56 protein-coding genes (2 of these 56 running past the window's edge) are annotated in these 55,611 nt (G+C 55.6%); 40 read left to right on the top strand and 16 right to left on the bottom strand.

Annotation, left to right across the window (positions count from 1 at the left end):
• Window positions 1-789, bottom strand: partial view of a bifunctional sulfate adenylyltransferase/adenylylsulfate kinase gene (locus tag ACTG3X_RS02515; protein WP_439109655.1) — the 5' end (the start) only. It extends 927 nt beyond the left edge of the window; 789 of the gene's 1,716 nt are visible here — the first part of the coding sequence; the start codon lies at window positions 787-789; the stop codon falls past the left edge of the window.
• A 332-nt stretch (window positions 790-1,121) separates the two neighbouring features.
• On the bottom strand, window positions 1,122-2,066 hold the full coding sequence (gene trxB / locus ACTG3X_RS02510; RefSeq protein ID WP_439109654.1) for a thioredoxin-disulfide reductase: 945 nt from the start codon (window positions 2,064-2,066) through the stop codon (window positions 1,122-1,124).
• Window positions 2,067-2,267: 201 nt separating this feature from the next.
• On the opposite strand from trxB, the gene ACTG3X_RS02505 reads away from it, so the two are divergent.
• Entirely contained in the window at window positions 2,268-2,768 is a 501-nt protein-coding gene (locus ACTG3X_RS02505) for an Lrp/AsnC family transcriptional regulator (protein ID WP_439109653.1), read from the top strand.
• Between the two features lie 40 nt (window positions 2,769-2,808).
• Here the strand turns inward: ACTG3X_RS02505 and truA are convergent, their stop codons facing one another.
• Complete coding sequence (gene truA / locus ACTG3X_RS02500; RefSeq protein ID WP_439109652.1) at window positions 2,809-3,576, bottom strand: tRNA pseudouridine(38-40) synthase TruA; 768 nt, start codon at window positions 3,574-3,576, stop codon at window positions 2,809-2,811.
• A 124-nt stretch (window positions 3,577-3,700) separates the two neighbouring features.
• Between truA and ACTG3X_RS02495 the strand changes: the two genes are divergently transcribed.
• The 4 genes from ACTG3X_RS02495 to ACTG3X_RS02480 all read left to right on the top strand — a co-directional run bounded on the left by ACTG3X_RS02495 (window position 3,701) and on the right by ACTG3X_RS02480 (window position 9,574).
• A complete protein-coding gene (locus ACTG3X_RS02495; RefSeq protein ID WP_439109681.1) occupies window positions 3,701-5,113 on the top strand; it encodes a YcjX family protein in 1,413 nt (470 codons plus the stop codon).
• Entirely contained in the window at window positions 5,110-5,544 is a 435-nt protein-coding gene (locus ACTG3X_RS02490; RefSeq protein ID WP_439109651.1) for a GNAT family N-acetyltransferase, read from the top strand. Before ACTG3X_RS02495 ends, ACTG3X_RS02490 begins: the two co-directional genes overlap by 4 nt.
• Window positions 5,541-6,560 (top strand): YcjF family protein, encoded by a 1,020-nt coding sequence (locus ACTG3X_RS02485; protein ID WP_439109650.1) that lies wholly within the window; start codon window positions 5,541-5,543, stop codon window positions 6,558-6,560. Before ACTG3X_RS02490 ends, ACTG3X_RS02485 begins: the two co-directional genes overlap by 4 nt.
• Window positions 6,561-6,625: 65 nt before the next feature.
• Entirely contained in the window at window positions 6,626-9,574 is a 2,949-nt protein-coding gene (locus tag ACTG3X_RS02480; protein ID WP_439109649.1) for a DUF2339 domain-containing protein, read from the top strand.
• Here ACTG3X_RS02480 and ACTG3X_RS02475 read toward each other — a convergent pair.
• Window positions 9,571-9,978, bottom strand: a complete 408-nt coding sequence (locus tag ACTG3X_RS02475) for a group III truncated hemoglobin (protein WP_439109648.1) — start codon at window positions 9,976-9,978, stop codon at window positions 9,571-9,573. The genes ACTG3X_RS02480 and ACTG3X_RS02475 overlap by 4 nt on opposite strands.
• Window positions 9,979-10,222: 244 nt before the next feature.
• Between ACTG3X_RS02475 and ileS the strand changes: the two genes are divergently transcribed.
• From ileS to ACTG3X_RS02460, 3 genes are read left to right on the top strand one after another with little or no spacing between them, the layout of a single operon-like run.
• Window positions 10,223-13,126 carry an isoleucine--tRNA ligase gene (gene ileS, locus ACTG3X_RS02470; RefSeq protein WP_439109647.1) on the top strand — a complete coding sequence of 968 codons (2,904 nt, stop codon included), beginning with the start codon at window positions 10,223-10,225 and terminating at the stop codon, window positions 13,124-13,126.
• A gap of 28 nt (window positions 13,127-13,154) precedes the next feature.
• The gene (locus ACTG3X_RS02465) at window positions 13,155-13,991 is read left to right on the top strand and encodes an EamA family transporter (protein ID WP_439109646.1); all 837 of its coding nucleotides are present in this window, start codon (window positions 13,155-13,157) and stop codon (window positions 13,989-13,991) included.
• On the top strand, window positions 13,988-14,437 hold the full coding sequence (locus ACTG3X_RS02460; protein ID WP_439109645.1) for a methylated-DNA--[protein]-cysteine S-methyltransferase: 450 nt from the start codon (window positions 13,988-13,990) through the stop codon (window positions 14,435-14,437). Before ACTG3X_RS02465 ends, ACTG3X_RS02460 begins: the two co-directional genes overlap by 4 nt.
• A 13-nt stretch (window positions 14,438-14,450) precedes the next feature.
• On the opposite strand, the gene ACTG3X_RS02455 is transcribed toward ACTG3X_RS02460, so the two are convergent.
• Genes ACTG3X_RS02455 through fsa form a run of 4 tightly spaced genes read right to left on the bottom strand, consistent with a single transcriptional unit; the run spans window position 14,451 to window position 17,469 of the window.
• Window positions 14,451-15,146 carry a CDP-alcohol phosphatidyltransferase family protein gene (locus ACTG3X_RS02455; protein ID WP_439109644.1) on the bottom strand — a complete coding sequence of 232 codons (696 nt, stop codon included), beginning with the start codon at window positions 15,144-15,146 and terminating at the stop codon, window positions 14,451-14,453.
• A complete protein-coding gene (locus ACTG3X_RS02450) occupies window positions 15,143-16,075 on the bottom strand; it encodes a tyrosine recombinase XerC (RefSeq protein ID WP_439109643.1) in 933 nt (310 codons plus the stop codon). Before ACTG3X_RS02450 ends, ACTG3X_RS02455 begins: the two co-directional genes overlap by 4 nt.
• A complete protein-coding gene (locus ACTG3X_RS02445; protein WP_439109642.1) occupies window positions 16,072-16,779 on the bottom strand; it encodes a DUF484 family protein in 708 nt (235 codons plus the stop codon). Before ACTG3X_RS02445 ends, ACTG3X_RS02450 begins: the two co-directional genes overlap by 4 nt.
• A 36-nt stretch (window positions 16,780-16,815) precedes the next feature.
• Complete coding sequence (gene fsa / locus ACTG3X_RS02440) at window positions 16,816-17,469, bottom strand: fructose-6-phosphate aldolase (RefSeq protein WP_439109641.1); 654 nt, start codon at window positions 17,467-17,469, stop codon at window positions 16,816-16,818.
• Between the two features lie 80 nt (window positions 17,470-17,549).
• Here fsa and ACTG3X_RS02435 point away from each other — a divergent pair, with 80 nt between their 5' ends.
• Window positions 17,550-19,745: a primosomal protein N' gene (locus ACTG3X_RS02435; RefSeq protein ID WP_439109640.1), complete on the top strand. Its 2,196-nt coding sequence runs from the start codon at window positions 17,550-17,552 to the stop codon at window positions 19,743-19,745.
• A 44-nt stretch (window positions 19,746-19,789) separates the two neighbouring features.
• Here ACTG3X_RS02435 and ACTG3X_RS02430 read toward each other — a convergent pair whose 3' ends face one another.
• A complete protein-coding gene (locus ACTG3X_RS02430; RefSeq protein ID WP_439109639.1) occupies window positions 19,790-20,860 on the bottom strand; it encodes a YeeE/YedE family protein in 1,071 nt (356 codons plus the stop codon).
• A gap of 140 nt (window positions 20,861-21,000) precedes the next feature.
• Here ACTG3X_RS02430 and ACTG3X_RS02425 point away from each other — a divergent pair, with 140 nt between their 5' ends.
• From ACTG3X_RS02425 to ACTG3X_RS02415, 3 genes are all read left to right on the top strand, one after another.
• On the top strand, window positions 21,001-22,236 hold the full coding sequence (locus tag ACTG3X_RS02425; protein WP_439109638.1) for an MFS transporter: 1,236 nt from the start codon (window positions 21,001-21,003) through the stop codon (window positions 22,234-22,236).
• A 21-nt stretch (window positions 22,237-22,257) separates the two neighbouring features.
• Window positions 22,258-23,124: a 50S ribosomal protein L11 methyltransferase gene (locus ACTG3X_RS02420; protein WP_439109637.1), complete on the top strand. Its 867-nt coding sequence runs from the start codon at window positions 22,258-22,260 to the stop codon at window positions 23,122-23,124.
• Between the two features lie 103 nt (window positions 23,125-23,227).
• On the top strand, window positions 23,228-23,572 hold the full coding sequence (locus ACTG3X_RS02415; protein ID WP_439109636.1) for a hypothetical protein: 345 nt from the start codon (window positions 23,228-23,230) through the stop codon (window positions 23,570-23,572).
• 70 nt (window positions 23,573-23,642) lie between these two features.
• On the opposite strand, the gene ACTG3X_RS02410 is transcribed toward ACTG3X_RS02415, so the two are convergent.
• A complete protein-coding gene (locus ACTG3X_RS02410) occupies window positions 23,643-23,852 on the bottom strand; it encodes a DUF1127 domain-containing protein (RefSeq protein ID WP_439109635.1) in 210 nt (69 codons plus the stop codon).
• A 318-nt stretch (window positions 23,853-24,170) separates the two neighbouring features.
• Here ACTG3X_RS02410 and ruvC point away from each other — a divergent pair, with 318 nt between their 5' ends.
• The 14 genes from ruvC (at window position 24,171) to ACTG3X_RS02340 (ending at window position 36,611) form a co-directional block, all read left to right on the top strand.
• Window positions 24,171-24,668, top strand: coding sequence for a crossover junction endodeoxyribonuclease RuvC (gene ruvC / locus ACTG3X_RS02405; protein ID WP_439109634.1), 498 nt, complete (start codon window positions 24,171-24,173; stop codon window positions 24,666-24,668).
• Window positions 24,669-24,674: 6 nt separating this feature from the next.
• Window positions 24,675-25,334 (top strand): Holliday junction branch migration protein RuvA, encoded by a 660-nt coding sequence (gene ruvA, locus ACTG3X_RS02400; protein WP_439109633.1) that lies wholly within the window; start codon window positions 24,675-24,677, stop codon window positions 25,332-25,334.
• A gap of 3 nt (window positions 25,335-25,337) precedes the next feature.
• On the top strand, window positions 25,338-26,357 hold the full coding sequence (gene ruvB / locus ACTG3X_RS02395; protein ID WP_439109632.1) for a Holliday junction branch migration DNA helicase RuvB: 1,020 nt from the start codon (window positions 25,338-25,340) through the stop codon (window positions 26,355-26,357).
• Window positions 26,354-27,010 (top strand): hypothetical protein, encoded by a 657-nt coding sequence (locus tag ACTG3X_RS02390; protein ID WP_439109631.1) that lies wholly within the window; start codon window positions 26,354-26,356, stop codon window positions 27,008-27,010. The genes ruvB and ACTG3X_RS02390 overlap by 4 nt, the downstream gene beginning before the upstream one ends.
• A gap of 42 nt (window positions 27,011-27,052) precedes the next feature.
• Window positions 27,053-27,442 carry a tol-pal system-associated acyl-CoA thioesterase gene (ybgC, locus tag ACTG3X_RS02385; protein WP_439109630.1) on the top strand — a complete coding sequence of 130 codons (390 nt, stop codon included), beginning with the start codon at window positions 27,053-27,055 and terminating at the stop codon, window positions 27,440-27,442.
• Window positions 27,443-27,538: 96 nt separating this feature from the next.
• Complete coding sequence (gene tolQ / locus ACTG3X_RS02380; RefSeq protein WP_439109629.1) at window positions 27,539-28,234, top strand: protein TolQ; 696 nt, start codon at window positions 27,539-27,541, stop codon at window positions 28,232-28,234.
• Between the two features lie 2 nt (window positions 28,235-28,236).
• Window positions 28,237-28,731 (top strand): protein TolR, encoded by a 495-nt coding sequence (gene tolR / locus ACTG3X_RS02375; protein ID WP_439109628.1) that lies wholly within the window; start codon window positions 28,237-28,239, stop codon window positions 28,729-28,731.
• 93 nt (window positions 28,732-28,824) lie between these two features.
• Complete coding sequence (locus tag ACTG3X_RS02370) at window positions 28,825-29,826, top strand: energy transducer TonB (RefSeq protein WP_439109627.1); 1,002 nt, start codon at window positions 28,825-28,827, stop codon at window positions 29,824-29,826.
• A gap of 46 nt (window positions 29,827-29,872) precedes the next feature.
• Window positions 29,873-31,147 (top strand): Tol-Pal system beta propeller repeat protein TolB, encoded by a 1,275-nt coding sequence (gene tolB / locus ACTG3X_RS02365; protein ID WP_439109680.1) that lies wholly within the window; start codon window positions 29,873-29,875, stop codon window positions 31,145-31,147.
• 100 nt (window positions 31,148-31,247) lie between these two features.
• Window positions 31,248-31,754, top strand: coding sequence for a peptidoglycan-associated lipoprotein Pal (gene pal, locus ACTG3X_RS02360; RefSeq protein WP_439109626.1), 507 nt, complete (start codon window positions 31,248-31,250; stop codon window positions 31,752-31,754).
• 12 nt (window positions 31,755-31,766) lie between these two features.
• On the top strand, window positions 31,767-32,588 hold the full coding sequence (locus ACTG3X_RS02355; protein ID WP_439109625.1) for a tetratricopeptide repeat protein: 822 nt from the start codon (window positions 31,767-31,769) through the stop codon (window positions 32,586-32,588).
• On the top strand, window positions 32,579-33,778 hold the full coding sequence (gene tilS, locus ACTG3X_RS02350) for a tRNA lysidine(34) synthetase TilS (protein ID WP_439109624.1): 1,200 nt from the start codon (window positions 32,579-32,581) through the stop codon (window positions 33,776-33,778). The genes ACTG3X_RS02355 and tilS overlap by 10 nt, the downstream gene beginning before the upstream one ends.
• 125 nt (window positions 33,779-33,903) lie before the next feature.
• A complete protein-coding gene (gene ftsH / locus ACTG3X_RS02345) occupies window positions 33,904-35,832 on the top strand; it encodes an ATP-dependent zinc metalloprotease FtsH (protein ID WP_439109623.1) in 1,929 nt (642 codons plus the stop codon).
• Complete coding sequence (locus ACTG3X_RS02340; protein WP_439109622.1) at window positions 35,829-36,611, top strand: methyltransferase; 783 nt, start codon at window positions 35,829-35,831, stop codon at window positions 36,609-36,611. Before ftsH ends, ACTG3X_RS02340 begins: the two co-directional genes overlap by 4 nt.
• Here the strand turns inward: ACTG3X_RS02340 and ACTG3X_RS02335 are convergent.
• From ACTG3X_RS02335 to gloB, 3 genes are all read right to left on the bottom strand, one after another.
• Entirely contained in the window at window positions 36,601-37,647 is a 1,047-nt protein-coding gene (locus ACTG3X_RS02335) for a M23 family metallopeptidase (protein WP_439109621.1), read from the bottom strand. The two genes, ACTG3X_RS02340 and ACTG3X_RS02335, sit on opposite strands and share 11 nt — an antisense overlap.
• Window positions 37,586-39,907: an ATP-dependent Clp protease ATP-binding subunit ClpA gene (gene clpA / locus ACTG3X_RS02330; protein ID WP_439109620.1), complete on the bottom strand. Its 2,322-nt coding sequence runs from the start codon at window positions 39,905-39,907 to the stop codon at window positions 37,586-37,588. Before clpA ends, ACTG3X_RS02335 begins: the two co-directional genes overlap by 62 nt.
• 155 nt (window positions 39,908-40,062) lie before the next feature.
• Entirely contained in the window at window positions 40,063-40,785 is a 723-nt protein-coding gene (gloB, locus tag ACTG3X_RS02325) for a hydroxyacylglutathione hydrolase (RefSeq protein WP_439109619.1), read from the bottom strand.
• A 61-nt stretch (window positions 40,786-40,846) separates the two neighbouring features.
• Here gloB and ACTG3X_RS02320 point away from each other — a divergent pair, with 61 nt between their 5' ends.
• From ACTG3X_RS02320 to ACTG3X_RS02290, 7 genes are all read left to right on the top strand, one after another.
• Entirely contained in the window at window positions 40,847-41,587 is a 741-nt protein-coding gene (locus tag ACTG3X_RS02320) for a class I SAM-dependent methyltransferase (protein ID WP_439109618.1), read from the top strand.
• 302 nt (window positions 41,588-41,889) lie between these two features.
• Complete coding sequence (locus ACTG3X_RS02315; RefSeq protein ID WP_439109617.1) at window positions 41,890-42,450, top strand: F0F1 ATP synthase subunit delta; 561 nt, start codon at window positions 41,890-41,892, stop codon at window positions 42,448-42,450.
• Window positions 42,451-43,989, top strand: a complete 1,539-nt coding sequence (gene atpA, locus ACTG3X_RS02310; protein ID WP_439109616.1) for a F0F1 ATP synthase subunit alpha — start codon at window positions 42,451-42,453, stop codon at window positions 43,987-43,989.
• 15 nt (window positions 43,990-44,004) lie between these two features.
• Window positions 44,005-44,886, top strand: a complete 882-nt coding sequence (locus ACTG3X_RS02305) for a F0F1 ATP synthase subunit gamma (RefSeq protein WP_439109615.1) — start codon at window positions 44,005-44,007, stop codon at window positions 44,884-44,886.
• An 18-nt stretch (window positions 44,887-44,904) separates the two neighbouring features.
• Entirely contained in the window at window positions 44,905-46,329 is a 1,425-nt protein-coding gene (gene atpD, locus ACTG3X_RS02300) for a F0F1 ATP synthase subunit beta (protein ID WP_439109614.1), read from the top strand.
• 11 nt (window positions 46,330-46,340) lie between these two features.
• Window positions 46,341-46,736: a F0F1 ATP synthase subunit epsilon gene (locus ACTG3X_RS02295; RefSeq protein WP_439109613.1), complete on the top strand. Its 396-nt coding sequence runs from the start codon at window positions 46,341-46,343 to the stop codon at window positions 46,734-46,736.
• A 112-nt stretch (window positions 46,737-46,848) separates the two neighbouring features.
• On the top strand, window positions 46,849-47,196 hold the full coding sequence (locus ACTG3X_RS02290) for an H-type lectin domain-containing protein (protein ID WP_439109612.1): 348 nt from the start codon (window positions 46,849-46,851) through the stop codon (window positions 47,194-47,196).
• Window positions 47,197-47,235: 39 nt separating this feature from the next.
• Here ACTG3X_RS02290 and ACTG3X_RS02285 read toward each other — a convergent pair whose 3' ends face one another.
• Window positions 47,236-48,246 (bottom strand): ribose-phosphate pyrophosphokinase, encoded by a 1,011-nt coding sequence (locus ACTG3X_RS02285; RefSeq protein WP_439109611.1) that lies wholly within the window; start codon window positions 48,244-48,246, stop codon window positions 47,236-47,238.
• Window positions 48,247-48,384: 138 nt separating this feature from the next.
• Here ACTG3X_RS02285 and ACTG3X_RS02280 point away from each other — a divergent pair, with 138 nt between their 5' ends.
• Complete coding sequence (locus ACTG3X_RS02280) at window positions 48,385-48,984, top strand: 2-hydroxychromene-2-carboxylate isomerase (RefSeq protein ID WP_439109610.1); 600 nt, start codon at window positions 48,385-48,387, stop codon at window positions 48,982-48,984.
• Complete coding sequence (locus ACTG3X_RS02275; RefSeq protein ID WP_439109609.1) at window positions 48,981-49,775, top strand: alpha/beta fold hydrolase; 795 nt, start codon at window positions 48,981-48,983, stop codon at window positions 49,773-49,775. The genes ACTG3X_RS02280 and ACTG3X_RS02275 overlap by 4 nt, the downstream gene beginning before the upstream one ends.
• Before the next feature lie 64 nt (window positions 49,776-49,839).
• On the opposite strand, the gene ACTG3X_RS02270 is transcribed toward ACTG3X_RS02275, so the two are convergent.
• On the bottom strand, window positions 49,840-51,024 hold the full coding sequence (locus ACTG3X_RS02270) for a lytic murein transglycosylase (protein WP_439109608.1): 1,185 nt from the start codon (window positions 51,022-51,024) through the stop codon (window positions 49,840-49,842).
• 57 nt (window positions 51,025-51,081) lie between these two features.
• On the bottom strand, window positions 51,082-51,690 hold the full coding sequence (locus ACTG3X_RS02265) for a TlpA family protein disulfide reductase (protein ID WP_439109679.1): 609 nt from the start codon (window positions 51,688-51,690) through the stop codon (window positions 51,082-51,084).
• 22 nt (window positions 51,691-51,712) lie between these two features.
• Between ACTG3X_RS02265 and argH the strand changes: the two genes are divergently transcribed.
• The 5 genes from argH to ACTG3X_RS02240 form a co-directional block, all read left to right on the top strand.
• A complete protein-coding gene (gene argH, locus ACTG3X_RS02260) occupies window positions 51,713-53,104 on the top strand; it encodes an argininosuccinate lyase (protein WP_439109607.1) in 1,392 nt (463 codons plus the stop codon).
• Window positions 53,101-53,406 (top strand): DUF2834 domain-containing protein, encoded by a 306-nt coding sequence (locus tag ACTG3X_RS02255; protein WP_439109606.1) that lies wholly within the window; start codon window positions 53,101-53,103, stop codon window positions 53,404-53,406. Before argH ends, ACTG3X_RS02255 begins: the two co-directional genes overlap by 4 nt.
• Window positions 53,407-53,429: 23 nt before the next feature.
• A complete protein-coding gene (locus ACTG3X_RS02250; RefSeq protein WP_439109605.1) occupies window positions 53,430-53,594 on the top strand; it encodes a hypothetical protein in 165 nt (54 codons plus the stop codon).
• A gap of 62 nt (window positions 53,595-53,656) precedes the next feature.
• The gene (gene lysA, locus ACTG3X_RS02245) at window positions 53,657-54,928 is read left to right on the top strand and encodes a diaminopimelate decarboxylase (RefSeq protein ID WP_439109604.1); all 1,272 of its coding nucleotides are present in this window, start codon (window positions 53,657-53,659) and stop codon (window positions 54,926-54,928) included.
• A 35-nt stretch (window positions 54,929-54,963) separates the two neighbouring features.
• Window positions 54,964-55,611, top strand: the start of a protein-coding gene (locus tag ACTG3X_RS02240) for a TIGR02302 family protein (RefSeq protein WP_439109603.1). 1,941 nt of this gene lie beyond the right edge of the window; only the first 648 of its 2,589 coding nucleotides appear in the window; the start codon lies at window positions 54,964-54,966; the stop codon falls past the right edge of the window.

The following is a 55,611-nucleotide window of genomic DNA, read 5'->3' as shown; positions in this document are numbered from 1 at the left end:
CATCCGCATGGCAAGGTTGAGCAGGCTCATCGACGTTGTCGAGGCCGGATATTTGTCAAGCACGGCCTCATAGCAGCGCACACGAGTGAAGTGGTCAACGTCGCCCGGCTTGGTCATGCCAACAACCGGATGAATAAGCAGGTTGGCCTGCGCCTCACGTGCTGCGCGGAATGTCAGCTCTTGGTGGGCGCGGTGCAGAGGGTTGCGGGTCTGGAAGGCAACAACCTTGCGCCAGCCCAGCTTGCGAAAGTAGGCGCGCAGCTCGTTCGGTGTGTCACGACGACCTCGGAAATCATAGTGCACAGGCTGCTGAATGCCCGTTACAGGACCGCCCAAATATATCTTGCCTGCTTGGTTGTGCAGGTAATTAACCGCCGGGTGTGCATCATCGTCAGCGCCAAATACTTTTTCTGCCTCGTGGGCTTTGTTGGGCTCCCATCGGTCAGTTACGGTCATGGTCGCAAGAATAACGCCTTCTTGGTCACGCAGAGCAATATCCTGCCCAATGTCCAGCTTGGCGGCAAAGTCTTCGCCGACATCAAGTGTGATCGGAATAGGCCAGAGCGAACCGTCTGTGAGGCGCATATCGTCGACAACGCCGTCATAGTCAGCTTCAGACATGAACCCTTTGAGCGGGTTGAAACCGCCATTCATAAGAAGTTCAAGATCGCAGATTTGGCGCGGAGTAAGATCATGGCTGACTAAATCGGCGGCTTCCACCTTGAGTTTCTGGGCACTCTCGTAGGAAACATAGAGCTCAGGGATGGGGGTAAGGTTGGATGCAATCATAGACACTACTCTTTTTTAGGCAGCACATTTTTGTGCCATAATTTATACGAATTTAAGCCAGCTATTACAGCAGGCGGGCAATTTTCAAGCGTAAGGATGACATTGTTGTGAAAAAGCGCTTGCGGTGAGTCATTTCAGGCGCAGCTTAAAATTGGGTTATAACGTGCCAAAAATTTAGGGCGCGATGCCGCGTAGGCGACCTTGCTTTGTGGGGCGCGGTTCCCTGAGCTGCCTTAAAACTGAGTGCATCCTTATTTGGCGCAGGGGCCTAGCTTACCCAAGTGCTCTCGCCAAGACTGATCTTGGCGAGAGTTTCTTATTGGGGCTTTGCCTTAGCTATCCTGTTCCGCCAAGAAGCGTTCGGCCTCCAGAGCGGCCATGCAACCCATGCCCGCGGATGTGACGGCTTGGCGATATTTGTGATCTGTCAGGTCACCTGCGGCGAAAACACCAGGAATAGAGGTTTCTGTGCTATCTGGTTTGGTGACAACATACCCGCCCATGTGTGTTTCGAGCACATCTTTGACCAGCTCATTCGCTGGCGCGTGACCAATCGCGATGAATACGCCTTTACACGGTATATCCGTGATTTCGCCCGTCTTCGTGTGTTTGACCTTTACGCCTTCGACACCCAAGGGGCTCTCGGTTCCATAGACTTCGTCGATCTCGTGAAACCAGAGCGTCTCGATTTTTGGGTTATTGAGCAGACGGTTCTCGAGGATCTTTTCTGAGCGCAGTTCGTCGCGGCGGTGGACGAGGGTGACTTTGGACGCGAAATTCGTGAGGAACAACGCTTCCTCAACTGCGGTATTGCCACCACCGACAACAACAATCTCTTGGCCGCGATAAAAGAAACCATCGCAAGTTGCGCAGGCAGAGACACCAAAGCCTTTGAACTTTTCTTCTGTTGGCAAGCCGAGCCATTTGGCACGCGCACCCGTGGCAAGGATGACCGCGTCACAGGTGTAAAGCGTACCGCTGTCGCCCGTTGCCTTGAAGGGGCGCTCTGACAGGTCGAGATCGGTGATGATATCACCGATGATCTCTGTGCCCATCGCTTTTGCGTGAGCTTCCATGCGGATCATCAGGTCCGGGCCTTGGACATCTGTGTCGCCAGGCCAGTTCTCAACTTCGGTCGTTGTGGTGAGCTGCCCGCCCGGCTCAATGCCTTGGACCAGAATTGGCTCGAGCATCGCACGGGAGGCATAGACGCCTGCTGTGTAGCCCGCAGGGCCAGAGCCGATGATCAGAACTTTGGTGTGCCGTGTGTCAGCCATGCGTTGGGCTCCCGTTTTCTTGAGTATATCTGTTGCTTAAGGATATAGCCGTGTCGTCTTGGGAAGAAAAGAGGGGCAGGCTTTTGCCGAATGGAACCGTATTTCTGAATATACTTTAGTTTTCTTGCGTCTCGTTGAAACATTGTTGCGCTCAGGCGGGGTGGTGATATAACAATCTCCTCAATCAAGAAGGAAGAGATCATGCCACAGACGCGGCTGGATGAGATTGATCGCAAGATTCTGGCTGAACTACAGTCAGATGGGCGTATGACGAATGTTGAGCTTGCAAAACGAGTGGGTATTTCTGCTCCACCGTGTCTGCGCCGCGTTCGGACACTCGAAGAGGCTGGCTTCATCCGTGGATACCATGCGGAGGTTAACCCACGCGAGCTTGGCTTTGAAGTGCAGGTTTTTGCCATGGTCGGGCTCATGAGCCAAGCCGAGGTCGACTTGTCGGCCTTTGAGGCGCGCTGCCGTGCTTGGCCGCTCGTTCGCGAGTGCCACATGCTGAATGGAGAAGTTGATTTCATCCTGAAATGCGTGGCGCCTGATCTTTCCACCTTCCAGAGCTTTTTGACGGAAGATCTGACGTCTGCAGAAAATGTCGCGAGCGTGAAGACATCGCTGGTTATTCGCGGTGCGAAAGACGAGCCAGGCGTGCCCTTTGATGTGCTTGAAGCCAGGCTCGCAAAACAAGCCTAAGAGGTGACCCGGTTTCTACTCCCTTGGCTCTAATGTAGGTCTAAGCGAAAGGGTCTTCGGGGTATTTTACGTTTTGTAAATAAAGACCATGAGGCGGACAGACCGGGCCACATGCGGCTCTGTCACGCGCAGCGAGGGCTGTGGTGATATCTTCTGGTGCCCATGACCCCGCGCCCACGCGCTCGAGCGTGCCAACGATTGAACGCACCTGATTGTGCAAAAATGAGCGCGCTCTCAGGTAGAAGTGATATTCAATTCCGGCTGCAATCGGGTGAGCGGAAATGGTTATTTCATCCAGTGTTTTGACCGGGCTTGCGGCTTGGCAAATCGTTGAGCGGAATGTCGTGAAGTCGTGCTTGCCGACCAGCAGTGCCGCACCTTGGCGCATGGCTTCAAGGCTCAGCGTATTCTTGACCTGCCAAACAGAGCCTTGGTCATGTATTATAGGCGCGCGCCTTGCGCAAAGCCGAAAGAAGTAATGCCGCTCAATGGCGCCAAAACGGGCATGCCAATCATCAGGAACAATAGCGCAGCCGACAATCGCGATAGGAGAAGGGCGCAGGTGGTAGTTTAGCGCTTCTGAGAGCCGAAAGGTGCTCCAGTCACGTTCCATGTCTGCGTGCGCAACTTGGCCCAAGGCATGAACGCCTGCATCAGTACGGCCCGCGGCTGCAATCTGGTGCACGCGAGGCTCGATTTTTGCCAAAGCGGCCTCAATCGTGCCCTGCACGGTTGTTTCTTCTTTTTGGCGTTGCCAGCCCGAAAAGGGTGCGCCGTTGTATTCGATTTTTAGAGCATATCTGGGCATATGCCGGCTTTAGCGTGCAGAGCTCTCTGCAGCAAGCGGGGAAGTTTGTCAGCAAGCTCCCCTCTGGCAAGCTGGGACAAGGAAGACTATCTTGTGAAGAGGCAGGTCAGAGGGAGCCGTGGCATTGATCAGTGAGTTGGCCGATAGTATCACGCGGCAGGTTGAAAACCTGACAGGGACGGTTTCAGAGGCGTTTCTCGAGCCTGTGATCCGTGTGGGGGTGACGGGGCTTGCGCGGGCCGGTAAGACGGTTTTCATTACGTCTCTTGTTGCCAATCTGCTTGATCGAGGCCGCATGGGCGGGCTTGGTGCACAGGCGCAAGGGCGCATAGAAGCAGCCTATTTGCAGCCTCAGCCCGATGACACGGTGGCGCGCTTTGCTTTTGAAGACCATTTGGGCGCACTGACAGGGCCCAGCCCACATTGGCCGAGCTCCACGCGCGCGGTCAGTGAGTTACGGCTCTCTCTCAGGGTGCAGCCACGGGGGCTTTTGGCTGGGTTGTCAGGGCCTCGCATTGTTCACATAGATATTGTGGATTACCCAGGTGAGTGGCTTTTGGACCTCGGCTTGATGAGCAAAAGCTATGCAGACTGGTCTTCTGAGGTCATTGAACGGCTTGCGACACGGCAGGAGGCTGCTGATTTTCTGGCGCTTGCAAACGCCACCGACGGAGCTGGCAGTCTGGAGGAGGCTCATGCGCAGGCTTTGGCTGCTGCTTTTACTGCTTATCTCACTCAGGCGCGCAATGCCGGGTACTATGACTGCACGCCTGGTCGTTTTTTGCTGCCAGGAGAGTTGGCGGGCTCGCCTGTGCTAACGTTTGCGCCTTTGGCCCCTGTTGGGGGCGCTGCGCGGCGCAGCCTTTGGCGCGAGATGGAGCGGCGCTTTGAGGCCTACAAAGCCAAGGTTGTTGTGCCGTTTTTTCGCGAGCATTTTGCTAAGATTGATAGGCAGGTGGTGCTTTTGGACGCGCTGGGGGCCATTCATAAGGGGCCGCAAGCTGTTGAGGACATGCGCCGCGCGATGAGTGACATTTTGTTGGCTTTCAAGCCTGGCCAGAATGCTTTTTTGAGGCGTCTTGTTCATGGGCGGAGGGTGGAGAAGATCTTGTTTGCGGCCACAAAGGCCGACCATCTGCATCATGAACAGCACGCTGCGCTGACCGGGATTGTCGAGGCGATGGTGCGTAAAGCGTCCGACCGCGCGCGTTTTGCGGGGGCAGACGTGCGCGCGATGTCTGTCGCTGCACTTAGGGCGACTGTCGAAGACGAGATGGAGCATGAGGGTGAGATGCTGAAACTTGTGCGCGGAAAACTGCTTGATGACGGGCGTCAAGCGGCCTTTTATGCGGGTGATTTGCCGCGCGATCCCAACCAACTTTTGCAGCCGGCCCGTGATGGGGCAGTGCGCTGGCTTGATCAGGATTATCAGATCATGAGTTTTGCGCCCTCGGTGTTAGACCTTGCGCGGGGTGACGGGCCACCACACATCCGGATGGATCGCGCCGCGGAGTTTCTGATCGGGGATCGTTTATGAGCGTGGCACGGGCACGGATATGGCATTTGCCCGCCTTGCTGGGCATTCTTTGGGCCACTACGCGCGCCAACGGGCCTGTGGCGCGTGCGCGCTACGAAGATGCGGTCGCGCTTGGCAAGCTTGTCTTGCAAGGCAAGGTCTTGTTCTGGCGAAAGCAGGCGGGTGTGAGAGCCTTTCTTGCACGCGACGGCATGCGCTTACACGCGCTTTATGCGTGCCCTAAGTGGCGCCGGCAGGGCGCGGGGGCGGCTCTTTTGACTGCGGCACAAGCTGAAATCGAGCGTCTGGAGCTTTATACGGCCGAAGCCAATGATGGCGCGAGACAGTTCTACGCGCGCCACGGCTTTCGCGAGGTGCGGCGAGGGTTTGGCGCGGGCAATGACGAAGGCGTGCCAGACATTTTCATGACATGGGAGCGGTGCGTGCGATGACTAGGGACAGCACAGGCAAGCGGCCCGTTCTGATTGAGCTGGGTGCGGCAGAGGCGGCCAAGCCTGCTGACGCGCCTGCCGTACCAGATCTATCAGATCTGCCTGCCACGGGCGAGGCGATGGGCGCTGCCATGCGGTTTGCTTCGCGGCGGCCCTCGCGGGTGGCCAGATGGTTCTGGTCTTTGGTCGGGGCGCTTCTGGTTGCGATTGTCTCTGTTGCCGCTTGGGATTTTGCTGTGAGCATGATCGCGCGCGTGCCCGTCTTGGGCTACGCTGTTGTTGGGCTGATGGGTGGCCTTGTTGCGCTGTTACTCGTTATGGCGCTACGCGAGCTGGCAGCCTTTGGGCGGCTCAAGCGGCTGGACAGTATTCGTCAAGCCAGTGCTGCGGCTGTTGCGACAGCTTCGCTATCAGAGGCGCGGGGAGCCATGGGGCAACTGCTGCGGCTGTATAAAGGGCGTAGTGAAATGGATTGGGCCCTTGCACGTTATGTGGAGCGCGCCGGGGAACCTCTCGATGCAGATGCGCTTTTGGCGTTGGGCGAGCGGGAGCTGTTGCAGCCTTTGGATGCGCTTGCATTGGGCGAGGTGGAGGCAGCAGCAAGGCAGGTGGCGACAGTTACAGCCCTTGTGCCTTTGGCTTTGGCCGATGTTGCGGCGGCCCTGACAGCGAACTTGCGGATGATCCGCCGTATTGCCGAAGTCTATGGTGGACGCTCTGGTGCGCTGGGAAATTGGCGTTTGCTCAAGGCTGTGATGACGCACCTTGTGGCCACGGGGGCCGTGGCTGTGGGGGATGATATGATCAGCTCGCTTGCTGGTGGAGGCGTCATCGCCAAGCTCTCTCGCCGCTTTGGTGAGGGGGTGATCAACGGTGCCTTGACTGCGCGGGTCGGCATAGCGGCGATGGACGTGTGCCGCCCTCTGCCCTTTGTATCGGTGCCGCGCCCCTCTGTTTCCGCCACTGTGGGCCGCGCGCTCAAAGGGGTGTTTGGCGCGGGCAAGGGCAAAAGCTGACGCTTGTTTTGCCGCTTTGGAGCGCTTATCGTCATTTTTAGGTAATTTGTTTAGGTGTTTGTGCCATGGATGGTCTGCTTTTTCTTGTGGCAATTATATTTGTGGGCCTCGTTCTGCTCGGGATCCCTGTGGCGCTGGTCCGGCTGAGTGTACTGCAGCGCCAGCTCAATGAGCTGAGAAAGGATCATGGGCTGTTTGCTCAAGAGTTGCGCGATATGAAGCGGCAAGCCGAAGAGCTTGACACAACTCAGCCCAAAAAGCGCAAAACGGTCAAGCTGACGCAAACCGATCCCGAGCCTGGCTCTGGTTCTGAGCGAGCGAGTCACAACGCAGCCATACAGGTGGCTGCGGCCGTGGCCACAGAAAGCAAAGACGCACGAACCAGTGTACCTGCCGTCGCGCGCGAGCCTGCGCCACGCCCCCCAGAGCCGCCGCAGGCTTTTGTCTTTACAGAGAAGAAATTTGATCAGCTGCTGACTTGGCTCAAGGTGAACTGGGTTCTGGCAATTGCAGCGGCCTCGCTGGCCTTAGCGGGGCTGTTTATGGTGCAATACGGTATTGAGAACGGTGTTCTAAGCCCGTTTTGGAGGGTTATGGCTGCGCTTGGGTTTGGTGGCGCTCTGGTTGCTGCAGGCGAGAGAGTGCGCCGCCGATATGGCGACGAGGACGAGCCGTTGATGCGGCACATGCCTTCGGTACTGTCTGGCGCGGGTGTCGCCACGCTGTTTGCTGCGGTTTTGTCTGCACGTCTCATGTATGGGCTGATTGGCAACAATACAGCGCTGATCGGGCTTGTGGCTGTCTCAGGGTTTGCCATGGTGATAGGCTGGTTTTACGGCCCGGTTCTGGCGGCAATTGGTATTATTGGGGCGATGGTAGCGCCCTTTGCCCTCAGTACGGGAGCCGGTGCGCCGCCTGAGCTGTACTACTACTTTGTACTGGTGATCTTGATGGCGCTGGGCATTGACACGGTGAAGCGTTGGGCGTGGATATCGGTGTTGGGGCTTGTGCTCGGATCGGCCGCGATCTGGCTTTTGTTTCTGGCGGAAACAGGCGTTTTTGCCTTTGCGGCCTCTATGTTTGTCGTGAGCTTGGGTACGCTTGTTATACCTGTTCGTAGCCTTATACCAAACCATGGCGGCGCAGCGTTGAGTGAGACCGCAGGCTTTGGATTGCGCAAGTTTCCCGAATTTCCTACGCGGCTTATGGGCGGTGTAATGATCATGGTGACGTTAGCGGCCCTGATGATCTGGGTGGGCGCTGCAGTGCCGGCTGAGGCATGGCTTGGTCTTGGGATGTTGCTGGCTTTGCTGGTGTTGATCGTGATCTGGGCGGAGCCAGCGCGTGCGCTTTATGACCAAGCCGCTTTTCCGGCAGCAGGGCTTTTGCTCGGTCTTCTGATTGAAGGGATGAACACTGGCCCTTTGGCGCGCGCTATGCTCGCAAGTGTGACGCGTGACCCTGAGGTGGCGGCGCCCAGTGTGGCATGGATGGCTTACAGCATTGTTGCTGCGGGTGCGTTTATCTCACTGGCGGGCTTCTGGCGCATGACACGGGCAGCGCGCAGTGGTGAGAGCGGTGCGGATGCGGCGCTTACATGGGCGTTGGGGGCAGCGGTGTTCGCACCTGCGGTCTATCTCGTTTTAGAGTTTGTCTGGCCCGTCAAAAACATAATCGGAGCCTATCCTTGGGCTCTATGCGCTATTCTACTGGCAGGCTTTATGACGCTTTTGGCGGAGCGCTGTGCAAAGGCGGGGGATGCGGATGGTATACGCGTGGCGCGTACCGGGCTGTTTGCACTGGCGGCTCTCACGCTGATTTCTATGGCGCTTTTCCTGATATTGACCAAAACGGCTCTTTCGCTGGCTTTGGCCGCGATGGTTACGCTGATTATCTTGGCAGATCGCAAGTTTGAGCTGCCACTTTTAGGCTGGTTTGTGCAGCTCGGGGTGGCAGTGATTACCTATCGGCTTGTGGCCGACCCTGGTATCGTTTGGGCTCTGGATGATGCCAGTGCAATTGACGCTTTTGTGGCCTATGTGGGCGTGCTTATTCTGCTTTCTGTGGCATGGTGGTTTACTGGAGCTGAGCCAGTGCGCATGCCAGCTAAAGTGGCGATAGAATCTGCCATTTGGCTGATTGCGCTTGTGGGCATAGCTGTGGCGCTCATGCGTGTGTTTGAGGGCGATTTGTTTAGCCACTGGGGGCTAGGCCTTTGGGCTGTGATCTGGGGCGCTGCGTGTTTGGCGCAAGTTTACCGCCTTAGCTCCACACGCTATGCACTCCAGATTGCTATGCGCTATGTTCTGATGTTGCTCTTTGGTGGCGCAACTGTGCTGAGCCTTGCGGCGCAATTTGTGCTGGCCAACCCGCTCTTTGGAGGTTTCTTTTCGCGCGAGTTAGTGTTTGGACCTTACATCTTTGACAGCCTGATGGTGGCCTATCTGCCTGTTGCAGGCCTGTTTGCCTTTGCCGCGTGGAAGTTGGCCAAGCATGAAATTATGCAGCAGGCGGGCTATGCTTTAGCCGCTGTCTACGGGGCGATATATGGTGTCTTTGAAACACGACGTTTGTTTCGAGGCGATGACCTTTCGGTGCGCGGCGTTACGGATGGAGAGCTATATGCCTATACGCTCTTGATGTTGGTGACATCTGTTGCCCTGCTGCTTTTGGCATACAAGCGACGCTCGGTAAGCCTGCGTAAGGTGGCCATGGCAGGTGTTGGGCTGACGATTGCCAAGGTCTTTCTCGTGGATATGTCTGGGCTGTCAGGGCTAACGCGGGTCTTCTCGTTTATGGGGCTGGGGCTGGCTTTGCTGGGGCTGACCTGGATCAACCGCAAGCTTTCGGACGGCTGGGACGACAGCGCCCCCGATGGGGTAGAACCGCCTGATGAGCGGAACGATGAAACTATTGTTGCAAAGGCTTCTGAGCCAGAGTCTGAGGCCAAACCAACACCACAGCCGAAACGTAAGGCGAAGCCCGTTAGGCCGAAAGCGAGCGATCCTGATTAGGTCAAGATCGGCACGGAACCTTTCGGGGCGTCGCGCTGCTCAATACCTAGGCGCAACCCACGGCCTATACGGTGTGCCAGCGCGGAGAAGGCGGCAGCGGGCGCGTCTTCGAGTGTTTCGCTCAGCACTTCGTCAAACAGGCCGAGCCAGATTTCGAAGTGATGCGCGCGCATTTCGTGCACCCCCATATGGGTCATCATCGGGTTGCCTGAATAGCTGTCTTCATGAAGGATCGCTTTTTTCCAGAAGCCGCCGATTTTTGCCTCGTGCTCGGGCCAGTGTGAGATATGGGCGGCGAAGATAGGCCCTATGACCTCATGCGCGCGGATAGCCGCGTAAAAGCGCGCCATGACCAAGTCGATATCTGAGGCTGTGATCATGAAGCGGGGGGCGAGCGAGGACATGGCGGACCTGTAGGTTGTTCGGGCGTATGGTCTGCCTGTTGCCGAGCAGATGCGAGGGGGCAGATTGTCGCTCTGGACGCGCGCGCAGGAGCGGCCTATAACGCAGCTTATGACACGGCCAGACCTGATCATTATACGAATTATTTGCCCGACGCTCTGAAGAAGAGCTGTCGGGAAAAGGCGCTTGGGGAGCCCACGCCGCAGAAGCATACAACCCTGAAATCTGATCCGAAGGACGCCAAATATGTGCGCCGATACGCCCGACTATAAAGACACGCTGAACCTGCCTGAAACCGACTTCCCGATGCGCGCGGGATTGCCCAACCGTGAGCCGGCCTGGTTGGCGCGTTGGGAGGAAATTGGCGTCTATGACCGCCTGCGGGAGAAAGAGGGACGCGAACCTTTTATTTTGCATGATGGCCCTCCTTATGCGAACGGGCATTTGCACATTGGCCACGCGCTCAACAAGACGATCAAAGATATGATCGTGCGCTCACATCAAATGATGGGCCATGATGCCCGCTATGTACCAGGGTGGGACTGTCACGGGCTGCCGATCGAGTGGAAGATCGAGGAACAGTATCGCAAGAAGGGCAAGAACAAGGACGATGTGAACATCGTTGATTTCCGTCAGGAGTGCCGCAAGTTTGCCGAGGGCTGGGTCGACATCCAGCGCGGCGAGTTCAAGCGGCTTGGCGTCACAGGCAACTGGGCGGACCCTTATCTGACGATGGATTATCATGCTGAACGCGTGATTGCGGAAGAGTTCATGAAGTTTCTTATGAACGGCACGCTCTATCAGGGTAGCAAGCCTGTGATGTGGAGCCCCATGGAGCAGACCGCCTTGGCGGAGGCCGAAGTGGAGTATCACGACAAGGAGAGCTTTACTGTTTGGGTGAAGTTTGAAGTTGTTAACGGCTCGGAGCTGGATGGCGCAAAGGTTGTTATCTGGACGACGACCCCCTGGACACTCCCAAGCAACAAAGCTGTGGTCTATGGTGCGGGGATTTATTACGGGCTGTATGAAGTAATTTCTACGCCAGAAGAGTGCTGGGCCAATGTGGGCGACAGGTATCTTCTGGCTGACAATCTTGCGGCAGATGTCTTTGCCAAGGCGCGGCTTGAGGGCGGCATGTGGACCCGTGTGCGCGATGTGCCGAGTGAAGAGCTTGCAGGCCTGAGCTTGAAACACCCGCTCCATGGTGCAGAGGGTGGCAATGGTGAGTGGGACGATCTGCGCGATTTCCGTGCGGCGGAGTTTGTGACCGACACCGAGGGCACGGGGTTTGTACACTGTGCGCCGTCTCACGGGATGGAAGAATTCGAGCTTTACCGTGACTTGGGGATGCTGGAGCAGGTGCTCACTTATAACGTTATGGATGACGGGGGCTTTCGCGCCGATCTGCCGTTTTTTGGCGGCAAGTATATCCTCAGCCGCAAGGGGGGCGAGGGCGATGCAAATACCGCGATCATCAACAAGCTTGTCGAAGTTGGCGGGCTGTTGGCGCGTGGAAAGATCAAACATAGCTATCCGCATTCGTGGCGTTCTAAAGCGCCGATCATCTTCCGCAACACGCCGCAGTGGTTTGCCAGCGTTGACCGTGCAGTGGGCGACGGGCAGGACGAGATGGGTAAGAGCATTCGCGAGCGGGCTTTGAACTCGATTGACCAGCTGGTTAAATGGACGCCGCAAACTGGGCGCAACAGGCTTTACAGCATGATCGAGGCGCGGCCTGATTGGGTTTTGTCCCGTCAGCGCGCTTGGGGCGTTCCGCTCACATGCTTTACGCGCGTAGGCAAGCTGCCGACGGACGAAGGCTTCCTTCTGCGCGACCCTGAGGTCAATGCGCGGATTGCCGAAGCGTTTGAGGCCGAAGGCGCGGATTGCTGGTATGTTGACGGTGCGAAAGAGCGCTTCCTCGGCGAAGGCTACAATGCGGATGAATGGGAGCAAGTCTTTGACGTGCTGGATGTATGGTTTGACTCTGGCTCGACGCACGCCTTTGTCTTGCGCGACCGCGAAGATGGCGCGCCTGATGGCATTGCAGACGTTTACATGGAAGGGACCGACCAGCATCGTGGCTGGTTCCACTCGTCGCTTCTACAGGCTTGCGGCACGCTTGGGCGCGCACCTTACCGCAATGTGGTAACGCACGGGTTTACGCTAGATGAGAAGGGCATGAAGATGTCCAAATCTATCGGCAACACCATCGTGCCTGAAGAGATCATCAAGCAATATGGGGCAGATATTCTGCGACTTTGGGTGGCGCAGACGGATTACACCGCTGACCAGCGCATTGGCCCGGAGATCCTGAAAGGGGTAGCGGACAGCTACCGTCGCTTGCGCAACACTATGCGCTATATGCTTGGGGCGCTTTCGCACTTCAAAGAGGAAGAGCGGGTGGACGTGGCCGAGATGCCGGAGCTTGAGCGCTATGTGCTGCACCGTTTGGCAGAGCTTGATCAACAGGTGAAGGCTGGATACCGCGCCTTTGATTTCCAAGGTGTATTTTCTGCGGTCTTCAACTTTTGCACGGTCGAGCTTTCAGCGTTTTACTTCGATATCCGTAAAGATGCTTTGTATTGCGACGGTGATACGCTGCGCTCGAAAGCTGCCCGCACGGTCATGGACTTGCTCTTTGAACGGCTGACCACATGGCTTGCGCCTGTGCTTGTCTTCACTATGGAAGACGTGTGGCTGTCGCGTTATCCTGACGAGAAGGGCTCCGTGCACTTGCAGGACATGCCCGACACGCCCGCCGACTGGATCGACGAGCCACTGGCGGCTAAGTGGGGACATGTGCGCCGCGCGCGCCGTGTTGTGAACGCAGCACTTGAAGTGCAGCGGGCAGACAAGGTGATCGGGGCGTCTCTCGAAGCCGCGCCGATTGTTTATGTGCGCGATCCCGAGATGCTTGAGGCGCTCAAGTCGGTTCCGTTCAAGGACATTTGCATCACCTCCGGCATGAGCCTGACGGACAACCCGATTTCGGATGAGGCGTTCCGTATGCCCGAGGTTGAGGGCGTTGGCGTTGAGTTTGAAAAGGCCGATGGCGAGAAATGCGAGCGCTGCTGGAAGATCCTGCCCGATGTGGGCACGCATAAGCATGCGGGCACATGCGCGCGGTGTAGCAAGGCGCTTGGGTGATTTGTTGCCGCGCTGAGGGGGCTCACGCGTGAGCCTGACGGTCTTTCTGGCCGTCCTTGGCGCGGCTCTTTTACATGCAAGTTGGAATGCGCTCATCAAGACGGGTGCGAGCAAGATTGCCTCGATGTTTATCCTCACGTTGGTGCAGGGGATTGCGGGGTTTTGCATTGCCATGACACAGCCGTGGCCTGAGGCGCACGTCTGGCTCTGGCTGGCGGCGTCGGGTGTGTTTCATGCGGGGTATAAGTTTTTCCTTGCCTTTGCCTATGAACAGGGCGACTTGAGCCGTGTTTACCCTATCGCGCGGGGTGCAGCTCCTATGATTGTCACGCTTGTTTCTGCTCTTTGGCTGATTGACGTGATCGCGCCGCTTGAATACGGCGCGATTGCTGTGCTGGGCCTTGGGATAGCGCTGATGGCACGTGGGGCTTTCACCAACGGGGAGAGCCGCAAGTTAGTGCCGCTCGCGCTTGGCTCGGCCTGTATGACGGCGGGGTACTCGCTTGTTGACGGGCTCGGCGCGCGCGAGGCGGGCAATGCGGTGATGTATGTCGGCTGGCTTTTTACACTGGATGCGCTGCTGTTTACCCCGCTGATCGTGGCGTTTCGTGGGCGGGCGGCCTTGCGTGCGGGGCCAAAGGACTGGGCCGTGGGCGCGCTGGCGGCGAGCGCGTCTTACGGGGCCTATGCGATAGCCGTCTGGGCGATGACAGTCGCGCCGATTGCTTTGGTTACTGCGCTGCGCGAGACTTCAATCTTGTTTGCGGTGCTGATCGGGTGGATGGTGCTTGGCGAGAGAATGGACCGTGGAAAAGTGCTGGCGGCCTGCTTGATTGTTGGCGGCGTGGTCCTGACACGGCTATGAGGCGCACTGTCTTGACACCCACAGGGCCGATGACGCTTGTCGAAGACAAAAGCGCGCTTGTGGCGAGCGAGTGGGGTGGTGATTTTACCGAGCAGAGCGATGTGCTTGTTGAGGCAGCACGCCAACTTGAAGCTTATTTTTCGGGGCAATTAACGGTGTTTGACTTACCTTTGCAGGTGAATGGTTCACGGTTTCTGCAGGATGTTTGTGGGGTGATAGCTGGGATCCCCTTTGGTGAAACACTCACCTACGGTGATATTTCGCGCGAGCTTGGTGTGCCTGCGCAGGCTGTGGGGCAGGCGTGTGGTAGCAACCCGATCCCTGTGATCATACCCTGCCATCGCGTGCTTGGTGCCAGTGGGCTTGGTGGCTTTTCTGGCGCAGGAGGCATCGAGACAAAAGTTTGGCTTTTGAAACACGAGTGTGCAGGTGGGTTGCTGATTTGAGTGGTCAGGCTGCTTAGCCGTCCGCGCCATAGATCGCTTGCTGCGCCGCACCTGCAATGATCAGGTAGGTCGAGGTGATCATAAGCCCCCAGAATACAACGGGGATGGGATCAAAGCCTTCCCATGCCGCAAATCCAGCAAAGACAGTCCAAGCAAGCGCCATGGGCAGCGATATAATGCGCCAGCGCTCGGTGCGCACAGGGTGGATGAATTTTATCGGTATAAACATTGCGACAGTAAGCACAGCAACGAGCGCAAGACAGACCTGCCAAGGAGGTGTGAGTGCGAAGATTACAAGGATGACCATATTCCAGCACCCGGGAAAACCTGAAAACGAGTTATCAGCCGTTTTCATCCGAGTGTCGGCGAAATACATGGCCGAGCCAAACGTTATAACTATGATGGCAACCCAGCCTGACCAGCCGTCCATAAGGCCGGAGGCATAAAGTGCATAGGCGGGTATGAAGACATAGGTTAGATAGTCGATGATGAGGTCAAGCAGCACTCCGTCAAATTGTGGGGCGTTTACTTTGACGTTATAGTGACGCGCGAGCGGGCCATCTATACCATCGACGGCAAAGGCTACGATGAGCCAGACAAACATCATAGGCCAGTCTGTCTGGATGGCTTCCAGCATGGCAAGCATGGCAAAAACTGCGCCTGTTGCTGTAAGCAGGTGAACGGCTAGGGCTTTAGCTTGAGCTGTCATGAACGGTTACTCGCGGACTTGGGATGGGTTTTTTCGTATACATCAAGCAAGTGCCGGGCATCAACCGCCGTGTAGGCCTGTGTTGTTGAGAGTGAGGCGTGCCCCAAGAGTTCTTGAATAGCGCGGAGGTCGCCGCCGGCTGCCAGCAGATGGGTGGCAAAGCTGTGCCGCATGGCATGGGGCGTGGCAGAAGCAGGCAAGCCAAGCTGCATTCGCGTGGATTGCATCACTTTCTGGATCAGGCGCGGGCTAAGTGCTCCGCCGCGAACACCACGAAAAAGCGGGCCTGTGTCCTCTCTAAAGGGACACAGCTTGAGATAGGCCGCAACGGCCTTGCGCGCGGCGTCGATCACCGGGACGATACGCTCTTTGCCGCCTTTGCCTGTAATGCGAATGACTTGGGGTAGGGGCGTGTCAGCCATTGTGAGGCTTAGGGCTTCGGAAATTCGTAAGCCGCAGCCGTAGAGTAGCGTCACCACAGCGATATCGCGCGCGCCAACCCATGGCTCAGTCGATTGTACCTCGAGCGCGCTGATGAGATCACGTGTGGCTTCTACGGGCAAAGGCCGGGGCAGTTTTGCCTGAAACTTTGGCGCGCGCGCATTTAGAACGGCGGTGGCTTCAAAGCCCTCTCGTTCTCCGAGCCAGCGAAAGAAGCTCTTAACCGACGAGAGCTTGCGTGCGATGGAGCGCGAGGTGAGGTCTTCCCGGCGTAGGCTTGCCATCCAGCTGCGCATATCGGTTATGGTGAGTGCTTTGAGCGCTGAAAGACCGGCTTCACCGCCCGTGTGCTGCGCCACAAACCCAAGAAAGCTCATCACATCGTGGGTATAGGCTGTCAAAGTATTGTTTGACGTGCCTTTAAGGGCGCGCTGCGTTTCAAGCCATGTCTGCACCATATCCGTGAGTGCAGGAGAAACGGGTTTCATGACAACCAGCGTCGCATGGCCCGTTCAAACACGCCAGCAAAAAAGGCCAAAAGATCGGTGCCTTGCTGAGGCGTGAACTGGTGCGGATCCTCTCCGCCCATGAGTAGCATGCCAGGTAAGCGGCCTGCTCCGAAGTCTAGCTTGAGGCAGGCTTCCGAGCGTATCCAGCCTGCGGCTTCGCCGTAGATGGCGGGGCCTTCTTCAAGCTGACGCAGGGTGACTTGTCGTGGCTCGCCGCCATTTCGGCCGGTGCGTAAGTAGTCTTCCACATAGCCCGGCTCAACGACGGTGAGCACATCGCCGAGGCGCTGCACAGCTGGGTCCTGATCGTTCGTAACAGATTCCAGAACGAGTTTAATGCAATCGACCCGTAAGATTTCGGCAACCGGGCCACCAAGGTCTTTTAGGAAAGCTTCAAACTCAACAGGGTCGAGCATGCGCAGAATCGCACGATGTACCTGATTGGTGCCTGCAAGGTTTTCATAAGCCGCAGCAATGACGCTGCGATGGGTATCTTCAAGGCGGTCAAGGCGCGCCTCAAGGCGCTCCATGGCTATGCCACGCAAATCAACAATATTGCCGCCCATCGTACGCTCGTTTGCAGCGATAAGGGCGCGCATGACGTCCTGATCGTCAAGTATAACGTCAGGCTCAGTAATGATTTTTTCGCGCAGAACATCGTCCATGCGGGCCTTGGTGCTCATGAGTGCCTCGTTTATTTTCGCGCCTTATAGCACGGCTCAGAGAATTTTTTGACCAGTTTTTTCCCAATCGGTCATAAAGTCTGCGAGGCCTTTGTCTGTTAGCGGATGATTGGCCATGGATTTTATAACTTTGGGAGGAGCGGTCATCACATCGGCGCCGATGCGGGCGCACTCGAAAGCGTGATTGACTGTGCGGATAGAGGCGGCAAGAATTTCAGTGCCGTAGCCGTAGTTGTCATAGATTGTGCGGATATCGGCAATCAGCTCAAGACCATCAATGTTGATGTCATCCAGGCGACCGATAAAAGGGCTGATAAAGGTCGCGCCAGCTTTGGCAGCCAGAAGAGCCTGATTGGCAGAGAAGCAAAGAGTAACGTTAACCATGAAACCTTCGCTGGACAGTGTATTGCACGCTTTCAAGCCAGCCCAGGTGAGTGGAACTTTTACGGCGATATTCTCGGCAATCGCGGCAAGCTTACGCCCCTCGGCGATCATTGCATCAGCCTCTAAGGCAACCACTTCTGCGCTCACTGGGCCATCGACAAGGTCGGCAATTTCTTTTGTAACTTCAAGGATGTCACGGCCAGACTTTAAGATCAGTGATGGATTGGTTGTCACCCCGTCGACCATGCCAAGGTCGTTCAGTTCGGCTATTTCGTTGATCTCGGCGGTGTCTACAAAGAACTTCATACTGACCTCGGTTGATTGGAATTGTCGCCAGACAGCTTAGCTCATACAAAGGGGGTCTTAAACCCAAAAGCGGAGCGTGCGTGGGCCAGCAAGATTATTTTGACGAAGGCGCTCTTGTGGCTGTGCTCACAACCCAGCCACTCGATCAGACGCTTGACTATAAAGCGCCTGAAGGTGGCGTTCTGCGCGGTGCTTTTGTCGAAGTGCCCTTGGGGCCACGGAAAGTGATTGGCGTCGTTTGGGGGGCAGGGATTGGCGGGTTTGATCTGAAGAAAGCCCGCAGCATTGTGCGGGTGCTCGACGTGGCTCCAATGCGAGAAGAGATGCGTGCTTTTCTTGAGAAGTGTGGAGCTTATACGCTTACCTCCATGCCACAGATGCTGAGGCTTGCAACGCGTGCGCCCGGGCTCAGCAACCCTCCCTCGATGCAAAAAATTTATCGCATAGGACATGATGCGCCCGACCGGATGACAGAAGCACGCCAGCGGGTTTTAGCTGCGCTCGAAGAGTTTGGAGAGCTGGGTTTCACTCAGCGCGAGCTGGCTGAGCAGGCAGGTGTTACGCCGTCGGTTATCAAGGGGCTGGTCAAGCAAGGGGCTGTTCGCGAGGAGGATACGCCACGGGATTTGCCCTTCCAGCGTTTAGACGCTACGCGCGCAGGTAAGGTTCTGACGGAGGAACAAAGAGCGGCTGCTGAAAAGCTTGTGGTGCAACAACAATCAGGCACGTTTGCGCCGACGCTTCTGTGGGGGATCACGGGCTCTGGCAAGACAGAGGTCTACCTTGAGGCCGTGGCTGAAGCTCTGCGACAAGGGCGTCAGGCTTTGGTTCTTTTGCCTGAAATTGCACTTTCCGCCGATTTCATGCGACGCGTTGAGGCGCGCTTTGGTGCGAAGGCCGCAGAGTGGCACTCTGGCGTAACCATGACCGAGCGCCGTCGGGTGTGGAAAATGGTAGGTGAAGGCGGTGCACAGTTAGTGATTGGCGCGCGCTCAGCCCTTTTCCTACCTTTTCAGGATTTGGGGCTGATTGTCGTTGATGAAGAGCATGACACTTCTTACAAACAAGAAGACGGCGCGCTTTATAATGCGCGTGATATGTCTGTGCTGCGGGGCTCTCTATCGAGTGCACAGGTGGTGCTGGCGTCTGCGACACCAAGCCTTGAAAGCTGGGTCAATGCGCAGAGCGGCAAATATGAACTCATCGAGCTCAAAGCGCGCTACGGCGAGGCTGTGCTGCCTGAGCTCCGTACTGTGGATATGCGTCAGGTGAAACTGCCCTCCAACCGCTGGATCTCGCCGCAGCTTGAAAACGCGATCAAGGCGCGAATACTCAAGGGCGAGCAGTCGCTTCTGTTTCTCAACCGCCGTGGGTATGCGCCCGTTACGCTCTGCCGTAAATGTGGTGAACAAATTGCTTGCAGTGAGTGTGATGCACGGATGGTTGAGCATCGCTTCCTTAAGCAGCTTATGTGCCATCAATGTGGGGCGACACGGCCTATACCTGAGGTTTGTCCCGCTTGTGAGGCCGAGGGGACTTTGGCCGTTGTCGGCCCCGGTGTAGAGCGCTTGGCTGAAGAGGCCGGCGCGCGCTTCCCTGACGCGCGTGTCGCTGTGTTAAGCTCGGATCTTTTTGGCTCAGCGCGAGCCCTAAAGGCTCAGATTATGGCGATTGCAGAGGGAGCAGCGGATGTCATTATCGGCACGCAGCTTGTGGCAAAGGGGCATAACTTCCCTCTGCTCACGCTCGTTGGTGTGATTGATGCCGACCTTGGTTTGCAGGGCTCTGATATGCGGGCTGCCGAGCGCACCTTTCAGCAGATGCGGCAGGTCTCGGGCCGTGCCGGGCGCGCTGATAAGCCTGGTGTTGCGATGCTTCAAACCTACCAGCCTGAGCACCCCGTCTTGCGGGCGATCATGTCAGGTGAAGAGCGCCAGTTTTGGCGTGCAGAATCTGACGAGCGCCGCCTGAGCAATATGCCGCCCTTTGGCCGCCTCGCAGGCATTGTGATTAGCGCGCCAAACGAACGAGATGCTTTTGATCTCGGTGAGCATCTTGCGCGGAACGCAACAGCCCTTGAGCGCATTGGTGCCCAGGTCTTTGGCCCTGCGCCAGCGCCAGTCGCGCGGGTAAGGGGGCGTCATCGCGTTCGCTTGCTCATCAAGGCACCGAAAGATGCGCCAATGCAAGCAGCTCTCAAGGCTTGGCTCAAGGGGCTTAAGCTTCCCAATCAGCTCCGCCTTACAGTCGATATAGACCCTCAGAGTTTCTATTAGGCCCGTCGTGCAGGATCGGGTATTCTGCGAAGGTAAGTTCGAAGTCAGCTTATTGTCTGCGCGCCTTTGGCTCCACGTTGATCGACAATTGCGTCCGTTGCCATGGCCCCGATCCACATGCAGAAGAGTGCTAGCCAAGCGGTGCCTGCAAAAATGGATCCGCCTGTGACACCGGCACCGATAGCGCAGCCACCTGCGAGCATGGCTCCAAAGCCCATAAACACTGCACCCGTCATTGAGCGGCGCATGTTGCTTTCGTCGGCAAACCCTTGGAATTTGAACTCTCGGGTGATCAATGCCGCTAAGAGCGATCCAATCACAACGCCTGGTACAAGGCCCACGTCAAACTCCAATACAGAGTTGCGATCCAGAAAGAACATAAGTGTATGTGCTGACGGGCCAGAGAAGGTGGCGCTTTCGATTTGCACAGGGTCAAAGGCAACTTGAGCGAGGTTGTATGTCAGCACCCAACCAAGCGCGACAGAGAAGCCTACACCAGACGCAAAGATGAGTCGCGCTGCACCAATTCGTTCTTTGAAGGAAATGTAGAGCGCGAGAATAGCAAAGGCGAGGCCGACAGCAAAGCCCGAGCCTTGCGGCAGACCTAGGGTAGCGAGCAAATCCATATTGCGCCCTCCTTCCGTGATCCAGAGGCCTGCAAGCTTGTCGCGCAAGGGCGAAAGGACGCCAGAGAGAGACATTTGCGCCACGACAGCAAATACGAGACCCGACACGACGGAGCGTAGGTTGCCGGTGGCCGCCAGCACAAGTAGGCGTCCGGAGCAGCCTCGCGCCAGTACCATGCCAACGCCAAACAGAAGACCTCCGAGAATGGCGCCAGACCAGCTTCCTGGAACGGCCATCATCCGAGCCTCTTGTGTTTGCATCAGTCCAAGAAGTTGAGCGCCCTGCACCCAGACAAGAGCGGTTGAAAATGTCAGAAACCAGACGGCGACCTTGTCTTTCATCATTCCTCGGGCAAACTCGACAGAAGCTGCGCGTAGGCAGAACCGAGAACGTTGTGCCGCGATGCCAAACACAAGGCCTGTTAGCAGGCCAAACAGTGCTGCAGTGGGCGCTTCACCAATCCGTTCGATCAGGGGGATAATGTCCATCGGTCCTCGCTTTCTTTTTTGCAGGTATCTGTAAAAACACATTCATGCTTTGATATGGATCAGGTTTTGAAGAGTTCGGTGCACCACTTCATGAGTGTTTTCACTCTGTGCAAGCTCTGTGAAAAGGTCTAAGCGAAGCTATGGCTCGGATTGTAAAACTTGAAAACGCAGCGGAATTGCCGCTTTGGAGGCGGCCTATTGCACTCTTGTTTCTAATGGCTTTCGCGATGCCGATTGCCTTTGCAACGTGGAGCGCTTTGCTCAACAACTTTGTCATTGAAGTTGGCGGGTTCAACGGTTCGGACAATGGTTGGCTGCACACTGTACGCGAAATTCCAGGTTTTTTGGCTGTGGGTGTTATTGCGATCATTATTTTTGTGCGTGAACAGGTCTTGGGGCTCGTTTCGCTTATCATGTTGGGGGCTGCCACGGCTGTAACGGCTTGGTTCCCCTCGATGGCAGGAATTCTGACGGTTACAATGATTTCCTCGATCGGGTTTCACTACTACGAGACGGTCAACCAATCACTTCAGCTACAATGGCTGAGCAAGGAACGTGCCCCGAAAGTTCTAGGGTATTTGTTGGCAGCGGGCTCTGCTGCGACGCTAATCTGTTATTTGTTTATTGTCGCGCTGTGGGAGCCTTTGGGGCTGACTTACAATATTGTTTATATGATTTCCGGCGGGATCACGGCAGCGCTGGCCGTGTTCTGTCTCCTGGCATATCCACAGTTTGAGGCACCGCATCCGCAGGTAAAGAAGATGATCCTGCGCCGCCGTTATTGGCTCTACTATTGCTTGCAGTTCATGGCTGGTGCGCGACGGCAGATATTTATGGTGTTTGCTGGCTTCATGATGGTCGAGAAATTCGGCTTTGCTGTGCATGAGGTTGCGTCGCTGTATCTCATCAATCTTGCCGTAAATATGTTTGTCGCGCCCATGCTGGGGCATGTGGTGCATCGTTTTGGTGAACGTAATACGCTGTTGTTTGAATACTTTGGTTTGATAGTTGTTTTTCTCGCCTATGGCGGGGTTTATATGTTTGGCTGGGGCGTGCTTCTGGCGGCCACGCTCTATGTCATTGATCATATCTTCTTTGGTCTTGCGCTGGCGCTGAAAACCTACTTTCAGAAAATAGCAGACCCTCGAGACATCGCCCCGACAGCGGCTGTCGCCTTTACGATTAACCACATTGCCGCGGTTGGCTTGCCAGCTTCCCTTGGTTACCTGTGGCTTGTGTCGCCGACATCGGTCTTTATTCTTGCCGCCTGTATGGCTGCGGTGTCCTTTCTGCTGGCACTCCTTATCCCACGCCACCCAGAGCCCGGTAATGAAACCATCTTTTCCAAATATTCTGCGGCGGCACCCGCAGAATAACCCCTCACAGAGGACGACCTTATGACGAGCTATTCGGCATCTACCATGATTGATAACAAGCCTGCTGCCGAGGCGCTGGGTGAAGCCATCGAGCGGATGGAACCCGAGCCTACGGGTGTAGGGGTCTTTGAACTGGAGGATGGCTCCGGCCTGTGGGAGATTGCGGGGTACTTTACCGAACGGCCCGATACAGCCGGGCTGGCGCTTCTTGAGGCTATGTACGAGGTGCAGTTTATTGTTACTGAAATTCCTGAAACTGATTGGGTTGCTAAGGTGAAGCTAGATCTGGCCCCAGTCGCGGCAGGTCGCTTTTTTGTATATGGAAGCCATGATGAAGATAAAGTGCCTGAGGGTGCAGAGCCCTTACTTATCGAGGCTGCTATGGCTTTTGGTACGGGGCATCACGGCACAACCCTTGGGTGTCTTCTGGCGCTAGATCGCCTCGTGGGCGAAGGATTTTCGCCCCGAGCTGTGGCGGATATCGGATGTGGTACGGCAGTGCTGGCCATGGGCGCTGCGAGAATTTGGGACGTACGCATTCTGGCGAGCGATATTGACGAAGTCGCGGTTGAGGTGGCTGAGGCCAATGCGCGGGCCAACGGACTTTATGGGCGCATCGAATGTCTTGAGGCGGCGGGTTTTAGCCATCCTGTTCTGGCCGAGGCTGCACCTTATGATTTGATATTTGCCAATATTCTGAAGGGTCCGCTTGTTGCGCTTTCACCCGAGATCGCAGCGAATCTCACGAAGGGAGGGTATGCGATTCTGTCTGGAATACTGAACGAACAGGCGGAAGAGGTGATTGAGGTTTATGCACAGAATGGAACCAATCTGGTCGAGAGGCAGGTGATTGGTGACTGGAGTACGTTACTACTTATAAAAAGCTGACAAGACGGTGATATTTTTCGTCTATTTTGAGGCAGTTGCCAAATTTTTGCCACATTTGGAGGGCATTTCATTAAGGACTTCGGTGGGGGCACTGGAGTTTGCCATGTCTGCCAACGTGCAAAATTTTGATAAGCGGCTTTCACGCATCGTTCGTAAACACCGCTCAATGAGTGGAGGTTATGACTTCCGTTTGGAGCGTAATGGGTTGATCACGATCAAGCCAAAACGAGCAAAGGGCACGGCGCCATTGTCGGTCCTCTTAAGCGTCCTGCTGGTAGGTGTTTTGTTTAAATCAGTTGTCTTGGCTCATTTTGGGCCAGAAAAATATGCTGCTAAGCTGGAACCAATGCACAATGGTACTGTTGTTGAGCAAGCAGGCGCTTGGCTCATGGAGCCAGGAATCGTGACGGAGTATGTGTCGCAAGCTGTGGTCGGCATCATCCGCTAGTTTCCATCCCTCCAAAGAAAAAGCCGCGCTTCCAATATTGGGCGCGGCTTATTTTTTTAAAAGGGGGAGCTTAACGCTGTGCGTCTGCGATTGCGTCGATGTCCCCGCGGCATAGCCCAATATCTTCGAGCTCACGATCGCTGAGCTGTGAAAGTGCACTCCGAGTGGAACGTGCGTCATTCCAGGCAACAATGGTTGCTGTCAGGTTAACGAAAAATTGGCCAATACGGCCGTTAGAGGCAGCAGCTTGCTGCGCGCGTGTGTACTCGATAGCGGCCATATCCGTATTCCTTTTCTAGAGCTATGGTCAGAGGTCTGATTGGCGGCATTTAGGGTGCAGTTTGCTGCGCTGCAAGTGGTTTTTTCTGCATAAGTCCCATGTATTTTTTGCATACCTCAAATGTTGCGAATAGGCCTTAATTTCATGGTCAAAATCAACAATGCAAACGTCGGTTTTTGGAGCCGAAACGACGCTTTCAGCGCTGAGTTTGCGCAATTGCGCCAAAATCGACATAGTCGGTTAAGGGTTGGCAGATGTTCCCCTTTCGTGCTAGTGGATCAAAAAGGCAACATATTTTAGCAGTGAGGCGGCGGGTTTATGCGTATCTTAGGGATCGACCCTGGCTTGCGAAACATGGGGTGGGGTGTGATCGAGGCAAATGGCCCTAGGCTGAGCTATGTCGCGGCAGGTGTTGTGCATTCCGAAGGCGAGGACTTGGCTGATAGGCTTTGCTCGCTTCATCTTGCCTTAACAGAGGTGTTTAGAGTGTTTTTGCCCGAGACAGCCGCTGTAGAGCATACTTTCGTCAACAAAGACGGCGCAGGCACACTCAAGCTCGGGCAGGCTCGCGGTATCGCGCTGCTCGTACCAGCGCAGTTCGGGCTCCGGGTTGCCGAGTATGCGCCTAACAAAGTTAAGAAGACGGTGGTTGGTGTCGGTCACGCGACCAAAGATCAGATAAAGCACATGGTTAAGATGCAGTTGCCCAGTGCAGATGTCTCCAAGGCTGATGCTGCAGACGCTTTGGCAATTGCCATTTGTCACGCGCATCATCACAAATTCGCTGAGCTGACACTCGCCAAAACAGGAAGTTGAGAGCCGATGATCGGTAAAATTGCGGGACGGGTGGACTACATCGCGGAAGATCATGCGCTTATTGATGTAAGGGGCGTTGGATATTTGGTCTATTGCTCGGATATGACGCTGCGTGCGCTGCCACGCCCGGGAGAGTTTATAGCTTTGTATACCGATTTGTTGGTTCGTGAAGATAATTTGCAACTGTTTGGCTTCACATCCCTTGTTGAGAAAGAATGGCACAGGTTGCTTATGAGTGTGCAAGGCGTCGGCGCGAAAGCATCTTTGGCGATGTTGGGCGCTTTGGGGCCTGATGGTGTGAGCCGAGCGATCGCTTTGGGCGACTGGAACGCAGTGAAAGCAGCCAAAGGAATTGGCCCAAAGACGGCGCAGCGCGTTGTTAACGAGCTCAAGGATAAAGCGCCTGCAATTATGGCACTGGGAGCTGGGCCGATCGCTCAGGGCAACGAAGATACCTCTGTGATCGAAGAGATGAATTCGGGTGGAGCGCCTTCGCCTGTGATTGGTGGGGCAAGTCAATCTGAGGCGCTTTCCGCGCTGACCAATCTTGGCTATGCGCCAAGTGAAGCGGCTGGGGCAATTGCGCAGGCTCAAGAAGACGGTGGTGGTGAGGATACATCGACGCTTATTCGCCAAGCACTGCGCCTGTTGGCGCCGAAAGGGTAGAGGATGAGTGCTCGAGAACCTTTGTTGAACCCCGAAGCCTTACCTGAAGATGTTGAGCGTGCCTTGAGGCCTCAACATTTGAGCGAGTTTGTCGGTCAGGCAGCCGCGCGTGCAAACCTTAAGGTTTTTATCGAGAGCGCGAAGATGCGCAAAGATGCCATGGATCACACTTTATTCCATGGCCCTCCCGGGCTTGGCAAAACAACATTGGCGCAGATTATCTCTCGTGAGCTGGGGGTTGGTTTCCGGATGACGAGTGGGCCAGTGCTTGCAAAAGCTGGCGATCTGGCGGCTATTTTAACCAATCTGGAGCGAAACGACGTTCTCTTCATTGATGAGATTCATCGGCTCAGCCCTGTTGTTGAAGAGGTGCTCTATCCTGCGATGGAGGACTTTGAGCTTGATTTGGTGATCGGAGAGGGGCCAGCGGCACGAACCGTGCGTATAGAACTGCAACCGTTCACTCTGGTTGGGGCGACCACTCGGCTTGGTTTGCTGACAACGCCGTTGAGAGATCGCTTTGGTATTCCTACGCGGCTTGAGTTTTATGCTGTGGAGGAACTGGAGCGCATCGTGAGTGTCAATGCGCAGAAGCTTGGCGTGAGGGCCGACGCAGAGGGCGCGCATGAAATCGCGAAGCGGTCACGTGGGACACCCCGGATTGCGGGGCGTCTCTTACGGCGCGTTGTTGATTTTGCGCTGGTTGAGGCTGATGGCATTGTGAGCCGTGCTTTGGCAGATCGAGCGCTGTCGCGACTTGGCGTTGATGCGATTGGGCTTGATGGCGCTGATCGGCGTTATCTTAACTTGATTGCAGAGAACTATGCGGGTGGGCCTGTCGGGATCGAGACTATTGCTGCGGCTCTTTCAGAAAGCCGCGATGCGCTGGAGGAGGTCATTGAGCCGTTTTTATTGCAACAAGGGCTCATCCAGCGAACCCCGAGGGGGCGTATGCTGGCTCCGAAAGGATGGGCTCATATGGGCCTGACCCCACCTAAAAGCCAAACGGATCTATTTATATGACGACGACACCAAAGATGATTGAAGATTTGTTTTCAGACCGCGCAGGCGACTTTCGGTTCGCGCGCTGGGGCAGGCCAATTGCTCCAATAGTTTTTGGGGTTGATGATGCAACGCTGAATGTGTTCAAAGGTGCAGTTGAAGCCTTATCGGCGCTCACTCGGCACCCTCTTGCAGAGACTGATGCTGAATTAGGCGTCAATCTTATGTTTTTCGCTTTTTCAGATTGGGCCGAACTTCTTGATTTGCCAAATTTAGATAAGCTTGTGCCCGAGTTGGAGGTTTTGGTTCCAAAGTTACAGGCACAAGGGGCTAGTCGTTATCGATTGCTGCGCTTTGATGAAACAGGCTCGATAAAGGCCGCTTTTGTTTTTTTACGGATGGACGAAGAGCTCTCCATGTGGCCTGCGGAGACACTTGCGCTCACAGAGGCTGCGCAAGTCTTTCTATTTTGGGGCGATAGTGCTTTCGCTGCCCAATCGCCGTTGGCGCGCCTTCCAAATGGAGCGGATATTTTGCGGCCAGAGATTGGTGACGTGTTGCGTGCAGCCTATGCGCCAGAGTTGCCTGATGCAGCGCGTGATAGGGCCTTTGCTCTTCGGCTGTTTGCCCGGGTATCTGCTCTACAAGTTGCCGGTGCGTTGCCCACGCCCTAGAGCTGTGCTCAAATGGATGTGTTGTTTATGAAGGCACCCATCATGATACATTCGATACCTGTTCGCGTTTACTACGAAGACACCGATATGGCTGGCATTGTCTATTATGCGAACTACCTGCGCTATATCGAGCGGGGGCGGAGCGAATGGGTGCGCGATGTCGGCTTGGATCAGAACGTTATGAAAGAGCGCGATGGTGTTGTTTTTGCGGTGCGTCGTTTGGAGGCTGATTATCTGGGGTCAGCAAAGCTTGATGATGCCTTGGTTGTCGAGACGCAAGTGAAGTCGGTATCTGGGGTGAGAATGGTCATGGAGCAGTCTGTGAAACGCGGTGAAGACTTGCTTTTCCATGCGCTTGTCACTGTGGTCTGCATGAGTTTGGGGGGGCAGCCGACCCGCTTGCCAGCAAATATCCGCCAAATGGTGCATTGAACGATAAGTTGATGCTGCGAGGGATAGCTTTCCCAAAAAAATTGCGCTATTTTTCTCTAAATAAGGCGAAAACGCCACTATAAGAGAGCAGGCACAATGGAAACTGAAGTACTCGCAGTCGCGCACGAGATAGATTTCTCGATGTGGGCACTGTTTATGCGCGCAACCTTAACAGTCAAGCTTGTGATGATTGTTTTGGTGTTGTCCTCTTTCTGGTCATGGTCGATCATCATTCAGAAATTCATTACATATCGTAAAGCGCGCGCAGAGGCCGAATGGTTTGACAGGGCCTTCTGGTCAGGCGAGCCGCTGGATGCCCTTTATGAGCAGATCGGTGCAGAGCCCGAGGGCCAGAGCCAAAAGATATTTGCGGCTGGTATGACCGAGTGGCGGCGCTCGCACAAAGCGGATGGTGCTCTGATTGCCGGTGCGCACTCGCGGATCGACCGTTCGATGGATGTGGCGATCTCGAAAGAAGCCGATAAGTTGCAAAGTGGCCTTCAGGTGCTGGCGACAGTGGGCTCGACCACACCGTTTATCGGGCTCTTCGGTACCGTAATTGGGATTATGAATGCCTTCATAGAAATTGCTGAACAGCAGAATACAAACCTTGCAGTTGTTGCGCCCGGTATTGCCGAGGCGCTTTTGGCCACCGGTTTGGGCCTGCTGGCTGCAATTCCTGCTGTTATTTTTTACAACAAGCTCAGCGCAGACAGCGAAGGTCTTGTTGCCGGCTACGAAGCTTTTGCCGACGAGTTCTCGACCATTCTCAGCCGTCAGTTGGACAGCTAATCATGGCGGGAGGTGTTGTGCAAAAAGACACGGGCGGAGGCAGCCGCCGCCGCCGTGGCAAGGGGCGTTCACGGCCTATGTCAGAGATCAACGTGACGCCCTTTGTGGACATCATGTTGGTGCTTTTGATTATCTTCATGGTGGCCGCGCCTATGCTGACCGTGGGGGTGCCTGTAGAGCTGCCCAAGACCGCGGCCAACAGCCTGCCGGTTGAAGCTGAGGAACCTCTCACAGTCACAATTACGGCCGAAGGCCAGATCATGATTCAGCAGACTGATGTCGCGCGCGAAGAGCTGATCGGACGTATGAGAGCCATTTCCGCGGAGCGTGAAGGAGATCGTGTTTTTCTGCGAGCGGATGGCGCTGTGGCTTATGCGGAGGTCGTGCAAGTGATGGGCGCACTAAACCGTGCAGGCTTCTCCAACATTGGCCTCGTGACCGAAACAGGCGGCCCCGCGCTTGATGGGGCTGAACCCAACACAGCTGGCGACCAGTAGGGCATTTTGAATACTGGCCAGAGCATATCCCTCATCGGCCATCTTGGGCTGATTGGACTGCTTCTCTTTGGAGGGAAGTGGGACAGTGATCCTTTGCCTTTTGAAATTTCTGATGTGTCGGTGATCAGTGAGGCGGAATATCAGGCCGCTTTGGCCGCTGCGCGTGCGCCTGAAACAACGTCAGAGGTTGACGCACCAGAGCCTCCTCTGGAAGATCTGGCTCTGCTGCAGCCTGCGGAGGCTTCAGAGGCGCAACCGGAGGCCCAAGAGGCGTCAGAGGTTGCTAGTCCTGACGCCGATCCAGCGCCCGTCGTTGATGCGAGTGATCCGGAAGGCACCACGCTTGACGAGAGCCTGCCGCCCCTTGTGCAGCCAGAGGAGGACGTCGCGGTTCTGGCGCCAGGTACAAGCCCGCGTCCGCGCTTGCGCCCAATTGAGCGAGTGGCGCCCGAGCCAGTGGATGTGCCGCAAGAGCCTGATGCACAGGACGCACCAGAAGCACAGCCTGAGGTTGCTCCAGATGCGACTGCAGAGGTGGTTCAGCCCGAAACCGAGGCTGCAGCACCTGAGGAGGCTACCACCGAGATCAATCCTGAAGCGGCAGACGATGTGACCCTTGCGCCAGCCCAGTCACCCCGCCCGCGCGGACGGCCCGTTCGGTCTGCCGACGTTGCAGCAACGCCGGAGACGACCACTACCAATGCGGTGGATGAAGCTTTGGCAGCGGCGTTGACAGGTGGCGCGGACAGTGCAAGTGACGCGACCGCCCCCAGTGGCCCACCGCTTACGAGTGGAGAGCGCGATGGGCTTAGGTTGGCAATTTCTCGCTGTTACAACGTCGGCGCGCTATCTTCTGAAGCGCTTGGCGTTAATATCTATGTTAGTGTGGAGATGGCGCGTAGCGGGAAGCCTGTCATTAACTCGATTAAACTATTGAGAAGTGAGAATGGTTCTGACGCAGCGGCCAAACAGGCATATGAGGCAGCGCGGCGTGCAATTATCATTTGCGGCAATGATGGTTTTGATTTGCCTGCCGAGAAATACGACCAATGGAAAACGGTTGAGATTAAGTTTAACCCCGAAAGTATGAGGTAAGGGTATGCTCTTGAGACTTTGGAGCCTTGTGCTCGTTTCGGCTCTGATGGCGGCCAGTTTGGCAGAAGCGGAACCTTTGCGTATCGAGATTACCGATGCGGTCGTTGAGCCATTGCCTGTGGCTGTGCCAGAATTTGTTGCAGAAACAAGTGGAGCTGGTCCGATCGCGGCAGATATCGCACGTGTTGTTGCCGAAGACCTTAAGGGTACGGGCCTTTTTCGAGAAATCAATCAAACTGCGTTTATCAGTCAGGTGAGCTCCTTTGGCGCACCAGTGCAGTTCGCGGACTGGAAGGCGATCAATGCGCAAGCTCTTGTTGTAGGCGCGGTATCGGTTCAGGGGGAACAAATCACGGTTAAGTTTCGGCTCTATGATGTGTTCGCGGGGCAGGAGATGGGGCAGGGTTTGCAGCTTTCTGGCACGCGTTCGGGCTGGAGGCGTATGGCACACAAAGTGGCTGATCAAGTGTACACGCGTTTGACTGGTGAGGCTCCATATTTTGACAGTCGCGTTGTCTACGTTAGTGAGACTGGCCCAAAGGATGACCGCAAGAAGCGCCTCGCGATTATGGACTATGATGGCGCGAACAACCAATTTCTGACTGATAGTCGCTCTATTGTGTTGGCTCCACGCTTTTCACCGACCGGTGACCGCGTGCTCTATACAAGCTATGAGACTGGCTTTCCCAAAATTTACGTCCTTGATGTGGCGAGCGTTGGTCGTCGGGTTTTGCAAAGCCGTGATGGAACGATGAGCTTCGCTCCACGCTTTGCTCCAGATGGCCAAAGGGTCGTCTTTTCGCTCGAAAGTGGAGGTAACACAGACATTTACCTCATGGATGTGAACAGTGGTGCGGAACAACGGCTGACAAATGCGCCTTCTATCGAAACAGCACCCAGTTTTTCGCCAGATGGAAGCCAGATCGTCTTTGAGAGTGATCGTTCAGGCAGCCAACAGCTCTACATCATGTCTTCTTCAGGCGGGGATGCGCGCCGGATCAGTAACGGCCAAGGCCGGTACGGCACGCCAGTCTGGTCGCCTCGTGGTGATCTGATTGCCTTTACAAAACAATCCAAGGGACGCTTTCACATTGGCATCATGCGTATTGATGGCTCAGGAGAAAAGCTGCTGACAGCTTCTTTCTTGGAGGAGGGGCCTACCTGGGCTCCAAACGGACGTGTTGTCATGTTTACACGTGAAACGCAGGGGGAAGGCGGGTCTTCGAGCCTTTACTCGGTCGATATATCAGGGCGAAATCTGCAACGTGTTAAGACTGAAGGGGGGGCATCAGATCCTTCGTGGAGCCCGCTTCAGCGCTGACTAAAGACTTTAGGCGGGCCGCCGCTAATGGACAATCTATAGGATTCACAGGTGGCATTGTCTGTGATAGGTTATTTCAAGAAAATATGAGGCAAAGAGTATGAAACTCAAATTAATAACACTTGTACTGCCGGCCGCCCTGGCGCTGTCTGCCTGTACGAACGCCAATCGCTTTGATGATGGCGCTGGTGCGTCAGAAACGCTTTCGTCTGTTACGGCAGGGTCTGCGCAAGACCCGCAGTCGCCACTCTACTTCCAGCAAACCATCGGGGATCGTGTGCTTTTTGAGGTGGACCAATCCAGCCTCAACGAGAGCGCGAAGCGCGTTCTGGATGGTCAAGCTTCCTGGCTGACGACAAATGCCGACTACAATGTCGTGATTGAAGGCCATGCTGATGAGCAAGGCACACGGGAATACAACCTTGCTTTGGGCGCGCGTCGTGCGAATTCTGTGAGAGAGTACCTGATGGCCAAAGGCCTTCCTGCGGGCCGTCTCAAAACTGTGAGCTACGGCAAGGAACGCCCGATTGAAATTTGCAGTCAAGAAGCATGCTATGCGCAAAATCGCCGTTCTGTGACGATTTTGTCGTCAGGCTTGGGCAGCTAAGTGGGGCTTTCTATGCGTAACGTTATCGCCGTTGGTTTGCTGTGCCTGAGCGCGACCTTTGTTGCTGCTCAGGATACGGATACGTTGGCTGATATTCGTCAAGAGCTGACGGTGCTTAATTTTGAGATGCAAAAGCTAAAGCGTGACCTTTCGACGACAGGTTCGGCAAGTGGAGCGACGCTTGGCTCCTCTGTTCTTGAGCGTGTCGATGGAATTGAAGCTGAGCTACGCCGTTTGACCGCAAAGACAGAAGAGTTGTCCCTCAAGGTGCAGGCCGTTGTCGAGGACGGAACCCGCCGCGTGGCTGATCTTGAGTTCCGTCTAGTGGAGCTTGAGGGCGGAGATTTGAGCCAACTTGGCGAGACGAGCACGCTTGGTGGGCTCTCTGATACTCAGGTTGCTGCTCCGGCGGAAGTGCCAGCGCAGCTCGACGAGCCCACAGCCGAGCTCGCCGTTGGTGAGCAAGCTGATTTTATTGCGGCGCGCGAAGCTCTTGAAGCAGGGCGCTTTGTCGATGCTGGCGATCGCCTTAAGGCCTTTGCAGAGACCTACCCAGGCTCACCATTGGCCAGCAAAGCAGCGCTAGCGCTCGGCGCAGCTTTTGAGGGGCAAGGTGACCTTACCGCAGCGGCCCGCGCGTATTTGGATGCATTCCGGCGGGATCCAACGGGAGAGGATGCTCCTGAAGCCTTGTTCCGCCTTGGAAACGGGCTGGGGCGGTTAGGCCAAACCGTTGAGGCATGTAAAACACTGGCAGAAGTTGCTGTACGCTTTCCCGGAGGTGCGCCAGCAGCCAAAGCAGACGCAGAACGCAGTCGGCTTGGGTGCTCGTGACACTAGCAGAGCGTCTACAGAGCGCGCTTGAAGGAGCAGTCTATCCGATTGGCTTGGCCGTATCAGGTGGAAGTGACTCGCTGGCGATGTTGAAGCTCGTATCAACCCACGTCAAAGCTCCTATTTTTTGTGCTACGGTCAACCATGGTTTGCGTACGGCTGCCGTGGCTGAATGCGATATGGTATCAAGGTTGTGCACCGAGTGGGGTATTGCGCATGACACTTTGCATTGGTCTTTTGATGGACGCGGGAACTTGCAAGCTGCTGCGCGCGAGGGCCGCTATGCATCACTGGCAGCCTGGGCGCGATCCCGCGGTGTTGAAACTGTTCTTTTAGGCCATACTCAGGATGATGTGGCAGAAACCTTTTTGATGCGCATGGCTCGTGGGTCTGGTGTCAAAGGTCTGGCGAGGATGCAGCCTGCTTGGCAAGCTAGAGGTATCAACTGGCGGCGCCCTCTCCTAACGATGTCGCGTCACGAACTGCGAGATTATCTGCGCGCCTCAGGGCTTATTTGGGCGGAGGATGCCTCTAATAAGGATGCTCGGTTTGACAGGGTGAAGGTTCGCGCGGCTTTAGCTGATTGCGGGCTCGATACGGCAAAGATCGCAGAAACGTCCGAGCGGCTCGCACACGCAGACGAAGCTCTCGAAGTTATGGCTATAGAAGCATCCCGCCGTGTTGCGCACCTTCAGGGTCGCAATATTATTGTTGATGTCGAGGGACTTTTTTCTCTGCCCGTAGAAATAGTCCATCGTCTTTTGAGCGCATGGTGTGCTTGGCAGGGTCGTACAGAATATCCACCGCGACGGGAGGCTATTGCGACGGTGATCGAACGTATCCTTTCGGGAAAATCTTCGACCCTAAACGGCTGCACCATTGTTCCCCACAGGGGCCGTGTAATTGTGGCTCGAGAAGCGCAGTGTGTCGTGGCTGAACCTGAGCAGCGCGGTATGTGGGACGGTCTCACTGTTCAGGGGGACCGACCGGATGGAGCAACACTAGGCGCGCTCGGTGAGGAGGGGCTCAGGGCGCTCGCCGAATGGCGTAGTTTGGGGTTGCCACGCGCCGCACTCACAGGATCCGTTGCCGTCTGGCTCGGGACGCGGCTTATCGCCGCTCCTGCTTTGGGTCTTGATGACGGATTTGTGCTGAAATTTGAAACTGAACCGCCTTATCTGACAGTCTAATTCCTGTTTGATTGCAGAATTGGCAATCTTAATCGGGTTATGCCGTTGAAGATGTTGCGTTGATCTCTATTTTAGTTTGTAACACGGCGTGAAACACGCGCGCCACCTCATTCAGGAGAGCTTCCTTGGGCAATACAAAAAACGTCGCTTTTTGGGTCATTCTATTTGTTATGATCCTGATGCTGTTCAACCTCTTCAGTGGTTCGGGCACAACTCAGCCGAGCGAAGCGCGCTCATACAGCGAGTTCGTGGAAGCTGTTAAAGATGGTGCGGTGCAGCAGGTTACCATTGATGGTGAAAATGTGCGCTTTGTGGGCTCGGATAATAAGGTCTATTCTACTGTCAAACCAGAAGATGCAGGCATCACCGACTTGCTCATTGAGAGTAGCGTTCCTCTGACGGCAAAACCACAGCAGACATCTGGTCTCCAGTCTTTCTTATTGAGCCTTCTGCCCTTCCTTCTGCTGATTGGCGTGTGGATTTATTTCATGAACCGGATGCAGGGCGGCGGCAAAGGCGGCGCTATGGGCTTTGGGAAGTCAAAGGCTAAGATGCTGACAGAAAAATCGGGCCGTGTAACGTTTGACGACGTGGCGGGTATCGACGAGGCCAAAGAAGAACTCGAAGAGATCGTTGAATTTTTGCGTAATCCGCAGAAGTTCTCTCGTCTTGGCGGCAAAATTCCGAAAGGCGCGTTGCTTGTTGGCCCTCCCGGGACCGGTAAAACGCTGTTGGCGCGTGCCATTGCTGGTGAGGCTGGCGTGCCGTTTTTCACCATCTCAGGTTCTGACTTTGTTGAAATGTTCGTGGGCGTCGGCGCGAGCCGCGTGCGGGATATGTTTGACCAAGCCAAAAAGAACGCCCCGTGTATCGTCTTTATTGACGAAATTGACGCGGTCGGACGTCACCGCGGTGCTGGCTATGGCGGGGGCAATGATGAGCGTGAGCAAACACTCAACCAGCTGCTTGTCGAAATGGATGGTTTTGAAGCCAATGAGGGTGTGATCATCCTTGCGGCGACCAACCGTAAAGACGTCCTTGACCCCGCTCTCCTACGTCCTGGCCGCTTTGACCGCAATGTAACAGTGCCTAACCCAGACATTAAGGGTCGTGAAAAAATCCTTGGCGTTCATGCGCGCAAATCGCCCCTTGGTCCAGATGTAGACTTGCGCATCATCGCGCGCGGCACGCCGGGATTCTCTGGTGCTGATCTTGCAAATCTTGTGAACGAGGCAGCGCTCATGGCTGCGCGTGTTGGTCGTCGGTTTGTGTCGATGGTGGATTTTGAACAGGCCAAAGACAAGATCATGATGGGGGCTGAGCGTCGCTCGATGGTTATGACGCCCGCGCAGAAGGAAATGACGGCCTATCATGAAGCAGGACATGCCATTGTCGGGATGACATTGCCAAAATGTGATCCCGTTTACAAAGCAACGATTATTCCTCGTGGACAAGCTCTTGGCATGGTGATGAGCCTGCCAGAAATGGATCAGCTTAACTATTTCAAAGATGAGCTCACCCAGAAAATTGCCATGACTATGGCTGGTAAAGCGGCTGAGATCATCAAATACGGAGAAGAAGCCGTGTCAAACGGGCCATCGGGCGACATTATGCAAGCAAGCGCTCTAGCGCGGGCGATGGTTATGCGTTGGGGCATGTCTGACAAGGTTGGAAATATTGACTACCAAGAAGCAGCTGAAGCCTTCCGCGGCGGCGGAGGTGCGGGTGGCTTCTCGATCTCGGCGCACACCAAAGAGCTGATCGAGGACGAAGTAAAGCGTATCATCGACCAAGGTTATGAAGATGCACACAAGATCATCATGGACAATAAGTCTGGATGGGAAAGCCTGGCCGAAGGGTTGCTTGAGTATGAAACGCTTACGGGTGCGGAGATCGAGCGTGTGATGCGTGGTGAGCCTCCTCACAAGGGGGACGACGAGGACGATGGAAAAGGGGAAGATACCTCCGTTACAGCCATTCCAAAGACCAAGCCTCGTAAAAAGCCCAAGCTGAAATCTGATGACGGCGATATGGAGCCAGAGCCAACTGCATGACTTGTTCGTTAGAGCAAGCTGACTGGGATCCCGAAGCCTACTCTAGGTTTCGGGATTTGCGTTTGCGGCCAGCTGTTGATTTGCTGGCTGCCGTCCGCTCGGTTGGTGTTGGCGATATGGTTGACTTGGGCTGTGGTAACGGAGCAATGGGCCGGCGGTTGAAAGGGCGTTTTGCTGATAAGCATCTCCTTGGCGTCGATAGCTCTTCGGCGATGCTTGAAAAAGCCCATGAGACTCATTCGTACGATGCTTTGCGCAATGTAGATATATCGCAATACGAGATCCAAGGCGCTGGTCTGATCTATTCGAACGCAGCTCTGCACTGGCTTCAAGACCACGAGACGCTGTTGCCTCGGCTCAGAGGCATGTTGGGAGCTGGGGGAACGCTCGCGGTTCAAATGCCTCATCAGAATAACGCGCCTTCTCATAGAATGTGGCGGACTCTGGTTGAAGAGCTTTTCCCCGGAAGGGTTGATTTTGATGTTGGACCCAAGGTGGCAATGCCAGCGCAGTATTATGATTTGCTGTCGCCGTTGGGAGCTCTAGCGATCTGGGAGACAGAGTATTATCATGTGCTCGATGAGGATATGTCGGCTCATCCTGTCCGCCGCTTTACAGAAAGCACTTATGCGCGACCTATTTTGGCAGCCCTGGATAGCGAAGAGCAAATTGCACTAATTGCACGGTATGAACAGATTATGGACAAAGCCTATCCTCGTAGTGCAGATGGCTCTGTGTTGTTTCCTTTCAAGCGACTGTTTTTCACACTTACGGTTTGAGGCCGAGGGTAATGTTTACAGTCTCCTCACCAATCTTTTGCCCCTTACGCCAGAGCGAGGCGACTCCAGCGTAGGCACCTTCAGGCCAAGCATCAATTGTGCGACGCTTTCCTGCTGCACGGAACGCAAGCGCTTGAGTTTTGTCGAGGGGAGTTTCATGTTCGAAGACTACGCCCTGAGGGCCGTCAAACCTAAACCGTATGATATCCCCTTTACGTGTTCCAAAAGTGTAGACCCAGAGCACAATGGCGTCTGACTTTGCCGTGAGCTTTTCCAAGTGGGCGGTACCAGCTTTGATATCTGAAAAATCGGGAACTTTGCTGGCAAAGCCAAGATCGAGCAAGCCGCCGGCTTGATAGGGGGGCGGTACTTTCCAAAGGCTATTTTCAGCAATGCTACATGCGCTTGTGCCGCCTGGGTCAAAAGGGTCAATTACTTGCTCGTGGTTGCGCACAGCGAAGTGGAGATGCGGAAATTCAGTGCGTCCAGAAAAGCCGATCAGTCCGAGCGGCTGCCCTTCTTTGATCTCTTGGCCCTTTTGCACCGAAACAGACCCGCGCTTTAAGTGGCAATACTGGCTTATCCAGCCGTCACCATGATCAATTACGATGCCGTTGCCACATTCACGTCCTTCAAGCGCTGAGGCGGTGTCAGGCGTTAACCCTGTATCCGGCATCTCGTCACGGACGCCTCGCACGACACCATCAGCTGCGGCGATAACAGCAACGCCTTTGGCCATTTGCGCTTCTGAATGCAATGCAAAGTCGGTGCCTTTATGTCCATCATAGCTCAGTGGGCCGCATGCAAAATCAGCCACTCTGCCCTGCGCGGGCAGTGTGTCGACATAGTTTTGGATATAACATGTCTCACCAAGCTGACAGTCTACTGGGATCGAGAACTCAGGGCTTTTCCCCCAAGCCATTGTTGTAGATGTGGCGACTAGAGCGCAGATCAATCCTAGCCGCCACATGTCTTTATTCAGCCGTGAGCAGAGGCGGCTTTGATCCGGACAGTTGAGGTTTTCCGGGGCCTTCAAGGCGCAGGTCTAGTTCGCCATCCTTCACCCCAACCTTCACAACACCGCCCTTGGCGAGTTTGCCGAACAAGAGCTCCTCGGCCAAAGGTTTCTTGATGTATTCCTGAATGACACGCGCAAGAGGGCGTGCGCCCATTTTGTCATCATAGCCCTTGTTACCCAACCACTCAGCGGCTGCAGGTGTGAGCTCGAACGTGACGTTGCGGTCCATCAGCTGTGCTTCCAGTTGAAGCACGAACTTTTCGACAACTTGTGAGATCACGTTTTTGCCGAGGGGCGCGAAACTGATCACGGCATCGAGACGGTTGCGGAACTCCGGCGTAAAGGTTCGCTCGATAGCTGCTGTGTCTTCGCCTTCTCGGCGATCGCGCCCAAAGCCTATGGCTGCCTTGGCAAGTTCTGAAGCCCCAGCGTTGGAGGTCATGATAAGCACCACGTTGCGGAAGCTCACGGTGCGCCCGTTGTGGTCTGTCAGCTCACCATTATCCATCACCTGCAAGAGAATGTTATAAACGTCAGGGTGAGCTTTCTCCATCTCGTCCAAGAGCAGGACGCAGTGTGGGTGCTGGTCGACACCGTCGGTTAGCAAACCACCCTGATCAAATCCGACATAGCCGGGAGGGGCACCGATAAGGCGGGATACCGCGTGTTTCTCCATGTATTCGGACATGTCAAAGCGCAGAAGCTCTACGCCAAGGACATCCGCAAGCTGTTTGGCAACTTCGGTTTTGCCGACACCTGTTGGGCCTGCGAAAAGGTAGTTGCCGATGGGCTTTTCTGGCTCGCGCAGTCCTGCACGAGACAATTTGATTGCAGATGACAAAGCCTCGATCGCTTGATCCTGGCCAAACACAACGCGCTTGAGAGATTTTTCCAAGTCTTTCAACACCGCGCCATCGTCCTTTGAGACGTTTTTTGGAGGAATGCGGGCTATTTTGGCAACGACAGCTTCGACCTCTTTGGTGCCAATGGTTTTTCGTCGCTTCGCCGATTTCAAGAGATGCTGTGCAGCACCTGCCTCGTCAATCACATCAATGGCGCTATCAGGCAGTTTGCGGTCGTTGATATACCTAGCTGCCAACTCAACAGAAGTTTTGATCGCATCGTTGGTATATTTTACGCCGTGATGCTCCTCGAAATAAGGCTTAATTCCGCGCAAAATCTTGACCGCGTCCTCTACAGAGGGCTCGTTTACGTCGATCTTTTGAAAGCGGCGCGACAAGGCACGATCTTTCTCGAAGTGTTGACGGAACTCTTTGTAAGTTGTCGATCCCATTGTGCGCAATTTCCCACCAGCAAGTGCTGGTTTGAGAAGGTTCGAGGCGTCCATCGCGCCCCCTGAAGTTGCGCCTGCGCCGATCACTGTGTGTATCTCGTCAATGAAGAGCACGGCATCGTCGTGCTCTTCCAGTTCTTTCACAACTGCCTTCAACCGTTCTTCAAAATCACCTCGATAGCGCGTTCCTGCAAGGAGCGCGCCCATATCAAGAGAGTAAATTGTGGTGTTGGCCAGAATCTCAGGTGTTTCCCCGCGGACGACTTTATCGGCGAGGCCCTCTGCTATAGCCGTTTTGCCAACGCCGGGGTCTCCGACAAGAAGCGGGTTGTTTTTGCGGCGGCGGCAGAGAACCTGAATGCAACGCTCGACTTCGCTGTCACGACCAATAAGCGGATCAATCTCGCCGTTGCGGGCTTTGGCGTTCAGATCGACGCAGTATTTACCAAGCGCGCTTTCTTCGTCTGAGGCGGCTTCTGCTGAAGAGTTATGTGCAGTTTCCTCATCAGCGCCTGAAACAGGCCGCGCTTCGCCAAATGCAGGGTCTTTGGCTACACCATGTGCGATGAAGTTCACGGCATCATACCGCGTCATGTCCTGCTCTTGAAGGAAATAGGCTGCATTGCTTTCACGCTCGGCAAAAATTGCTACCAGTACGTTTGCGCCGGTAACTTCGTTTCTGCCTGAGCTCTGAACATGGATCGCAGCGCGCTGGATAACACGTTGGAATGCGGCTGTCGGAACGGCCTCGGAGCCTTCAATATCGGTTACGAGATTGCTCAAGTCTTCTTCAACGAAGTCGACCAGCGTTTTGCGCAGTTCTTCTGTTTCGACTGAGCAGGCTTGCAAAACGCGCACAGCGTCTGGCTCGTCGAGCAGGGCGAGCAGGAGATGCTCAAGGGTTGCAAACTCGTGGCGCTTGGAATTGGCTGTTGCCAGTGCTGCATGTATGGCTTGCTCGAGTGTGTTGGAAAATGATGGCACTGCTCTCGTGCTCCTTTTGACTTGAGTTCACCGACGTCTCTAGGCTGATACGTAACCTTCGCGCTATTGGGTTAAAGTTTGGTCGATATATCGCCAGCTTCAAGGTCTTTCTTGAAAAACAGCATCACATTTCGTGTCACGTTGCGGTGAGGTGCTTAAAAAGTGTCTTTTGCGGCCCGCAAGCGCGTGAAGGTCTCTATGCTTTCAGCGCGCAGAAAGGGGTTCGTTGCCTTTTCCAGAGCCAAGCTTGATGGAACTGTGTTTTGCTTTGCTGCCAAAAGACGCTCTGTTTCGGCTGCGCGGCTCACAATGGCGGTGTCATTCGGATGCATCGCTGTCGCGAAGCGCGCGTTAGCTTGAGTATACTCATGGCCCGAACAGACAAGGGTGTCGTTGGGCAAAGCCGCCAATTTCGACAAGCTTTGATACATCTGACTTGGCGTGCCTTCAAAGAGGCGGCCACACCCGAAAGCCATTAGGCTATCACCAGTGAAGACAAAGCCCGACGACGCGAAATAAAATGCGATATGGCCTAGAGTATGGCCAGAAACATCGAGCACTTTGACTTGCTCCCCTAAGACCTCAAGGACATCACCCTCAGAGACCTCTTGCGTCAGTGGAGGTAGGCGGTGCGCATCTGCTTTTGCGCCGACTACCTTAAGGCCCTCAGCTATGTTCAGGTCGTTAAGCCCTTCGACGTGATCCCAATGATGGTGCGTTAACAAGACTGTCGTGAGTGTAAGCCCATGGCTGTCAAGGAGTGCGTTAATGGGGGCTGCCTCGGGTGCATCAATCAGCGCAGCTTCGTTGGCTTCATTGACCAAAAGAAAGGCGAAATTGTCCGAGAGACAAGGGATGGTCAAAAGCTGAAGAGGCATAGCATTTTCTCCGATCATTGTTATGTTACACCAAGAGTGACTTATTGGTCCGGTGGCTGCAATGCATCTTGACGTGAAAGATTTGCGAAATTTCTACTACCGCAGCACATTGGGCCGGGCGGCCCAAAAGGTGATCCGCGATCAGATGTTGGAGCTTTGGCCCGAAGCCAAAGGGCAAACCGTTTTGGGCTTTGGATTTGCTGCACCGCTCTTGAGGCCCTTTCTCGGGCAGGCGCGACGCGTGACTTGTCTTATGCCGGGGCCGCAGGGCGTCATGCCGTGGCCTGCGGGCCAGCCGAATGTCAGTGTCCTGTGCGAAGAGACACATTGGCCTATTGAGACTGGTCATGTTGATAAGCTCGTTGTCCTGCATGGCCTCGAAACAAGCGAGTGGCCAACCCATGTTTTAGAAGAGTGTTATCGTGTCTTGGGGCCAGGTGGGCGAGCATTGTTTATTGTCCCGAACCGCGCTGGCCTGTGGAGCCGAAATGATCGCACCCCATTTGGATATGGGCGGCCATTTACGATGGGCCAGCTTGATCAGCAGCTCAAGCTTTGGGGCTTCAAAATCGAAAGGAGCCAGACGGCTCTGTATCAACCGCCCAGCGAGCGCCGCTTTTGGCGCAAGACTGCCGGCTTTTGGGAGAAACTGGGCCACGGTATGCCGCTGGTGGCTGGAGGGGGCGTATTGATGGTCGAGGTTACCAAGCAAGTCCCCGCGCCCAAAAGGCCAGGGTTGCAACAGAGGGTCCGAAAGCCGTCATTCGTCCTTCAGCCCATGCCAGATGGCCTTCCAGCCTGAGGGGCGTTTGCAGGGATTCTGCCTTGATAGCGTTAACTTTGGGGCCGTGATTCAGGAAAAACCTGATTAAAATGCTGATATTCGTAGACGCAAACGGTCGCAGTTTCGGTAAGTCTTTGTATTTTATTAACTTTAACGGTGGTCGAAAATTTCCGTAGCAGGTTGCCGCAACAGGATTGCTCTGCTACACCCGCCTCGATTTAGCTGCTTTGAGAAAACTCAGGGTGAAAACGCCCCCGAAGCGAGCTGTGCGCGACAGAAAGTGTACTGCGAAATTTGGGGCCAAAATCGAAAGGGTGGATGTGTCCGAACCAGCTTCGATATCTTCCGGCATCGCCGCGCGCTATGCCACGGCCGTATTCTCCTTGGCCAAGGAAACAAAAAAGCTCAAGGCCGTTGAAGACGATCTTGATAGCTTGGAAAATGCGCTGGCTGACAGCGTAGATTTCAATAACCTTATCTCTAGCCCGATCTACACGCGGGAAGAGCAGGGGGGTGCGATCGTAGCACTCGCCAAAAAGATGAGCCTTTCTCCCATGATAGCGAATACGCTGAGCCTGATGGCATCAAAGCGTCGTTTGTTTGTGCTGCCTCAGCTCGTACGCGCCTTGCGCGCTGCGATCGCGGAAGACAAGGGTGAGGTCGCGGCCGAGGTCGTCAGTGCGAAAGCCTTGACCAAGACGCAATCAGACAAGCTGGCCAAGACGCTGAAAGAGCGCTTTGGCAAGACTGTGACTATTAATGCGACTGTTGATGAAGCTCTCATCGGTGGTCTTGTCGTCAAGGTGGGCTCGAAAATGATCGATACGTCGATCCGTTCGAAGCTCAGCTCCCTCCAGAATTCAATGAAAGAGGTCGGATAAATGGGTATCCAAGCAGCAGAAATTTCTGCGATCCTGAAGGACCAGATTAAGAATTTCGGCAAAGAAGCTGAAGTTGCTGAAGTTGGTCAAGTTCTCAGCGTTGGTGATGGTATCGCGCGCGTTTACGGCTTGGATAATATCCAAGCTGGTGAGATGGTCGAATTCCCCGGTGGGGTTATGGGCATGGCGCTCAACCTTGAAGCTGACAACGTCGGTGTTGTTATCTTCGGTTCTGACCGCGACATCAAAGAAGGCGACGTTGTAAAACGGACAAACGCCATCGTTGACGTTCCAGCAGGCCCCGAGCTCCTCGGTCGTGTTGTGGATGGTCTTGGCAATCCGATCGATGGCAAAGGCCCGATCAAAACCAAGCTGCGCGCGATTGCTGACAGCAAGGCACCAGGGATTATCCCGCGTAAATCGGTTCATGAGCCAATGGCGACTGGCCTCAAGTCTGTTGACGCGATGATCCCAATTGGCCGTGGCCAGCGCGAGCTGATCATTGGTGACCGTCAGACAGGTAAAACAGCGGTCGCGCTCGATGCGATCCTGAACCAGAAGTCTTATAACGAGGCAGCGGGCGACGACGACAGCAAGAAGCTGTACTGCGTTTATGTTGCGATCGGCCAAAAGCGTTCAACAGTTGCACAGTTGGTGAAGCGTTTGGAAGAAAGCGGCGCGATTGAGTATTCAATCGTTGTGGCTGCGACGGCCTCTGACCCAGCTCCGATGCAGTTCCTTGCACCATACGCCGCGACAGCCATGGCTGAGTACTTCCGCGACAATGGCAAGCACGCTCTCATCGTTTATGATGATCTTTCAAAGCAAGCTGTGTCCTATCGCCAGATGTCACTTCTTCTGCGTCGCCCACCAGGCCGCGAAGCTTACCCGGGTGACGTTTTCTATCTTCACTCACGTCTGCTCGAGCGCTCTTCAAAGCTCAACGAAGATCACGGCTCAGGCTCTTTGACGGCTCTGCCGATCATCGAAACTCAGGGCGGTGACGTTTCAGCGTTTATCCCAACCAACGTGATCTCGATCACAGATGGTCAGATTTTCCTTGAAACAGAACTGTTCTACCAAGGTATCCGCCCTGCTGTGAACACAGGCCTGTCCGTTTCTCGGGTTGGCTCGTCAGCTCAAACGAAGGCCATGTCCTCTGTTGCCGGCCCTGTTAAGCTTTCGCTTGCTCAGTACCGCGAGATGGCGGCTTTCGCCCAGTTCGGCTCAGACCTTGATGCGGCAACGCAGCAGCTTCTGAACCGTGGTGCGCGTCTTACAGAGCTTATGAAGCAGCCACAGTACTCACCGCTGACAAACGCCGAGATCGTCTGCGTTATCTTCGCGGGTACAAACGGTTACCTCGACAAGATCGCAGTAAAAGATGTTGCGCGCTTTGAAGCTGGGCTCTTGAAGCACCTGCACTCGAAGCATGCAGATCTTATCGAGTGGATCACGAAAGAAGATCCCAAGATCAAGGGCGAAGCCGCAGACCGTGTTAAAGCAGCGCTGGACGCATTCGCCGCTGATTTCGCGTAAGGGGGAGATAGGGCAATGCCAAATCTCAAGGACCTTAAAAATCGGATCTCGTCGGTCAAATCGACCCGCAAGATCACGAAGGCCATGCAAATGGTGGCCGCCGCAAAACTGCGGCGGGCACAGGAAGCCGCGGAAAACTCACGCCCTTACCAAGAGCGCTTCAATGCGGTTCTTGGTGGGTTGGCTGCATCAGTTGGATCATCAGATAGCGCGCCGCTCTTGCTGCGCGGGACTGGTGAGGACAAGGTACAGCTGCTCGTTGTTATGACATCAGAGCGTGGTCTTTGCGGTGGCTTCAACACCAACATCGTGAAGCTTGCTAAGCAGCATGCCCAGAAATTGATTGCCGAGGGGAAGACTGTCAAAATTCTTACCGTTGGCAAGAAAGGGCGTGAACAGATGAAGCGGGATTATCAGTCGAATATGATTTCCCACGTTGATCTGAGCGAAGTTAAACGCCTCGGCTACGACAACGCCAAAGATATTGCGACTGACCTTCTTGCCCGTTTTGATGTGGGTGAGTTTGATGTTGCGACTATCTTTTACAGCGAATTCCAGTCCGTCATCAGCCAAATCCCAACAGCGCTGCAGGTCATTCCGGCCCGCTATGATGCGCCTGAAGGGCAAGAAGCTGCTGCCATCGCAGACTACGACTATGAGCCTGATCAGGACCAGATCCTGACGGATCTCTTGCCCCGTGGTGTTGCAACGCAGATTTTTGCGGCGCTGCTGGAAAACGGTGCAAGTGAACAAGGTGCGCGGATGTCTGCAATGGACAATGCAACCCGTAACGCTGGCGACATGATCGAAGACCTGACAGTTGAGTATAACCGCTCACGTCAGGCTGTGATTACGAACGAGCTTATCGAGATTATCTCGGGCGCTGAGGCGCTCTAAGGAACCGGAGACGAAATAATGGCTAATGCAAAAGGCAAAATCACCCAGGTGATCGGCGCCGTTGTGGACGTTCAATTTGGCGACCACCTGCCCGAAATTCTGAACGCAGTTGAAACTGACAACAATGGCAAGCGCCTGATCCTCGAGGTTGCTCAGCACCTCGGCGAAAACACAGTGCGTACCATTGCTATGGACGCAACAGAGGGCCTCGTACGTGGCCAAGAGGTTACCGACCTTGGTGAGCCGATCTCTGTTCCCGTCGGGAAGGGCACTCTGGGCCGCATTCTGAACGTGACAGGCGACCCTGTTGACGAAAAAGGCCCAGTGGACGCCAAAGAGCGCCGCTCGATCCACGGCGAAGCACCTTCGTTTGATGCCCAGTCAACGGCAACAGAGATCCTGACAACAGGTATCAAGGTTATCGACCTTCTTGCGCCTTACACAAAAGGCGGCAAAATCGGCCTCTTCGGTGGTGCTGGTGTTGGTAAGACGGTTTTGATCATGGAACTGATCAACAACATCGCAAAAGTGCACTCAGGTGTTTCTGTTTTCGCGGGCGTTGGTGAGCGGACTCGTGAAGGCAACGACCTTTACCACGAGATGATCGAATCTGGTGTTATCGTGCCCGACGACCTTACGGAGTCAAAAATTGCTCTGGTCTATGGTCAGATGAACGAACCTCCCGGTGCGCGTATGCGTGTGGCTCTCACAGGCCTTTCGCTCGCGGAACAGTTCCGTGATGACTCAGGCTCCGACGTTCTGTTCTTCGTTGATAACATCTTCCGCTTTACACAAGCCGGTTCAGAAGTGTCAGCTCTGCTTGGCCGTATTCCTTCGGCGGTTGGCTATCAGCCAACACTGGCGACAGACATGGGCCAGATGCAAGAGCGTATCTCGTCAACGAAAAACGGGTCGATTACATCGGTTCAGGCCGTATACGTTCCTGCGGATGACTTGACTGACCCTGCACCTGCGACATCGTTTGCCCACCTTGACGCGACAACGGTTCTTGACCGTGCGATCTCGGAAAAAGGTATCTACCCAGCGGTTGACCCACTTGGTTCAACATCGCGCCTGCTTGACCCGCAAATCATCGGCGAAGAGCACTACAAGGTTGCAACCGACGTTCAGCAGATCCTGCAGCGCTACAAATCACTGCAAGACATCATCGCGATCCTCGGGATGGACGAACTGTCAGAAGAAGACAAAATGACAGTTTCTCGCGCCCGTAAAATCGAGCGCTTCCTGTCACAGCCGTTCGACGTTGCCAAAGTCTTCACTGGCTCGGACGGTATTCAGGTTCAACTCGAAGAAACAATCTCATCGTTCAAAGCTGTTGTGGCGGGTGAATACGATCACCTTCCAGAAGGCGCTTTCTACATGGTTGGTGGTATCGCTGACGTGATTGCGAAAGCCGAGAAAATGGCAGCTGACGCTGCTTAAAGGAGGCATAAATGGCCGAGACCATGCAATTTGATCTGGTAAGCCCAGAGCGCAATCTTGCTTCTATGCAAGTTGCCTCTGTGCAGATCCCAGGTGCTGACGGGCAAATGACGGCTATGCCGAACCATGCGCCAGTTATCACCACGCTCCGTCCAGGTGTTCTGGCGGTGAGCGGGCCTGAGGGCACTGTATCGTTCGCGGTTACAGGCGGCTTTGCCGAGATCAACGCTCAAGGCCTCTCTGTTTTGGCAGAGAAGGCAATTCCTTTGGCTGATGCGAAAGCATCTGATCTGGAACCTGTTGTAGAAGCGGCCAAGACGGCTGCGGCAACCGCCGCACCTGAAAACCGTGATGCAGCCGAATTGCTTTTGGCCGATTTGGAAGAGCTCCTGCAAAATATGGTCTGATGTTGTGCAGACCTAAATTGAAGTGATATGCCTCAACCCTAACGGGTTGGGGCATTTTTTTGTCGTAGGTTCTAGTACTGGAAGATCCGCTTTTGGAAGAGGCTGGCTGCTTATGAAGAAACTGAACGGCGCAATTGGCATCGCGCAGGGCAATGACGTCATTTTTGAACACTTTCAGGATGGCGGAGAAATGTGGACAGGGGCTGGCAACCGTGAGGTTCGCAAAGCTGTCGCCTTCAGTGAGCGCTTCACAGCGCCGCCCAGTGTTCACTGCTCGTTGACGCTTTGGGATGTTGATAGCGCAACAAACGTCCGTGCTGATATTGAAGCAGAGAGTATTACGGAAGCTGGGTTTGAGCTCGTCTTCCGTACGTGGGGCGATACAAAGATCGCCCGCATAAGGGTTGGCTGGATGGCAATAGGGCCCGTCCAGAACGAGGACGATTGGGACTTATATTGAAGGCAGGGGAGGCGGGCTGAGCCCACCTCACAGGAGTTTTCAGAACATGCCTTCGTAGATCGGTTCTAGCATCTCGGTGTCAAACAGCGAGCTAACCGATGTTCCGTTCCAAATATTCAGAATGGCTTGAGCAAACATGGGCGCAGTCGGAACGACGCGAATGTTGGGTGTTTTCTTCACGTCAGCTGTCGCAGCGATTGTGTCGGTGATCACCAATGATTTCATAACAGAGTTTGTGATACGCTCACAGGCGGGACCTGACAGTACGCCATGTGTGATATAGGCGTGCACTTCTGAGGCGCCGTTTTCCATAAGGACTTCGGCAGCTTTACAGAGCGTGCCGGCTGTATCGACCATGTCATCCACGATGAAGCACTTTTTGCCCGAGACATCGCCGATTACGGTCATTTCAGCCACTTCACCTGCTTTTTCGCGGCGCTTATCGACAATTGAGAGAGGCGCGTTGATACGTTTGGCAAGTTCGCGTGCGCGCGCCACACCGCCTACATCGGGCGAAACGACCATGATATCGTCGAGATTGTCTTTGAACTGGTGCTTGATATCGAGCGCGAAGATGGGCGATGCGTAGAGGTTGTCCACGGGGATATCAAAGAAGCCTTGGATCTGTGCTGCATGCAGGTCCATTGTGAGAACGCGCTCAATGCCGGTGCCGACCAGCATGTTTGCGACTAGCTTGGCTGAAATAGGCGTCCGCGCTTTTGAGCGGCGGTCTTGGCGGGCATACCCGAAGTAAGGGATCACAGCGGTGATGCGTTTCGCAGAAGAACGGCGCAGGGCATCTGCCATAATCAGCAGTTCCATGAGGTTGTCATTGGCTGGGTTTGATGTGCTTTGAATGATGAACATATCTTCGCCGCGGACGTTGTCGAAGACCTCGACAAAGATCTCACCGTCATTAAAGCGCTCAACACGGGCTTCTACCAGCCCTTGGCTGACGCCCCGATGCAGTGACATCCGCCGCGCAATGGCTTTTGCCAACGGCATGTTAGAGTTACCAGCAATCAGCTTCGGTTCTTTGGTGGTAGACATGTGGCGCGGCCCCCAGGCTTAGGATGTTCTGTGACAGATTCGTGAAGTTGACACCGCTTAGCATCTAACGCATGGCTGGCAAAGGTTGCACTTGGCACTATTGGCCTTTTGCGCATGAAAAAAGGGAAGATACAGACTATGGCAAAGATGGATTACTACTTCACAACACTCAGCCCCTGGGCTTACCTGTCTGGCATGCGCGCAGAAGAGATCGCAGCGAAGCATGGCTTGGATGTGGTGTATAAGCCACTGGATATTATGTCTCTTTTCGCGCGTACAGGGGGTGTGGCCCCGGCCGAGCGGCACCCTTCGCGGCTTGAGTATCGTGCTCAGGAGTTGCGCCGTCAGGTGAAGAAGGCTGGCTTGGCGATGACACTGCCCAAACCCGCGTTTTGGCCGACAAACCCCGCCCCTTCGAGCTATGCAATTATTGCGGCGCAAGACGTCGGCGGTGATGTGGGTAAGCTGGCTCATAGCCTGCTGCGTGCGTGCTGGGCGGAGGAAAAAGACATCGGAGACGAGGCCGTTGTGCAAGACTGTCTGGAAGCCGCAGGCTTTGAACGGAGCCTGACAACAAGCGGAATGCTTGTTGGCGCAGAGACCTATGCGCGCAATCTTGAAGAAGCTGTCGCGCGTGGTGTCTTCGGTGCACCCTTCTATGTGCTTGAAGATGGTGAGAAATTTTGGGGCCAAGATCGCCTTGATGATATGGACGCCTATCTTTCGGGTGATCTTTGAACGCTCAAAGTCCAGCTGAACAAGCGATCCACGCGCGCCGTCTTGGCGCGGGTGGGCGTGAGGGGCTGATGCTGCATTGTTCGCTTGCGCATGGTGGCGCTTGGCGTGGGCTTGCGGCACAATTCGAGAGTGATTTCAGCTTTGAAGCGCCTGATTTCTTAAGCCACGGGCGCAGTGCGTTTTGGGATGGACAGGGCAGCTATCACGAGGCCTGCACAGCACTGGCCAAGCGGTATCTAGGCTCGCAACCTATTGATGTTATTGGGCATTCTTTTGGTGCCACTGTGGCTCTGCGGGTGGCGCTTGAAGCGCCTGAGAGCGTGCGCAGTCTTGTGCTCATAGAGCCTGTTTTCTTTGCCGTGGCGATGGCGGATGATCCTGATTTTGTGAACGATTTGAATGAGATGAGTGCTCTTTTGGCGGCGGGAGATCGCCGTGGAGCCACGAAAGCCTTTTTGGCGCGTTGGGGCGGGGGCTTGCCTTGGGAGGCGATGCCCGCCGAGACACAACAGGATATGGCCTCGCGCATTCAAGTGATCCCGGATGCAGCGCCGGCCTTGTTTGATGATAGCGCGGATATGTTGGCCGCGGGTCGTCTGCAAGCGCTTGAAATACCTGTTCTTTTGCTGCGGGGCAGCCGCTCCCCGCAGGTCACGGAAACGATCAATTCAGGGCTTGAACAGCGGTTGCCAAACGCAGAGGCGCGGGTGATTGCGGGGGGCTCGCACATGCTTCCGATCAGTCATCCGAAAGATTGCGCCGCCGAGATGCGGCGGTTCTGGGGCCTCTAAAACAGGGTGTTGCAAGCTATGTGGCAGCCTGTATGGCAAGCTGTATGGACACGGGAAGACAGATCTAGCCGAGCGACGCCAAGAGCGCTTTGCTCGGGACGCCTGTGACGGGCCTGCCGTTTGCCTGCTCGTAAGCGCGAATGGCTGCGCGCCCCTTTTCACCGATCACCCCATCTGGCGTGCCTGCTGCAAAGCCGCGCGCATTGAGGCGCTGTTGTAGCGCTTGCCGCTCGCCCGTGTTCATGCCCCAAGGATTTTGTGAAAATTTTGCGCGCAAGGTAGGGCGGCCTGCAAGGCGGTCTGACAAATGCCCCACGCCGATGGCATAGCTGTCAGCGTAGTTGTATTTTTTGATGACATGGAAGTTGTCATAAATCAGGAAGACAGGGCTTTCGGGGCCAGCGGGCAGGATGAGCGCGCCTTTGCCGTGGTCGGGGAGCGCGCCGCCTGTGGCCGCGGCTACGCCAAGCCTGGCCCACTCCCGCGTGTGGCGCGGGTAGATGCGGCCAGTGAGCGCCAGATCGAAGCCTTGCGGTAGGCGCACCTCGACAGCCCAAGGCTGACCTTTGCGCCACCCCTCGGCTTTGAGCAGCGCTGCGGTAGAAGCGAGGGCATCTGTGGGGGCATCGCCCCAGATATTGGCATGGCCCGAGCCGTCATAGTCCTGCGCATAGCGCTGGTAGGTGGAGGGCATAAACTGGGTGTGGCCCATTGCGCCAGCAAAGCTGCCGCGCATTTCATCGGGGCTGGCATGGCCCGCTTCGACAATCTGGAGGGCGGCGAGGAGCTCGGCCTCGAAAAGGTTGCGGCGGCGGCCCTCAAAGGCCAGTGTTGCCAAGGTGGAAAAGACAGGGAGGCTGCCGCGAAACCCGCCATAGGCGCTTTCCATGCCCCAGATCGCAGTGAGCACCTCTTTCTCGACGCCGTAGCGGCGTTCGATCTGGCTGAGCAGGCTGTTGTGACGCTTGAGCGCTTTCTGCCCGTTTGAGAGGCGCGCGCCGCCTGCTGCGCTGGCGAGGTAGTCCTGCAAGGGCTTGGCGACCTCGGCTTGGCGGGCGTCATTGGCCACCACCTTGGGAAGGAAGGTGACACCAGCAAAAGCAGCCTCAAGCGTGCGCTCGGAGATGCCCTTGCGCGCCGCGCGGCGTTTGAACTTGCGCAGCCAGCTCTCAAAGCCTGATCGGGCGGAGACGGGCGAGGCGGCAAAGGCAAGGGCGGTTGCGGCGAAGCTGCGGCGGGTCATGCGCATTTGGGCGGCCTTCCTCTTTAACAGTGTTGGTTTGCTCTCGGCCCAAACGGCCAGGGGCTACTCGTTTGAAGCAATCAGTGTTTTGAGAATGTCTTTGGCGCTGTCAGAGGCCCAGTCGGCATCGCCCAAAAGGCGTGCGACTTCGGTTCCATCGCGCGCAATCAGGACTGTCGCTGGCAGGCCGAGCACGCCCATCTGGCGCGCAACGGCTGAGTTTGCATCGGTGTGCAGGGGCAGGTTGGTGACGCCGATTTCGTCAAAGAAGCGGGCCATGGCGGCGGGATCATTACGGCCTGTGGCAAGGGTGATGACCTCGAAATCCGGCCCGCCCAGCTCTTCTTGCAGCTCGGCAAGCATGGGCATTTCTTTGCGGCAGGGCGCGCACCATGTGGCCCAGAAGTTGAGCAGGATCACTTTGCCTTCGTGCGCATCAAGGGTTTGGTTGCCGCCTTCTGCGAGTGTGTAGGGCGCGCTGGCCAGCGCTTGCGGCTCCGGGTGGATAACCAGTTTTTTCATGTCATCTGTCTGAAGCGCCACAAGTTCTGAGCGTGTGGCCTCCGAGAGGCCGCCTGTGACACCGCCCGAGGGGGCAAAGGCGAAAAATGCGCCGATGATTGCGATTGCGGCGAGTGCGGTATAAACCAGCTTGGAGCGAGACATTTTCATCCTTTCGAAGGCAGTAAAACCCATGAGCAACGACACCTCAAACCAAATGTGGGGCGGCCGCTTTTCGGCTGGCGTAGACGCGATTATGGAGGCGATCAACGCCTCGATCGGGTTTGACCAACGTATGGCGGCCGAAGACATTGCCGGCTCAAGAGCCCATGCCGCAATGCTTGCGGCGACGGGCATTGTCACAGATAGCGATGCCGAGGCCATGAGGGAAGGGCTGCTCACTGTCTTGTCAGAAATTGAAAGCGGGCGCTTCGAGTTTTCGACGGCTTTGGAAGACATCCACATGAATGTCGAAAACCGCCTGAAAGCCTTGATAGGCGAGCCTGCGGGGCGCCTTCATACGGGCCGCAGCCGCAATGACCAAGTGGCGACAGACTTCAAACTCTGGACGCGTGGACAGATGGATGCGGCGATTGGTGGCATCCGTGCGTTGCAAAAAGCGTTTCTGTTGCAGGCCGAAGCCGGGGCGGATTGGGTGATGCCGGGCTTTACCCACCTTCAGACCGCGCAGCCTGTGACATGGGGCCACCACATGATGGCCTATGTCGAGATGCTGGGCCGCGATGCGAGCCGCTTTGAAGATGCGCGCGCACGGATGAACGAAAGCCCCTTGGGGGCGGCGGCGCTTGCGGGCACGTCCTTTCCGATTGATCGCCACATGACAGCCGAGGCGCTCGGCTTTGCGCGCCCTGCCGCCAACTCGCTGGATGCGGTGAGCGACCGTGACTTTGCGCTCGAGTTTCTCAGCGCGGCCAGCATCTGTGCGATGCACCTCAGCCGCTTTGCCGAAGAGCTTGTGATCTGGTCATCTGCGCAGTTTCGCTTTGTGCAGCTGTCTGACAGCTTTTCGACGGGGTCCAGCATTATGCCGCAGAAGAAAAACCCTGATGCCGCAGAGCTGATCCGCGCCAAGATCGGCCGTATTTTCGGGGCCAATGTTGCCTTGATGATGGTGATGAAGGGTCTGCCGCTGGCCTACTCCAAGGATATGCAGGAAGACAAGGAGCAGGTCTTTGACGCGGCCGACAACCTGATGCTGGCGCTGGCGGCTATGGAAGGCATGGTGCGCGATATGAGCGCCAACCGCGAGAGCCTTGCGGCCGCGGCGGGCAGCGGCTTTTCAACGGCGACCGACCTGGCCGACTGGTGCGTGCGGGTGCAAGGCATGCCCTTCCGTGAGGCGCACCATGTGACAGGCAGCCTCGTGGCTATGGCCGAGGCCAAGGGCTGTGACTTGCCTGACCTGAGCCTTGAAGAGATGCAGACCGTGAATGCAGAGATCACGGACGATGTGTTCAGTGTTCTGACGGTTGAGGCCTCTGTTGCCTCGCGCACAAGCTATGGTGGCACAGCGCCGTCTGAGGTGCGAAAGCAGATCGCCCGCTGGAAAGAGACACTGGCATGAGAGCGGTCTGGCTGGCGCTCGCGCTTTGGGGGGCAATCCACCCGATGTATTACTTTGTGAGCTACATGCGCGCAGAGGGTGTTGGCCTGACGGGGCTATCGCAAGCCTGGTATGTCAACGCATCCACAACGGGCCTCACATGGGATCTGATCATCGCGGCGATCAGCCTGACGGTTTGGGTGCTGTATGAGGCCACGCAAAAGCGCGACTGGCTGCGCCTTGTGGCGATCCCAGCGACATTTTGTATCGGCGTGAGCTGTGGCTTGCCGCTTTATCTGTATTTGCGGAGCCGCAAAGGCTAGGCTGCGCAGCATTGGAGGGTGTGATGATGAGAGTATTGATAGCGGGTCTTGGCCTTATGGCGCTGGTTGGCTGTGGTGCGAATGGTGCGCCGGAGCGCCCCGTGGCCCAAGACACGGCCCCCACGCAAACGGGCAGCGCAACTGTCTCGGTGTCTGGATATGCCACCGTGGGTGTGATCAAGCGCTGAACGCGCTTGGCGCGCGCATCAGTTTGCGCTAGAGCAGGCAAAAGCCAGCCAGAGGACGCGCGATGGACCATTTTCTTTACAAAAACGGCGAACTTTGCGCCGAAGATGTGCCTCTGAGCGCGATTGCCGCTGAAGTGGGTACGCCGTTTTACTGCTACTCCACAGCCACGCTTGAGCGCCACTTCCGCCTTTTTGACGAGGCGCTCGCGGGTATGGATCACCTTGTGTGCTACGCGATGAAAGCGGCTTCAAACCTTGCGATCCTGAAGGTGCTGGCCGACCTTGGCGCTGGCATGGACGTGGTCTCCGGCGGCGAATACATGCGCGCCAAAGCGGCGGGTGTTGCTGGTGACAAGATCGTTTTTTCAGGTGTTGGCAAAACGCGTGAGGAAATGAAGCTGGCGCTGACGGGGGGCATCCGCCAATTCAACGTCGAGAGCGAACCCGAGATGGAGCGCCTCAACGCCGTAGCGCTTGAGCTTGGCCTGCGTGCGCCCATCACTGTGCGGGTAAACCCGGATGTGGACGCCAAGACCCATGCCAAGATTGCCACTGGCAAGAGCGAGAACAAATTCGGCATTCCGATTGCGCGTGCCCGTGAGGTCTATGCCCATGCGGCCAGCCTCAAGGGTATTGAGGTTGTCGGGATCGATGTGCACATCGGCTCACAGCTGACAGAGCTTGAGCCGTTTCGGCTGGCGTATGAAAAGGTGAAAGAACTCACGCTCGCCCTGCGCGAAGATGGCCACACCATTCGCCGCCTTGATCTTGGTGGAGGCCTTGGCATTCCTTACGAGCGCAGCAACACTGCCCCGCCTTTGCCAACAGATTACGGCGCTATGGTGAAAGAAGTTCTGGGCGATCTTGACTGTGAAATCGAGATCGAACCGGGGCGGCTTATTGCGGGCAACGCGGGTGTGCTTGTGAGCGATGTTGTTTACGTCAAGCAAGGCGAGGGGCGCCAGTTCCTCATTCTGGATGCGGCGATGAACGACCTGATCCGCCCTGCGATGTATGATGCCTATCACGATATCATCCCTGTGGTAGAGCCTGCGGCGGGTGCCGAGCCTGAGGTCTATGATATTGTCGGGCCAGTTTGTGAAAGCGGCGATACCTTTGCCAAGATGCGCAGCATGACGGCGATGAAAGAGGGTGAGCTGGTCGCGTTTCGCTCGGCTGGTGCTTATGGCGCGGTGATGGCGAGCGAATACAATTCGCGCCCGCTGATTCCCGAAGTTCTGGTGAAAGATGATCAATTTGCTGTCATTCGCCCACGTCCGAGCTTGGAAGACATGCTCGCGCGCGATAGCATGCCAGAGTGGCTAAAGGGCTAAACGCCTCTGAGCCGCGTTGCGAGCGGAGGAGCGGCTTGACCGAAAACCGACCAAAGCCTGAGCGGGTTGATCTTAAAGATCGGGTGTTGCTCACATATCTCGGCCTTTGGGCCGAGCGGCTTTGCGCTGGCTTCTGGCCGCTGTGGTCTGCTCTTCTTGCGACGTTTGCCTTTATTTTCCTGGGTCTGCATGAGGTTTTGCCGCTTGAGCTTGTCTGGGGCTTTTTTGTGCTTGTGGCTGTCGCGCTGGCCTTTGGGGGCTGGTATGCTTGGCGCAGGTTTCTCAGGCCAAGCGCGGAAGATGCGCTTGAGCGCATCGACGCAAGCCTGCCGGGGCGCCCCATTCGAGCGGTGCGCGACAAGCAGGCGATTGGGGCTGGTGATGCCTCGTCAGAGGCGATTTGGGCCGAATACCAGCGCCGGATGATCGAGAAAATACGCTCAGCGCGCGCGATTCCGCCGAAAGTGCGCCTCGCAGGAGTAGACCCGTTCGGGCTGCGCTATGTTGCGCTTTTGTCTTTGGCGGTTTCGCTTTTGTTTGGCTCAGTCTGGCGGTTGGGAACGGTCGCCGAGATCGGCACGCCGCTGACGGGCTCGGCTCAAGCGGCGCTTGGACCCAGCTGGGAAGGGTGGGTTGAGCCGCCGCGCTATACGGGGCTGCCCTCGATCTACCTGAATGACACC

It is taken from the genome of Lentibacter sp., from assembly GCF_965658795.1.
Lineage (GTDB): Bacteria > Pseudomonadota > Alphaproteobacteria > Rhodobacterales > Rhodobacteraceae > Lentibacter.
Note: the sequence above shows the minus strand (reverse complement) of the source record. Positions and strands in the feature narration are given on the sequence as shown.

Bases quoted from the DNA above. Each gene is read 5' to 3' on its own strand.
- ACTG3X_RS02295 (WP_439109613.1), top strand. From the start codon at position 46,341: ATGGCCGAGACCATGCAATTTGATCTGGTAAGCCCAGAGCGCAATCTT.
- ACTG3X_RS02390 (WP_439109631.1), top strand. From the start codon at position 26,354: ATGACGACGACACCAAAGATGATTGAAGATTTGTTTTCAGACCGCGCA.
- ruvA (WP_439109633.1), top strand. From the start codon at position 24,675: ATGATCGGTAAAATTGCGGGACGGGTGGACTACATCGCGGAAGATCAT.
- ACTG3X_RS02290 (WP_439109612.1), top strand. From the start codon at position 46,849: ATGAAGAAACTGAACGGCGCAATTGGCATCGCGCAGGGCAATGACGTC.
- ACTG3X_RS02480 (WP_439109649.1), top strand. From the start codon at position 6,626: ATGGATGGTCTGCTTTTTCTTGTGGCAATTATATTTGTGGGCCTCGTT.
- ACTG3X_RS02410 (WP_439109635.1), bottom strand. From the start codon at position 23,852: ATGGCCGCTATCGAGTACACACGCGCGCAGCAAGCTGCTGCCTCTAAC.
- ACTG3X_RS02280 (WP_439109610.1), top strand. From the start codon at position 48,385: ATGGCAAAGATGGATTACTACTTCACAACACTCAGCCCCTGGGCTTAC.
- ACTG3X_RS02415 (WP_439109636.1), top strand. From the start codon at position 23,228: ATGTCTGCCAACGTGCAAAATTTTGATAAGCGGCTTTCACGCATCGTT.
- ACTG3X_RS02490 (WP_439109651.1), top strand. From the start codon at position 5,110: ATGAGCGTGGCACGGGCACGGATATGGCATTTGCCCGCCTTGCTGGGC.
- ACTG3X_RS02455 (WP_439109644.1), bottom strand. From the start codon at position 15,146: ATGACAGCTCAAGCTAAAGCCCTAGCCGTTCACCTGCTTACAGCAACA.
- ileS (WP_439109647.1), top strand. From the start codon at position 10,223: ATGTGCGCCGATACGCCCGACTATAAAGACACGCTGAACCTGCCTGAA.
- ACTG3X_RS02265 (WP_439109679.1), bottom strand. From the start codon at position 51,690: ATGAAAATGTCTCGCTCCAAGCTGGTTTATACCGCACTCGCCGCAATC.
- ruvC (WP_439109634.1), top strand. From the start codon at position 24,171: ATGCGTATCTTAGGGATCGACCCTGGCTTGCGAAACATGGGGTGGGGT.
- ACTG3X_RS02355 (WP_439109625.1), top strand. From the start codon at position 31,767: ATGCGTAACGTTATCGCCGTTGGTTTGCTGTGCCTGAGCGCGACCTTT.
- ybgC (WP_439109630.1), top strand. From the start codon at position 27,053: ATGATACATTCGATACCTGTTCGCGTTTACTACGAAGACACCGATATG.
- lysA (WP_439109604.1), top strand. From the start codon at position 53,657: ATGGACCATTTTCTTTACAAAAACGGCGAACTTTGCGCCGAAGATGTG.
- atpA (WP_439109616.1), top strand. From the start codon at position 42,451: ATGGGTATCCAAGCAGCAGAAATTTCTGCGATCCTGAAGGACCAGATT.
- tolR (WP_439109628.1), top strand. From the start codon at position 28,237: ATGGCGGGAGGTGTTGTGCAAAAAGACACGGGCGGAGGCAGCCGCCGC.
- ACTG3X_RS02505 (WP_439109653.1), top strand. From the start codon at position 2,268: ATGCCACAGACGCGGCTGGATGAGATTGATCGCAAGATTCTGGCTGAA.
- tolQ (WP_439109629.1), top strand. From the start codon at position 27,539: ATGGAAACTGAAGTACTCGCAGTCGCGCACGAGATAGATTTCTCGATG.
- tolB (WP_439109680.1), top strand. From the start codon at position 29,873: ATGGCGGCCAGTTTGGCAGAAGCGGAACCTTTGCGTATCGAGATTACC.
- ACTG3X_RS02255 (WP_439109606.1), top strand. From the start codon at position 53,101: ATGAGAGCGGTCTGGCTGGCGCTCGCGCTTTGGGGGGCAATCCACCCG.
- ACTG3X_RS02460 (WP_439109645.1), top strand. From the start codon at position 13,988: ATGAGGCGCACTGTCTTGACACCCACAGGGCCGATGACGCTTGTCGAA.
- fsa (WP_439109641.1), bottom strand. From the start codon at position 17,469: ATGAAGTTCTTTGTAGACACCGCCGAGATCAACGAAATAGCCGAACTG.
- argH (WP_439109607.1), top strand. From the start codon at position 51,713: ATGAGCAACGACACCTCAAACCAAATGTGGGGCGGCCGCTTTTCGGCT.
- ACTG3X_RS02285 (WP_439109611.1), bottom strand. From the start codon at position 48,246: ATGTCTACCACCAAAGAACCGAAGCTGATTGCTGGTAACTCTAACATG.
- ACTG3X_RS02270 (WP_439109608.1), bottom strand. From the start codon at position 51,024: ATGCGCATGACCCGCCGCAGCTTCGCCGCAACCGCCCTTGCCTTTGCC.
- ACTG3X_RS02420 (WP_439109637.1), top strand. From the start codon at position 22,258: ATGACGAGCTATTCGGCATCTACCATGATTGATAACAAGCCTGCTGCC.
- ACTG3X_RS02320 (WP_439109618.1), top strand. From the start codon at position 40,847: ATGCATCTTGACGTGAAAGATTTGCGAAATTTCTACTACCGCAGCACA.
- ACTG3X_RS02445 (WP_439109642.1), bottom strand. From the start codon at position 16,779: ATGAGCACCAAGGCCCGCATGGACGATGTTCTGCGCGAAAAAATCATT.
- ACTG3X_RS02430 (WP_439109639.1), bottom strand. From the start codon at position 20,860: ATGGACATTATCCCCCTGATCGAACGGATTGGTGAAGCGCCCACTGCA.
- atpD (WP_439109614.1), top strand. From the start codon at position 44,905: ATGGCTAATGCAAAAGGCAAAATCACCCAGGTGATCGGCGCCGTTGTG.
- ACTG3X_RS02475 (WP_439109648.1), bottom strand. From the start codon at position 9,978: ATGTCCTCGCTCGCCCCCCGCTTCATGATCACAGCCTCAGATATCGAC.
- ruvB (WP_439109632.1), top strand. From the start codon at position 25,338: ATGAGTGCTCGAGAACCTTTGTTGAACCCCGAAGCCTTACCTGAAGAT.
- ACTG3X_RS02250 (WP_439109605.1), top strand. From the start codon at position 53,430: ATGATGAGAGTATTGATAGCGGGTCTTGGCCTTATGGCGCTGGTTGGC.
- truA (WP_439109652.1), bottom strand. From the start codon at position 3,576: ATGCCCAGATATGCTCTAAAAATCGAATACAACGGCGCACCCTTTTCG.
- gloB (WP_439109619.1), bottom strand. From the start codon at position 40,785: ATGCCTCTTCAGCTTTTGACCATCCCTTGTCTCTCGGACAATTTCGCC.
- ACTG3X_RS02425 (WP_439109638.1), top strand. From the start codon at position 21,001: ATGGCTCGGATTGTAAAACTTGAAAACGCAGCGGAATTGCCGCTTTGG.
- trxB (WP_439109654.1), bottom strand. From the start codon at position 2,066: ATGGCTGACACACGGCACACCAAAGTTCTGATCATCGGCTCTGGCCCT.
- pal (WP_439109626.1), top strand. From the start codon at position 31,248: ATGAAACTCAAATTAATAACACTTGTACTGCCGGCCGCCCTGGCGCTG.
- ACTG3X_RS02450 (WP_439109643.1), bottom strand. From the start codon at position 16,075: ATGAAACCCGTTTCTCCTGCACTCACGGATATGGTGCAGACATGGCTT.
- ACTG3X_RS02340 (WP_439109622.1), top strand. From the start codon at position 35,829: ATGACTTGTTCGTTAGAGCAAGCTGACTGGGATCCCGAAGCCTACTCT.
- ACTG3X_RS02485 (WP_439109650.1), top strand. From the start codon at position 5,541: ATGACTAGGGACAGCACAGGCAAGCGGCCCGTTCTGATTGAGCTGGGT.
- ACTG3X_RS02305 (WP_439109615.1), top strand. From the start codon at position 44,005: ATGCCAAATCTCAAGGACCTTAAAAATCGGATCTCGTCGGTCAAATCG.